The sequence below is a fragment of the Streptomyces sennicomposti genome, assembly GCF_019890635.1.
GTDB lineage: Bacteria > Actinomycetota > Actinomycetes > Streptomycetales > Streptomycetaceae > Streptomyces > Streptomyces sennicomposti.
Genome location: NZ_JAIOAB010000049.1, coordinates 1 through 55,161, shown reverse-complemented (window position 1 = coordinate 55,161; position 55,161 = coordinate 1). Strand labels below are relative to the sequence as shown.

At 72.1% G+C, this 55,161-nt stretch carries 63 protein-coding genes; 41 read left to right on the top strand and 22 right to left on the bottom strand.

Annotation, left to right across the window (positions count from 1 at the left end):
• Positions 1-42 precede the first annotated feature (42 nt).
• From K7787_RS23755 to K7787_RS23745, 3 genes are all read left to right on the top strand, one after another.
• A complete protein-coding gene (locus tag K7787_RS23755; protein WP_223002872.1) occupies positions 43-462 on the top strand; it encodes a hypothetical protein in 420 nt (139 codons plus the stop codon).
• Positions 463-592: 130 nt separating this feature from the next.
• Complete coding sequence (locus K7787_RS23750) at positions 593-1,249, top strand: ParA family protein (RefSeq protein WP_223002871.1); 657 nt, start codon at positions 593-595, stop codon at positions 1,247-1,249.
• Positions 1,250-1,260: 11 nt separating this feature from the next.
• Positions 1,261-2,316: a hypothetical protein gene (locus K7787_RS23745; RefSeq protein ID WP_223002870.1), complete on the top strand. Its 1,056-nt coding sequence runs from the start codon at positions 1,261-1,263 to the stop codon at positions 2,314-2,316.
• 76 nt (positions 2,317-2,392) lie between these two features.
• Here K7787_RS23745 and K7787_RS23740 read toward each other — a convergent pair whose 3' ends face one another.
• The 4 genes from K7787_RS23740 to K7787_RS23725 form a co-directional block, all read right to left on the bottom strand.
• The gene (locus tag K7787_RS23740) at positions 2,393-3,079 is read right to left on the bottom strand and encodes a hypothetical protein (RefSeq protein ID WP_247721215.1); all 687 of its coding nucleotides are present in this window, start codon (positions 3,077-3,079) and stop codon (positions 2,393-2,395) included.
• Between the two features lie 8 nt (positions 3,080-3,087).
• Positions 3,088-5,445: a type IV secretory system conjugative DNA transfer family protein gene (locus tag K7787_RS23735; RefSeq protein ID WP_308036454.1), complete on the bottom strand. Its 2,358-nt coding sequence runs from the start codon at positions 5,443-5,445 to the stop codon at positions 3,088-3,090.
• Positions 5,446-5,706: 261 nt separating this feature from the next.
• Positions 5,707-7,641 (bottom strand): hypothetical protein, encoded by a 1,935-nt coding sequence (locus K7787_RS23730; RefSeq protein WP_223002867.1) that lies wholly within the window; start codon positions 7,639-7,641, stop codon positions 5,707-5,709.
• Positions 7,638-7,961 carry a chromosome segregation ATPase gene (locus K7787_RS23725; protein WP_223002866.1) on the bottom strand — a complete coding sequence of 108 codons (324 nt, stop codon included), beginning with the start codon at positions 7,959-7,961 and terminating at the stop codon, positions 7,638-7,640. Before K7787_RS23725 ends, K7787_RS23730 begins: the two co-directional genes overlap by 4 nt.
• Positions 7,962-8,309: 348 nt before the next feature.
• Between K7787_RS23725 and K7787_RS23720 the strand changes: the two genes are divergently transcribed.
• From K7787_RS23720 to K7787_RS23645, 16 genes are all read left to right on the top strand, one after another.
• Positions 8,310-8,639 (top strand): hypothetical protein, encoded by a 330-nt coding sequence (locus K7787_RS23720; protein ID WP_308036452.1) that lies wholly within the window; start codon positions 8,310-8,312, stop codon positions 8,637-8,639.
• Between the two features lie 5 nt (positions 8,640-8,644).
• Positions 8,645-8,806 (top strand): hypothetical protein, encoded by a 162-nt coding sequence (locus K7787_RS23715; protein WP_223002865.1) that lies wholly within the window; start codon positions 8,645-8,647, stop codon positions 8,804-8,806.
• An 89-nt stretch (positions 8,807-8,895) separates the two neighbouring features.
• Positions 8,896-9,183 (top strand): hypothetical protein, encoded by a 288-nt coding sequence (locus K7787_RS23710; RefSeq protein ID WP_223002864.1) that lies wholly within the window; start codon positions 8,896-8,898, stop codon positions 9,181-9,183.
• Positions 9,180-9,464 carry a hypothetical protein gene (locus K7787_RS23705; protein WP_223002863.1) on the top strand — a complete coding sequence of 95 codons (285 nt, stop codon included), beginning with the start codon at positions 9,180-9,182 and terminating at the stop codon, positions 9,462-9,464. Before K7787_RS23710 ends, K7787_RS23705 begins: the two co-directional genes overlap by 4 nt.
• Entirely contained in the window at positions 9,461-9,904 is a 444-nt protein-coding gene (locus K7787_RS23700; RefSeq protein WP_223002862.1) for an ASCH domain-containing protein, read from the top strand. The genes K7787_RS23705 and K7787_RS23700 overlap by 4 nt, the downstream gene beginning before the upstream one ends.
• Entirely contained in the window at positions 9,901-11,097 is a 1,197-nt protein-coding gene (locus tag K7787_RS23695; protein ID WP_223002861.1) for a DNA cytosine methyltransferase, read from the top strand. Before K7787_RS23700 ends, K7787_RS23695 begins: the two co-directional genes overlap by 4 nt.
• Positions 11,094-11,513, top strand: a complete 420-nt coding sequence (locus K7787_RS23690; RefSeq protein WP_223002860.1) for a DUF4326 domain-containing protein — start codon at positions 11,094-11,096, stop codon at positions 11,511-11,513. The genes K7787_RS23695 and K7787_RS23690 overlap by 4 nt, the downstream gene beginning before the upstream one ends.
• Positions 11,510-12,064 (top strand): DUF1643 domain-containing protein, encoded by a 555-nt coding sequence (locus tag K7787_RS23685; protein ID WP_223002859.1) that lies wholly within the window; start codon positions 11,510-11,512, stop codon positions 12,062-12,064. The genes K7787_RS23690 and K7787_RS23685 overlap by 4 nt, the downstream gene beginning before the upstream one ends.
• Positions 12,061-13,149, top strand: coding sequence for a DnaB-like helicase N-terminal domain-containing protein (locus K7787_RS23680; RefSeq protein ID WP_308036451.1), 1,089 nt, complete (start codon positions 12,061-12,063; stop codon positions 13,147-13,149). The genes K7787_RS23685 and K7787_RS23680 overlap by 4 nt, the downstream gene beginning before the upstream one ends.
• A 4-nt stretch (positions 13,150-13,153) precedes the next feature.
• Positions 13,154-13,915 (top strand): hypothetical protein, encoded by a 762-nt coding sequence (locus K7787_RS23675; protein ID WP_223002858.1) that lies wholly within the window; start codon positions 13,154-13,156, stop codon positions 13,913-13,915.
• A complete protein-coding gene (locus K7787_RS23670; RefSeq protein WP_223002857.1) occupies positions 13,912-14,310 on the top strand; it encodes a hypothetical protein in 399 nt (132 codons plus the stop codon). The genes K7787_RS23675 and K7787_RS23670 overlap by 4 nt, the downstream gene beginning before the upstream one ends.
• A 31-nt stretch (positions 14,311-14,341) precedes the next feature.
• A complete protein-coding gene (locus tag K7787_RS23665; protein ID WP_223002856.1) occupies positions 14,342-14,722 on the top strand; it encodes a hypothetical protein in 381 nt (126 codons plus the stop codon).
• Complete coding sequence (locus tag K7787_RS23660; protein WP_223002855.1) at positions 14,719-15,225, top strand: hypothetical protein; 507 nt, start codon at positions 14,719-14,721, stop codon at positions 15,223-15,225. The genes K7787_RS23665 and K7787_RS23660 overlap by 4 nt, the downstream gene beginning before the upstream one ends.
• 85 nt (positions 15,226-15,310) lie before the next feature.
• Entirely contained in the window at positions 15,311-16,696 is a 1,386-nt protein-coding gene (locus tag K7787_RS23655) for a hypothetical protein (RefSeq protein WP_223002854.1), read from the top strand.
• 22 nt (positions 16,697-16,718) lie between these two features.
• Positions 16,719-17,009: a hypothetical protein gene (locus K7787_RS23650; RefSeq protein WP_223002853.1), complete on the top strand. Its 291-nt coding sequence runs from the start codon at positions 16,719-16,721 to the stop codon at positions 17,007-17,009.
• Positions 17,010-17,113: 104 nt separating this feature from the next.
• The gene (locus K7787_RS23645) at positions 17,114-17,317 is read left to right on the top strand and encodes a hypothetical protein (RefSeq protein ID WP_223002852.1); all 204 of its coding nucleotides are present in this window, start codon (positions 17,114-17,116) and stop codon (positions 17,315-17,317) included.
• Between the two features lie 39 nt (positions 17,318-17,356).
• Here K7787_RS23645 and K7787_RS23640 read toward each other — a convergent pair whose 3' ends face one another.
• The 11 genes from K7787_RS23640 to K7787_RS23590 form a co-directional block, all read right to left on the bottom strand.
• Entirely contained in the window at positions 17,357-17,629 is a 273-nt protein-coding gene (locus K7787_RS23640; RefSeq protein ID WP_223002851.1) for a hypothetical protein, read from the bottom strand.
• The gene (locus tag K7787_RS32310; protein WP_223002850.1) at positions 17,629-19,245 is read right to left on the bottom strand and encodes a 3'-5' exonuclease; all 1,617 of its coding nucleotides are present in this window, start codon (positions 19,243-19,245) and stop codon (positions 17,629-17,631) included. The genes K7787_RS23640 and K7787_RS32310 overlap by 1 nt, the downstream gene beginning before the upstream one ends.
• A gap of 153 nt (positions 19,246-19,398) precedes the next feature.
• Positions 19,399-19,956, bottom strand: coding sequence for a hypothetical protein (locus tag K7787_RS23630; RefSeq protein ID WP_223002849.1), 558 nt, complete (start codon positions 19,954-19,956; stop codon positions 19,399-19,401).
• 222 nt (positions 19,957-20,178) lie between these two features.
• Complete coding sequence (locus K7787_RS23625) at positions 20,179-21,078, bottom strand: hypothetical protein (RefSeq protein ID WP_308036450.1); 900 nt, start codon at positions 21,076-21,078, stop codon at positions 20,179-20,181.
• A 114-nt stretch (positions 21,079-21,192) separates the two neighbouring features.
• A complete protein-coding gene (locus K7787_RS23620; protein ID WP_247721214.1) occupies positions 21,193-21,435 on the bottom strand; it encodes a hypothetical protein in 243 nt (80 codons plus the stop codon).
• A gap of 119 nt (positions 21,436-21,554) precedes the next feature.
• Positions 21,555-22,265 (bottom strand): hypothetical protein, encoded by a 711-nt coding sequence (locus K7787_RS23615; protein ID WP_223002846.1) that lies wholly within the window; start codon positions 22,263-22,265, stop codon positions 21,555-21,557.
• 139 nt (positions 22,266-22,404) lie between these two features.
• Positions 22,405-22,629 carry a hypothetical protein gene (locus K7787_RS23610; protein WP_223002845.1) on the bottom strand — a complete coding sequence of 75 codons (225 nt, stop codon included), beginning with the start codon at positions 22,627-22,629 and terminating at the stop codon, positions 22,405-22,407.
• A gap of 36 nt (positions 22,630-22,665) precedes the next feature.
• Positions 22,666-23,004, bottom strand: coding sequence for a hypothetical protein (locus tag K7787_RS23605; RefSeq protein WP_223002844.1), 339 nt, complete (start codon positions 23,002-23,004; stop codon positions 22,666-22,668).
• A 95-nt stretch (positions 23,005-23,099) separates the two neighbouring features.
• On the bottom strand, positions 23,100-23,273 hold the full coding sequence (locus tag K7787_RS23600) for a hypothetical protein (protein WP_223002843.1): 174 nt from the start codon (positions 23,271-23,273) through the stop codon (positions 23,100-23,102).
• Between the two features lie 88 nt (positions 23,274-23,361).
• Positions 23,362-24,456 (bottom strand): tyrosine-type recombinase/integrase, encoded by a 1,095-nt coding sequence (locus K7787_RS23595; RefSeq protein ID WP_223002842.1) that lies wholly within the window; start codon positions 24,454-24,456, stop codon positions 23,362-23,364.
• Positions 24,453-25,316, bottom strand: a complete 864-nt coding sequence (locus K7787_RS23590; RefSeq protein ID WP_223002841.1) for a helix-turn-helix domain-containing protein — start codon at positions 25,314-25,316, stop codon at positions 24,453-24,455. Before K7787_RS23590 ends, K7787_RS23595 begins: the two co-directional genes overlap by 4 nt.
• 126 nt (positions 25,317-25,442) lie before the next feature.
• Here K7787_RS23590 and K7787_RS23585 point away from each other — a divergent pair, with 126 nt between their 5' ends.
• Positions 25,443-25,820, top strand: coding sequence for a hypothetical protein (locus tag K7787_RS23585; RefSeq protein WP_223002840.1), 378 nt, complete (start codon positions 25,443-25,445; stop codon positions 25,818-25,820).
• A 679-nt stretch (positions 25,821-26,499) separates the two neighbouring features.
• Here the strand turns inward: K7787_RS23585 and K7787_RS23580 are convergent.
• Positions 26,500-27,780 (bottom strand): hypothetical protein, encoded by a 1,281-nt coding sequence (locus tag K7787_RS23580; RefSeq protein WP_443742886.1) that lies wholly within the window; start codon positions 27,778-27,780, stop codon positions 26,500-26,502.
• Positions 27,781-27,974: 194 nt separating this feature from the next.
• Here K7787_RS23580 and K7787_RS23575 point away from each other — a divergent pair, with 194 nt between their 5' ends.
• Together K7787_RS23575 and K7787_RS23570 are read left to right on the top strand one after the other, a co-directional pair.
• A complete protein-coding gene (locus K7787_RS23575; RefSeq protein ID WP_223002838.1) occupies positions 27,975-28,649 on the top strand; it encodes a hypothetical protein in 675 nt (224 codons plus the stop codon).
• A 149-nt stretch (positions 28,650-28,798) separates the two neighbouring features.
• Positions 28,799-29,599: a hypothetical protein gene (locus K7787_RS23570; RefSeq protein WP_223002837.1), complete on the top strand. Its 801-nt coding sequence runs from the start codon at positions 28,799-28,801 to the stop codon at positions 29,597-29,599.
• 150 nt (positions 29,600-29,749) lie between these two features.
• Here K7787_RS23570 and K7787_RS23565 read toward each other — a convergent pair whose 3' ends face one another.
• From K7787_RS23565 to K7787_RS23555, 3 genes are read right to left on the bottom strand one after another with little or no spacing between them, the layout of a single operon-like run.
• A complete protein-coding gene (locus K7787_RS23565; RefSeq protein ID WP_223002836.1) occupies positions 29,750-30,040 on the bottom strand; it encodes a hypothetical protein in 291 nt (96 codons plus the stop codon).
• A 5-nt stretch (positions 30,041-30,045) separates the two neighbouring features.
• Positions 30,046-30,186, bottom strand: a complete 141-nt coding sequence (locus K7787_RS23560; RefSeq protein WP_223002835.1) for a hypothetical protein — start codon at positions 30,184-30,186, stop codon at positions 30,046-30,048.
• A gap of 46 nt (positions 30,187-30,232) precedes the next feature.
• Positions 30,233-30,526 (bottom strand): hypothetical protein, encoded by a 294-nt coding sequence (locus K7787_RS23555; RefSeq protein WP_308036449.1) that lies wholly within the window; start codon positions 30,524-30,526, stop codon positions 30,233-30,235.
• A 136-nt stretch (positions 30,527-30,662) separates the two neighbouring features.
• Between K7787_RS23555 and K7787_RS23550 the strand changes: the two genes are divergently transcribed.
• The 3 genes from K7787_RS23550 (at position 30,663) to K7787_RS23540 (ending at position 32,967) form a co-directional block, all read left to right on the top strand.
• Entirely contained in the window at positions 30,663-31,586 is a 924-nt protein-coding gene (locus K7787_RS23550; RefSeq protein WP_223002833.1) for a hypothetical protein, read from the top strand.
• Positions 31,587-31,861: 275 nt separating this feature from the next.
• Positions 31,862-32,473, top strand: coding sequence for a hypothetical protein (locus K7787_RS23545; RefSeq protein ID WP_223002832.1), 612 nt, complete (start codon positions 31,862-31,864; stop codon positions 32,471-32,473).
• Positions 32,470-32,967 carry a hypothetical protein gene (locus tag K7787_RS23540; protein ID WP_223002831.1) on the top strand — a complete coding sequence of 166 codons (498 nt, stop codon included), beginning with the start codon at positions 32,470-32,472 and terminating at the stop codon, positions 32,965-32,967. The genes K7787_RS23545 and K7787_RS23540 overlap by 4 nt, the downstream gene beginning before the upstream one ends.
• Before the next feature lie 235 nt (positions 32,968-33,202).
• On the opposite strand, the gene K7787_RS31915 is transcribed toward K7787_RS23540, so the two are convergent.
• Both K7787_RS31915 and K7787_RS31910 read right to left on the bottom strand, forming a co-directional pair.
• The gene (locus K7787_RS31915) at positions 33,203-33,586 is read right to left on the bottom strand and encodes a DUF6415 family natural product biosynthesis protein (protein ID WP_308036448.1); all 384 of its coding nucleotides are present in this window, start codon (positions 33,584-33,586) and stop codon (positions 33,203-33,205) included.
• Positions 33,583-34,038 (bottom strand): hypothetical protein, encoded by a 456-nt coding sequence (locus tag K7787_RS31910; protein WP_247721213.1) that lies wholly within the window; start codon positions 34,036-34,038, stop codon positions 33,583-33,585. The genes K7787_RS31915 and K7787_RS31910 overlap by 4 nt, the downstream gene beginning before the upstream one ends.
• A 170-nt stretch (positions 34,039-34,208) precedes the next feature.
• Here K7787_RS31910 and K7787_RS23530 point away from each other — a divergent pair, with 170 nt between their 5' ends.
• The 11 genes from K7787_RS23530 (at position 34,209) to K7787_RS23480 (ending at position 46,214) form a co-directional block, all read left to right on the top strand.
• Complete coding sequence (locus K7787_RS23530; RefSeq protein WP_247721212.1) at positions 34,209-35,450, top strand: NsdA family TPR-like regulatory protein; 1,242 nt, start codon at positions 34,209-34,211, stop codon at positions 35,448-35,450.
• Positions 35,447-35,998, top strand: a complete 552-nt coding sequence (locus K7787_RS23525; protein WP_223002829.1) for a GNAT family N-acetyltransferase — start codon at positions 35,447-35,449, stop codon at positions 35,996-35,998. The genes K7787_RS23530 and K7787_RS23525 overlap by 4 nt, the downstream gene beginning before the upstream one ends.
• A gap of 477 nt (positions 35,999-36,475) precedes the next feature.
• Positions 36,476-36,751 carry a hypothetical protein gene (locus tag K7787_RS23520; RefSeq protein WP_223002828.1) on the top strand — a complete coding sequence of 92 codons (276 nt, stop codon included), beginning with the start codon at positions 36,476-36,478 and terminating at the stop codon, positions 36,749-36,751.
• 453 nt (positions 36,752-37,204) lie between these two features.
• On the top strand, positions 37,205-39,370 hold the full coding sequence (locus K7787_RS23515) for a bifunctional DNA primase/polymerase (protein WP_247721211.1): 2,166 nt from the start codon (positions 37,205-37,207) through the stop codon (positions 39,368-39,370).
• A gap of 187 nt (positions 39,371-39,557) precedes the next feature.
• A complete protein-coding gene (locus K7787_RS23510) occupies positions 39,558-40,760 on the top strand; it encodes a hypothetical protein (protein ID WP_223002827.1) in 1,203 nt (400 codons plus the stop codon).
• An 83-nt stretch (positions 40,761-40,843) separates the two neighbouring features.
• Complete coding sequence (locus K7787_RS23505; RefSeq protein ID WP_223002826.1) at positions 40,844-41,206, top strand: hypothetical protein; 363 nt, start codon at positions 40,844-40,846, stop codon at positions 41,204-41,206.
• The gene (locus K7787_RS23500) at positions 41,199-41,939 is read left to right on the top strand and encodes a hypothetical protein (protein ID WP_223002825.1); all 741 of its coding nucleotides are present in this window, start codon (positions 41,199-41,201) and stop codon (positions 41,937-41,939) included. The genes K7787_RS23505 and K7787_RS23500 overlap by 8 nt, the downstream gene beginning before the upstream one ends.
• A 728-nt stretch (positions 41,940-42,667) precedes the next feature.
• A complete protein-coding gene (locus K7787_RS23495) occupies positions 42,668-43,852 on the top strand; it encodes a DUF6884 domain-containing protein (RefSeq protein WP_223002824.1) in 1,185 nt (394 codons plus the stop codon).
• Positions 43,853-43,947: 95 nt separating this feature from the next.
• On the top strand, positions 43,948-45,078 hold the full coding sequence (locus K7787_RS23490) for a coiled-coil domain-containing protein (RefSeq protein ID WP_223002823.1): 1,131 nt from the start codon (positions 43,948-43,950) through the stop codon (positions 45,076-45,078).
• 3 nt (positions 45,079-45,081) lie between these two features.
• The gene (locus K7787_RS23485; protein WP_223002822.1) at positions 45,082-45,474 is read left to right on the top strand and encodes a hypothetical protein; all 393 of its coding nucleotides are present in this window, start codon (positions 45,082-45,084) and stop codon (positions 45,472-45,474) included.
• A complete protein-coding gene (locus tag K7787_RS23480; RefSeq protein WP_223002821.1) occupies positions 45,471-46,214 on the top strand; it encodes a nuclease-related domain-containing protein in 744 nt (247 codons plus the stop codon). The genes K7787_RS23485 and K7787_RS23480 overlap by 4 nt, the downstream gene beginning before the upstream one ends.
• A gap of 51 nt (positions 46,215-46,265) precedes the next feature.
• On the opposite strand, the gene K7787_RS23475 is transcribed toward K7787_RS23480, so the two are convergent.
• Positions 46,266-47,012: a hypothetical protein gene (locus tag K7787_RS23475; protein ID WP_223002820.1), complete on the bottom strand. Its 747-nt coding sequence runs from the start codon at positions 47,010-47,012 to the stop codon at positions 46,266-46,268.
• A 240-nt stretch (positions 47,013-47,252) separates the two neighbouring features.
• Between K7787_RS23475 and K7787_RS23470 the strand changes: the two genes are divergently transcribed.
• From K7787_RS23470 to mobF, 5 genes are all read left to right on the top strand, one after another.
• Positions 47,253-47,882, top strand: coding sequence for a hypothetical protein (locus K7787_RS23470; protein WP_223002819.1), 630 nt, complete (start codon positions 47,253-47,255; stop codon positions 47,880-47,882).
• On the top strand, positions 47,879-48,001 hold the full coding sequence (locus K7787_RS32160) for a hypothetical protein (RefSeq protein ID WP_282107280.1): 123 nt from the start codon (positions 47,879-47,881) through the stop codon (positions 47,999-48,001). The genes K7787_RS23470 and K7787_RS32160 overlap by 4 nt, the downstream gene beginning before the upstream one ends.
• Complete coding sequence (locus K7787_RS31905) at positions 48,001-48,519, top strand: hypothetical protein (RefSeq protein WP_247721210.1); 519 nt, start codon at positions 48,001-48,003, stop codon at positions 48,517-48,519. Before K7787_RS32160 ends, K7787_RS31905 begins: the two co-directional genes overlap by 1 nt.
• Positions 48,520-48,665: 146 nt before the next feature.
• Positions 48,666-49,160 (top strand): HNH endonuclease family protein, encoded by a 495-nt coding sequence (locus tag K7787_RS23460; protein ID WP_223002818.1) that lies wholly within the window; start codon positions 48,666-48,668, stop codon positions 49,158-49,160.
• A 942-nt stretch (positions 49,161-50,102) separates the two neighbouring features.
• Complete coding sequence (gene mobF / locus K7787_RS23455) at positions 50,103-55,127, top strand: MobF family relaxase (protein WP_247721209.1); 5,025 nt, start codon at positions 50,103-50,105, stop codon at positions 55,125-55,127.
• The last annotated feature ends 34 nt before the right edge of the window (positions 55,128-55,161 follow it).

Sequence of the window (55,161 nt, the reverse complement as noted above, 5' to 3'; positions counted from 1 at the left end):
TACTGCCTGCCCGCTGTCCGTGCCGCCCGCTACCGTGCCTGTATGGCTGACTACCCGATGTGGAACGGGCCGGGCGCCACGCCGCCGGCCGGAGCAACCGCGGCGCAGCAGACCGCCCCGCCGCCAGACGCGCCCGCGGAGCCGCTGGTCGGCCGGCGCACGCTGGCCGAGGTCACCGCGCTGCTCGACAACATCGAGCACGCCGTGCGGACGGGTTACCAGCTGGAGGAGTTCCACGAGGGCGTACGGGCGACCTACCGGTGGGCCGTCGGCCAGGGCCGCAGCCCGATCTCAGACCGCGCCGCCGGCATCCCCGACGCCCGGCAGCTGCGCGCCGAGGACGACGAGGCCGAGACCGCGATGCGCGGGCCGCGCCGCCGGTACGCCAACGGTGTGCAGCACGCCGCGATGTGGCTGCGCGGCGCCACTCAGGACCAGCCCTGGGCGGTGTGGGAGACCTGACTGGCCCGCACGCGTCCGGACGAGCCCGCCCCCGGCCGGGGGCGGGTTCTTGCGTATCAAGCGGGTCTTATGGGGGCGGAAGAGGGCGTCCGTGATGTGTTGATCTCGGCTGTGCCAATAGGCTCCGGCCATGCTCATCGCGAACATGTCGCCCCGCACGACGGGCAAGACCACCGACACCGGGTGGCTGTCGCACGCCCTGCTGGAGGACGAGGAAGGCTACGAGGTCGTCGGGTACGACGCCGACCACAGCAAGCAATTCTGGAGCTGGAGCCAGCCGGAGAAGGGGAACTTCGCTTTCCCCGTGCACTTGCAGGCTGACGCCAAGTTCCACACGAAGGTCGTGCCGCCGACGGGGAAGACCATCGCGATGGTGGACTGCGGACACACCGAGAACCACATCTTCATCGCGGACTCCATTCTCCGTGTCGCCGACCTGGTGATCCTGCACATGTCGCCGACCGCTGCCGACTGGGAGCGCATCTGTGAGCCGGAGACCGCCAAGTCGTTCAAGGACATCCTGGCGAGCAGTGCCCCGCTGAGGGCCACCGGCAAGAGGCCCGAGACGTGGGTGCTGCTCAACCGCACCGTGGCGAACGCGTCGTCGACTGGCTACTACCGCGAGGAGATGGCCAAGGAGGGATACGAGGTGTTCACCACGGTCATCCCGCGCAGTGAGCGCTTCGGCGACTCCATGGGAGCCCCGGTGGAGGGGGCAGCCAAGACCGCGTTCGGTGCGCTGGTGACGGAGATGAAGAAGCGCGGGCTGCTGCCCGTTGGCGACTAGGAGGTCAGCCGGTGAGCCCCACCCGGCAGGAGATTCGAGCACAGCGCAGCGCCGCGGCCGAGGCCCGGCGGAAGGCCGAGGCGCAGGAGACAGATCGAGAAGGCGGGACGGAGAGGGCCGCGCCCGCCGTCCCTGCGCCGGCCGGAGAGGTCGACCCGTCGCCGACGAGCACCGCACCGGAGCCGTACCGGCCCCAGCCGTTCACGCCGGACCTGATCCCCGAGCCCGTCGAGGTCGAGGTCGACACCGAGGGTGACTTGACGCCCCAGGAGGTCGACGACCTGGGGCACTGCGAAGCCGCGTTCGCCAACGGCAACCGGGCCGAGTGGATGAAGTGGAAGGCCGCGCACGCCGTCCGCTCCCGGCGCCTGTACCGCCGGGACGGGCGGACGTGGCCGGACTACTGCGAGGACCGGTTCGGGGAGTCTGAATCGGAGGTCAACCGGCGCATTCAGCAGTGGCCCCTGCTCAAGGCCATCACCGAGCAGCAGGACCGGCCCCGAGCCATCCCCGACTCCCACGTCCACCGGCTGCTGCCGATGGTCGAGCAGCACGGCCAGGAGTTGACCGCCCGCGCATACGTGGCGCTGCGGGGGTGGGCCGCCGAACGCCGCCACCGGGTCACGGCCGACGTGGTCGACGGCCTGGTCGAGCTGGCGCGGGCCGCCGAGCCGCCGGCGCTGACGACCTCGAAAACCTTCCAGCAGGCCATCGAGGCGAAGCCGAAGCCCAAACCGGCGCGGTCCAGGAAGAAGGAAGCGGCCCCGGCGGACGTCGAGACCGCCGCCCAGGAGCAGAGCGGTCCCGTGACCGGAGGTCACCCAAATTTGGGTGACTCGACCGGCGAGGCCCCGGCCGGCGACGGCGACGAGTCGGTGGTCGATGCCGAGATCGTGGACGATCCGCCCCCGCACCAGGCGATCCAGACCCGTGACCTGCTGCAGGGGCTGCTGGCCGAGATCGAGGCGGGCGCCCTGCACGACGCGCCCACCGAGACGTTGAAGGACATCAGCACCGCGGCCCTGTCCATCGCGTACGCGGCCGACGAGGTCCTCAAGGACCGGTAGGGCGAGACCCGGGCAACGCGGAGGGGGAGTCACCCAAATTTGGGTGACTCCCCCTCCGCGTGGTGGCTGCTGCGGCTCAGTCAGCTTCCTTCTCCGGCGCCGGGCGCCGGGCGATGTCCTTCTCCACCGCCGCCAGGAAGCCCGGTTCGGCGAAGTCCTCTTCGGTGAACGGCGGCGCCGGCGGGTTCGGGTTGGCCTCCGTGGGCACGATCGGCACCGGCACCGGGTGCTTGGGGTTCTTGAGGTCGTCACGGGGCATCCCGCACTTCTTCAGTTCCTCCCGCAGCACCTTCTCGACGTGCGGCCACCACCTCGCGTGCCACTCCGAGACCCGGGTGGGCGGCGCCCCCTTCGCGTACGACCAGTACCAGTTCGCGCACAGGGAGGTCAGCTCGATACGCAGCCGCGGGTGCTTGTACCAGCAGGGCTTCCACACCTCTTGGGCGTAGAACGGCCACAGCTTGTTCTGGCACCACTCCGTGAGCCAGTCCCACAGGACCCGGGCCTGCTCCTGGTCGAGGTCGTCCATCCAGTTCGGCGTGGTGCCGGGCCAGTCGGGTGCTTCCTCTTCCTCCGGGTCCGCCTGGATCTGCCGGATGGCCTCGACGACGGCCGCCAGCGTCTCCTTGAGCTGTCCCACCTTCGTGTCGAGCCCGTCGAGTGCCTCGCTGAGTTTCTGGTCCTCCAGCTCAGTGACGCGGGTGCGTACGGCCGACAGGTCACCCGTCAGCCGCAGCAGCATCTCCATCGGGTCGAGCTTCATCTCCGCCATCACAGGCCGCCCAGGTCGTCGTCAACGTCCTCGAACCCGGCGTACGGGTCCTCACTGGCCGCCGAGTCGTCGGTGCCGGTCTTGCGCAGCGGCACCGACGCCGGCGCGGTCCCGGGCTGCTCCTGTGGCTCCGGCTGCGGCGGCACCTGCTCCAGGTGCCGGGTCGGGGCGAAGCTCGGCTGCTCCGGGATCACCGGCGGGTGCTCCGGCATCGGGGGCACCGGCGGGACGACCTCGCCGCGCACGACCTGCAAGTGGTCACGCGGGCCGGGCAGCGGGCCGGAAGCCCAGCCACTGGCCGCCGGGTCCGCCGTCCACGGGCTGGTGTCACCGGCCGCGGCCGACGGCGCCCACGGGCTGGCAGGCTCCGGCGGTGCCCACAGGTCCGCCGGGTCCTCGACCAGCGGAGCCGCGACGGGCGCCGTGTACGCGGGCACCGTGGCGTCCTTGCGCTTGCGCGCCTTGAGCTGCGCCTTTGCGTCCCGCTTCTCCTGCTTCTCCACGGCCTTGACGTCCTTGCGGTCCCACACCGCCACGTAGCGGACGACGACCGGGCCGCCGATGTTGCGGCGCAGCACCAGGATCTCGCCCGGCTCCAGGTTCATGATGTCCGCCGGGGTCATGGTGTCGACCTCAACCCAGGTGTACGAGGAGGACTGGCGCATGGTGCCGTCCGGGCCCGGGGAGTTCGAGTGCGACTCCCGCTTCTCCTTGTGCCGGCCGCACAGCTCTGACAGGCCCTTGAGGTCCTCTTCGTCGGCCAGGCCGCCGAGCACGAGCTTGACCATGTTGGTCCAGATCGTCTTCGCCGCCTCCCGGCCGTAGCGCTCCCGCATCTGCGAGCGCGACTGGAACACCGCGTGGATGGCGATACCCAGGCCGCGGCTGTCCGAGGTCCACTTCTCCAGCGGCACCGAGCAGATCAGCGCCGCTTCGTCGAGGATCAGCGACCAGGGCGCGTCCAGCCGCCCGCCGCGCTGCAGCGGCGCCAGCTCCCGGGCCGCTTCGTAGATCTCACCCGTGAGGCAGCTGAACAGCGGGCCGATGCCGCCCCGGCCGGTGTCCCGGCCCAGCAGGTACAGGGTGTCCTGCGACTGCAGGTAGCCGCGGATGTCGAAGAGGCCGTCGCCCTTGTGCGCGTTCTCGATCACCTTCTGGATCTGCGGGGTGTCGAGGAACATGAACGTCTTGGACAGCGTCCCGAAGACGTTCTCGCCCGTGGTCGGCTTGCCCTCGACCTTCTGCACTTGGAGCAGGTCGTCGCGCCAGCCGCGCGGGGCGACCGGCCGGGACGGGTTGTAGGGGTCGGGGTGCTCGTACTTCGCCAGGATGTCGATGGCTTCGTGGTTGCGGAAGCTCTTGGACCAGCGGGCCACGTCCAGCAGGGTCAGGTCCTCCGCGTCGGCCGCCCACAAGAACGCCTTGAGCACCGAGTAGCTGGCCGTCTCCCAGAAGTTGCGGTTCTCCACGCCACGGGTGGCGTCGGAGCCGTCGAGCAGGTAGTTGGCGCGGCGCATCGCCCGCTCGACGCCGTGCTCCGGGTCCGAGCAGCCGATCACCGGGTCCCAGGCCACGTTTGAGTCCCGGCCGCCGATGGCCTGCGGGTTCCAGATCAGGATGCGGCCGACCCGGGCACGGAGCTTCTCCGTCAGATCGACGATGTCCACCTTCACCGACGTCGCCAGGACCGCGCCGGGTGCGTCGATGATCCAGTTGGCCAGCTTCGCCGTCTTGCCCGCGCCGGGCGGGGCGACCATCACGGAGCTGTCCTCGATCGCCATGTACAGGTGCAGGCCCGTCTTGCGGTCCTTGCCCAGGTAGGTGCCGACCGCGTTGGTGTCCACCTTCCGCGCCGGCACCTTCGCCAGGCTGGGGCGCAGCACGTTGCGCTTCTTGACCAGCTGGCGGGCGCCGAGCGCCTTGTTCAGCTTGCTCTTGGGGGCGAAACCGTCGGTCTCGCGGGTGAAGTCGAAATCGCCCCTGAGCTTCATGTAACCGGCGCCGACCAGGCCGACCGCCATAGCCGTCACCAGCAGCGGCTGCGCATCGAACAGGGTGCCACCGGCGTCGACCAGGCCCCCGAAGATGGTGCCGAGCATCCCGCCGGGGTCGGTGTCCTGCGTCGTCGTCTCGGTAGCGAGCAGGGTGGCGGGGACGGTCAGGGCCGTCAGCCGCACCGTGGGGCGGTGAAAGACCGGACGCGGGGTGAACAGCACGTTCTTGAGCGTGTCGCCCTCAATGGGCTTCCAGCCCTCTTCCGTCTTCCCGGCCGCCAGGACGGCGGTGACCTCGGCCTCGGCGGGGGCGGACTGGTTGGTCGAGTCGATCAGGACGCTGGCCTTACTGTTGTCGTTCACGAAGGTCTCCTTCGTCGGTGCCCCGGTGGTGCAGTAGCCGCCAAGCTCTTCATGCACCACCGGGGCCACTCCTGTCTGTATACGTCGCTGCACTGACAAGTACGGCATGGATTTCACCGATCGTTGCGGTCCTGTCGCGCACTGGTGCGCGGCTTCCCGTCTGGCGGGAGGACCTGGGCAGATTGCCCGCCAGACCGGACAGCTGGGTCTGGCTCATCCTGGGAAATCGGGCCTGTGGACAGAGTCCGCCGACTCCCCCGCTCACTCGTCGTCGTCTTCGTCGTCGCGCTGCCCCGGCAGGCCGGGCTGGTTCTCCCGGGCAATCGCCCGCAGGTGCCGGCGGATCGAGTCCGCCTTCACCGGGACGTGCGGCTCGATCAGGACCGCCTGCTCCCGCTGGGACAGCTCCCGCTGCTCCGGGGTCAGCTTCTCCAGGGCCGTGCGGATCTGGTCGCGGGTCGCCTTCTGGTCTTCGTCGACCGTGGCCTGCACCCGGGCACCGCCCGGAACCCGCGCCGGCACTGCCTGCTGCACCTTCTCCAGCGCGGTCAGCTGGCCCTGCAGGCGCACCAGCTCCCGCCGGGCTTCCTCCGTCTCGTTGCGTGCTTCTTCGGCTTCCTTGAGCGCATTGGTGGCCTCCGTCTCGAACCGCGCCCGCTCCGCCTGCAGGGTCTCCAGCCGGATAGTCAGCGCCTGCTGCTCCCCTTCGAGGCGCAGCGCCTTCTCGCTGGCTTCCTGGGCCTGCTTCTGCACCTGCTCGTAGGCGGTGGCGAGCCTGCCGCGCTCTTCCTGCAGCCCGATCATCTGGCCCTTGAGCGCGTCCAGTTCCTCAGCCGTCTTCTGGTAGAGCTGGGCCGCCGTGGCGTCGCTGGACTCCAGCCGCGTCCGCTCCTCCCGCAGGGCCTTGAGGCGCTTCTCCTCCGCCTCCCGTTCGGCCGCCGCCTTCTGCTGGGACTCCTCCGCCTGCTTGCGGGTCTCCTCCAGCACCTTCTCCACGGCCGCCAACTTCTCCGCGGCTTCTGCGACCGCCTTTTCGGCGTCGAGCCGGACCTTCTCCGCCTCCGCCGCCTTCTGGTCGGCTTCCTGGGCCCGCTTGCGGGACTTCACGAAGTCGGCGTTCGCCGCGATGTTCAGCTCTTCCAGCAGCTCCATGGCGGTGCTGTCGGGTCCGTAGTCCAGCAATGCGACGTCGTCGGCGCGGGTCAGCCAGGCCATCCGCTGCATGAGCTGCAGGCCCTGCTCCGGGTCCTGAGTGTCCGCCAGCTCCAGCGCAGTCTGTGCCTTGGGCCGGATCTTCTTCTCCAGCGCCCGGTTCAGCGCGTCGAGGCGCTTCTGCTCCTCCGAGACCTTGCCCCGGCCGCGCACCACAACGGTGCCGCCGACGGCCGCCTCCAGGTGCTCCTTCTCCTTGAGCGCCTTGCGCAGTTCGTACGAGGCGTCCGCAGCGTCCCGGGCGCGGGCCCGGCGGACCATCTCGTCGGCCCGGTCGTTCACGTCCAGGCCGGCCACGCGAAAGCACCACGCCCACAGCCGCCGCCAGAGCAGTGCAGCAAGCCGGAACGGGCCGGGCTTGGTGCCCTGCTGCTGCGGCTTCTCTTCCGCTTCCTTGCCAGCCAGGGCCCGGCGCAGGTCCAGCTCGATGACCCAGGCCGCGCCGATCGGCATGAGCGCCATGAAGGGCGCCGCGATGGCGTTGGGGGCGTGCGCGATGTTGGCGATGGCGGAGGCCGCGACGAAGCCCCAGGCCGTGGCCTGCAGCAGCCGCAGCTGCGGAGTCCAGCCCTTGTTCGGGTCCGCCGACTTGTACATCAGCGCGAACAGCCGCAGTTCCAGCACATCGAACATCGACACGAAGCCGATGGCGAAGAACATGGGCAGGTCGAGCGTTCCGGTGGCGAAGCCCCACAGGCCGTACAGGCTGACCGCGATGCCGCCGAGGAGGGGCTTAGGGTCCATCCGCAGCGGTTCCGCCGGCGCGGGCTGGCCCTGCTCCTTCGCCAGCGCGAGGACCTCGCGGCGGTGCTGCTCCCGCTCCGTCTTGCGGCGGCTGAGCCGGGACAGGGTCAGGAAGCCGACAACCAGCACCGTGATGAGCACGGCACCGCCGATGACGGCCAGCGCCCAGGCAGGGGTGCCGTTGACGAGCCGTTCGGCCGCTCCCCGCCAGTCGATGGGTTTGGTGGCTGCTGAGGTCACTGGCCCTCCCCCGGGTCCCCTTCGGTGCCGCCGGCCAGCAGCTCACGCTCCCGCTCCAGCAGCTGCTCGAACCGTTCGAGCATGTTCGTGCGCAGGTCGTCCTCCGTGTCACCGACCAGCAGCTCCGGGTGCCGGATCACCAGGTCAACGGCCACGCGGATCACGGTGTTCTCAGTGAGCCGCTCTGTCTTCTGCGACCGGGCCAGCATCAGCTCCCGCGCGATGGTGGACAGCTCGCTGTGCTGGTCCTCGCGCAGCGGCACCCACTTGGGCCGCTCTTCGGACTGCACGGCCTTGCGCTTCGCCGAGTTGCCCGCCATTTGTGGTCCCCCTTGGGGTCGTGGAGTCATGGACTCCAAGAGGTTATGGGTCCGGGCGCCCGGCACCGTACGCCGTACCGGTGCTCGCTCGCGGACCGCGGGGGCGAATCCCATCCGCTACTCCCTTCAATCGGTGTCGAGATCAACCTAATCGCAAAACTCCAAGAGTTCAAGGGTCTTGAAGTTCAAAGGTCTGGGGGTTATGTTGGTCCTGCAAGCACGAGAGAGGGCCAGGGCTTGCAGGCCCTGACCCTCTCTCTGGCCGGCGGTTGCAGCCGCCGGCCGACCCCGGACAGGCGCGTCGAACGCCTCCCGGGTTTGGGACACCCCTGACTTGGAGGGATCTCCGTGATTCAGTCTCTCAGCCTCATCCCCGGTTTCACCGTCCAGGTGGACGACCTCCCCGCCCTGCGCCTGTCGCCCGAGGGCATCCGCGCCCTGCCGGTCGTCGCCGGGCCCCGCCTCGCCGTCGCAGGCCGCATCGGGCCGAAGTGCCGCGACTGCCGCGACTTCGAGCGCGTCGTCACCCGCAACGGCGTCGTCACCTGCGACAACCCCGTGCACGCCGAGACCAAGCCTCAGCTGCCCCTGCGCCCGACCCCGCACGAGCGGGACGGCCGGCAGGACTCCCCGCAGCCCGCGCGCCCGCACGGCCGCACCGCGCTGCTGGTCGGCTGACCGCAGTGGCCGCCGTCATCCAGGACCCCGCCGCCAGCGCGTACCTGCGCAGCGCCGAGGAGGCCCGCCAGGCCGCCGAGCGCGCTGCCGCCCAGGTCGCCGCCATGAAGGCCGCCGCCGAGAGCCCGGCCCCGGCCCCCGCGACGTCCACCCCGGCCAGCCGCTGACCCGCCCCGCTCGCTCCGCCCCGGGCCCGGCTCCGGTCAGGCCCGGGGCGGGCAGCGCCCCCTCTCTTCTCTCCTTCTTGGAGGCTGCTGTGCGTTCCACCTCGCGCGTCACCACGACGCTCGCCACGTTCCTGTTCGTCTCCCAGGCCCCCGTCGCCGCGTTCGCCACGAACCCGGCTCGGACCCGCGAGCTGATCCACGAGGCCGCCGACCGGCTGGGCCCCGAGGGCGCCGCGCTCGCGGTCGCCGAGGTCGCCTACGACTACGGCAAGCACCCCGAGGACGCCGCCGCCCGCATGACGGCCTGCCTGCGAGCGGTCGAGGCCGCCGACTTCCAGAGCTTCGTCCCCGGCCCGCGGCTGGCGGTGACCCGATGAAGGCCGCCGAGAACTTCACCGCCGAGCGGATCACCGCCCTGGTTGCCATCCTCGCGGGCACGCTGGGAGCCCTGCTCGCCGTCCATGTCGGCGCGGGCATCGGCAACACCATCGGCGCCGCGTTCCTGACGTACGTGGCCACGATCGTGGTCGTCGCCATCAAGGTGCCGCTGCAACTGGGCAAGGTCGTCACCGCGAGCGGCCGAGGAACGATGATCGCGGTCGTTGTCACGGCCATCGTGCTCTTCGGCATCGCCAGGGCGTTCCGGGGGCTGGCATGATCCGCGCGCTGACCGTCCGCCAGCCCTGGGCCAGCGCCATCGCCCACGCTGACAAGCGGGTGGAAAACCGCACCTGGACGACCCCGCACCGGGGTGCCGTCCTCATCCACAGCGCGGCGAAGCCTGACCCCACCGCCAACCGGCACGCGCCCATGAGCGCCATCGTGCGCGGGCTGCAGCTCGACCTGGGCGCCGTCATTGCGGTCGCCCGGATCGTCGACTGCCACCCGGACGACGGGGCGTGCACCGCGTGGTCCATGCCCGGCCACCACCACTGGCAGCTCGACCAGGTCACCGCCCTGCCGCTGCCGGTGCCCGCCACCGGCGCGCTGCAGCTGTGGACGCCGCCGGAGCAGGTGCTGGAGACCGTGCGCCTGCAGCTGGACGACGCCACGGCCGCCGCCCTCGCCACCGACGCCGAGTGGGAGGGCGCGCGATGAGCACGGCCAACCACCTGTTCACCGGGGGCGGGGGCGACCTCGCCGGGTTCCGCGCCGCCGGGTTCCGCGCGCGGTCCGCGTTCAACCACGCCCCGCCGGCCGTCGCCACCGTCCGGCTGAACTTCCCCGGCGTGCGCGCCGAGTGCGAGAACGTCCACACCCTCGACATGCGGCGCCTGCCCTACGCCCGGGTCCTGGTCGGCTCCCCGATCTGCAAGGAGGCCGCGCCGGCGGGCGGGAACAGTGCCCCGCAGGTGGCCACGCTGGACGACGCGGTCGAGGAGGCCGACGACGTCGTGGAGCAGGACGACCTCACGGCCCGGCCCGTCAGTTGGTCGCAGACGAGGGCCACCGCGTGGGACCTGGTCCGCGCCGACGAGTGCGGCCAGTACGACGTCATCGCCGGGGAGAACGTCCCCGGGTTCGCCACCCGCTGGAACCTGTTCGACGACTGGCTGCGGATCTTCGACAAACTGGGCAAGTTCCCGACGCTGGTGTCCTTCGACGCCGCACACCTGGACGGCGAGGACTTCACCGCGGCGCCGCAGCACCGCCACCGCATCGCGTTCGTCCTCACCCGCAAGGGCCTGCCCCGCCCGGACCTGCGGCCCCGGCCCCGGGCCGTGTGCGGGCACTGCGGCGACGTCCGGGCGATCCAGCAGTGGGCCCGCCCCCGGATGCGGAAGACCGCCACGTACGGCGAGGGCTACCGCTACATCTGCCCGAACCGGCGCTGCGGGCACCGCGAGGTCGTCCCCCTGACCCGGCCGATCGGCGACGTCCTCGACCTGTCCGCGCCCACCCGCCGCTTCGGCGACGGCAAGCCGGGCAAGAAGTTCCGCCCGTACGCCGCCACCACCCGCGCCAAGGTCGAGCTGGGGCTGCGCCGGTACGAGGGCAAGCCGTTCCTGGTCATCCTGCGCAACCACAGCACCGTGCAGAGCCTCGACGAGGCCGCGCCCGCGTTCACCGCCGAGGGCAACCACCACATGTACGTGGAACCCGCCGGCACGACGCTCGACGACTGCCGGGTGCGGATGTTCACCAACCGGGAGAAGGCCCGCGGCCAGGGCTTCCCCGACTCCCACCAGTTCGCCGGGACCAGCACCGAGGTCAACCGGCAGATCGGCAACGCCTTCCCGCCGCCGTCCGCCCGTTGGCTGGCCGAGCGGGTCCGGGAGGTGCTGGCATGAGCGCCGCCAAGCGGTTCGACCCCGAGATGAACGGCGGGCTGCAGCTGGGCTTCGACCTCTTCGAAGAAGAGCACCAGAAGCAGGCCGCCCCCGGGCCCACCACGGTGGTGTGCCTCAAGGGCCGCCGCGACGACCCCGAGATCCAGGGCGTCGTCTACGTCGGCCGCCCGATGTACCAGGGCGGGTGGCGCCTCGCCGGCCACCTGCTCGCCAATCCGTACGTGGTCGGCAAGCACGGCACCGCCGAGGACGTCGTCGCCAAGTACCGCCTGTGGCTCGACCAGCACCGCGACCTGGTCGAGCGCGAACTTCCCCGGCTCAAGGGCCAGCGGCTGGGCTGCTGGTGCCCCGAGGGCGAGCCGTGCCACGCACGCGTGCTCGCCGAGCTGGCCGACGCGGCGGAGGTGACGCCGTGACGCTGCCCGAGCAGATCCAGGCATGGGCCACCAGCCGGGGCCTGACCCATCAGCAGAGCACCGCCGGCACCGCCGTGTTCAGCCCCAACCTGGTCCACCGCTACGCCCTGACCCGCACCTGGGCACCCGGCCCGCACCGCGTGTACGTCCTGCTCAACCCGTCTATGGCCACCGCCGACCAGGACGACCCCACAGTCCGGCGACTGGTCGGCTTCGCCCAGCGCGACGGGCACGGCGGGCTGGTGCTGGCCAACCTGTTCGCCGTCCGGTCCACCGATCCCGGCGTCCTCGCCACCGGGCTGCTCGACACCATCGGCGCCCACAACGACGCGCTGCTGCAGCTGCTCGCCGAGGCCGCCCGCGACCTCACCGTCGGCTGGGGAGCGTGGGGCAGGCTCCCGCGCGCCGCCACCGTCGAAAGGGCCCTCACCGCCCACGGCGCGCGGCTGTGGGCCCTGGGCACCACCAAGGCCGGTCACCCGCGCCACCCGCTGTACCTCCCGGCGGTCGCACCCCTGCACCCGTACGAGCCGGGCGGAGTGGCCCGGTGAAGAAGCTGACGCTCAAGGCCGAGGAAGCACTGCTCGGGGCGATGCTGCACCGCCCCGAGGCGCTGCCCTCAATGCGCTGGATACCGCCGGGAACCTTCTCCCGCCCGGACTACGCCGCCCTGTGGCAGACGCTGCACTCGATCGACTTCTCCAAGGTCGCCCCGACCGAGATCCCGGCCGCCGTCACCGCGGCCGTGGCGAAGATCGAGGAGCCGGGCATCCGGCAGACCCTCACCCCGTCCCGCCTGTCCGTCCTCGCCAACGCCAGCGTCTGCCCGAACCCCAAGACCGCCCCGCTGTACGGCGGGATGGTGCTGGAGGCCGCGATCCACCGGGCCGTCGAGCATGCCGGCGAGACGTTGCGGGACACCGCCCGGCAGGCCGAGGTCGACCAGGCGCTCAAGGCGCTGGAGCAGGCCGACCGGACCGGGCAGCGCCTCGCCCAGCTGGACGCCGCCTGGAAGACCGCGCCGGAGACCGTGCGCAGCCTGCTCGACACCGCGCCCGAGCAGGAGGTCACCCCGGTGCCCCGCACCGGGCGGGCCCGGGTCGACATTCAGGCTGAGGGCGAGACCGTCGCCTCCCTGCTCTACGAGCCCCGCCAGCTGCGCGAGGTCACCGGCTGGCTGGAGGACCGGGACTTCTCCCACCCTCAGCTGGCCGCCGTGTACCAGGCGATGCGCACGCTCGACGAGCGGCACGCCCCCATCGACCCACTGACAGTCGCGTGGGAGGCCCAGCGCCACCCGGGGCCGCAGCCCAGCGACCAGGTCCTCGCCGAGCTGCAGGAGGCCGGGATGAGCGGCACCGCCGCCTACACCGCCGAGCAGGTCCTGCACACCGCCGCCCTCGACCGGCTCGACGCGGCCGGTCACGACCTGCGCAACTACGCCCGCCACCCGGCCCTGCCGGTCTCCGCCCTGGTCGACCACGCCGGGCAGGCCTTGGAGCCCGTCGCCGCCGACCGCCAGCGCATCCAGCACGCCGAGCGCGAGCCGGAGTTGGCCAGCGACAAGGAGCCCGCCCCATCGGCTCCCGCCCGCACCCCCGACGCCCCCGCCCACGAGCACGAGATGGAGATGTGACCCCATGAACGAGCCCACCCTCTTCGACCCGACCGCCTACCTGATCAGCCGCGAGCAGCAGATCACCGCCCCCTACCTGCCCAGCGTCGAGCCCCTACCGCCGGTGAAGTCGGCCGGCCGCGCCCTGTGGGAGCACTTCGGCCGCCTCGCGCCGGGACTGGTCACCACCGCGGCGACCGCGCTGGCGTGGGGCTGGCACGAGCAGCTGCCCGACGGCTCGACCCAGCCGCTGTGGATCAGCGGAGGGCTGGCCGCCCTCGCCGCCGCGGCGGGCACCGTCTCGGCCGCCAAGCCCAACGGCGAGGCCGAGACCACTCGGTTCGCGTTCGCCGCCGGCGGGACCCTCGCCCTGCTGGGCGTGGCCGCATGGACGCCGGACTCCGCACTGCGGGCCCTGCTGTGGCTGGTCGGTACCGCAGCCGTATACGCCGTGTGCGCCCCGCTGTGGCGCGGCGACCGCCGCCTGGAGCGCGAGCAGCGCCACGAGCGCGTCATGGCGGAGACCGAGGGCCGCACCCAGGTGGCCGTCGCCATGATCGAGGGCCAGACCCGCGTTGCCGAGAAGATGTGGGAGCACCGCACCGAGGTGGCCCGGGTCGAGGCCATCAGCAAGACCGTCGAGGCCCTGGTCGCTGCGAGCGACGCCCGCGAGACCCGCGCCGTCGCCCCGGGCGACGAGCTGAACGTCTCCGCGCTGCTCAAGGCCGCCGGGCACAAGGCCCCGGTTGAGCTGTCCGCCGCCGAGCGCGAAGAACGCCAGCGGTGAAGCCCACGGCCGCCGTCGGGCGACTGATCAGGCAATGGCGCGGTCACACCGTGGAGGTCTCCCCGAAGGGACTGTCCATCGACGGCCGCACGGTCGACCCCGCGCCGCTGACCGAGCGCGACGCCGTGAAGCCCGCCGACGACCCGCGCACCCACCCCGCCCTCCAGTTCCTCGACGGCGGCTCCCTGGTCTACCGGGGCCACGTCCAGGCCGAGGTCCACCCCGGCCAGGAGGTGACCGTGCACGGCCCCGAGGGCGCCGAGTGGCCGCCCGAGCCCACCCGTGAGCCCGAGACCGCACGCCAGCCCGAGCGGCACCTGCGACTCGTACGCGACGAGCCCGCCGCCGGCCCCGCGCCGCCGGAGGTCGACGACGACCTCGACATCGACTTCTGAGACCCCGGCACCGAGAAGAAGGGACCCGACCGTGAGCGACACCCAGACCGAGGACCAGGACGTCCGCGAGCACCAGGAGGAGATCGCCGGGTTACTCCCGGCCCTCGCCCAGCTCGACCGGACCGCCACCGAGTTGCAGGAGAAGACCGCGGCCGGCCAGGAGGTCACCGCCGCCGACATCAGCGCCTACCAGCAGCAGGCCGCCCACGCCCGGCACCTGGTCGACGCCGCCGGCGTGGACCACCACGAGGTCGCCGAGGCGGAGAAGGAACACCGCGGCGACGGCGACAAGGGGTTTGCCGAGCGGGCCATGGACCACGCCACCCACCCCCGCAGCTTCGAGCCGACCCCGCCTCCGGCCGACAACGGCCAGGACCGCGACCGCGACGACGACGAGGAGATCGACCTGTGAACGGCGAGAAGCACAACGGCGAGCAGCACAACGGCGCCGAGGACCCGTGGGCACCCGTCACGGTGACCGCCGACCAGCCCGCGCCGCATGACCAGCAGGCCGCCTACCAGCGCCAGCTGACGGCCGCCGGGTACGGCGAGGAGCAGCGCGTCCGGTACATCGAGGAGTCGGGCGAAGACCCGGAGTACGCCGCGTGCGTGTGGGACGAGCAGATCGTCGCGGGCGCGGAGGCCGCCGGGATCATCCCGGAGAACCCGAGGTCGCTCTCCCCGGCCGAGGAGGCGACGCACGCGGCCCGCGACGCTGCGATCAGTGAGTTCTGGACCCAGCACCCCGAGTACGACGTGTTCAGCAACTCCCCGGAGAACCAGGCGCTCTTCCGCCAGGCCATGGAGCACGGCGACCAGAAGGCGCGGGAGGCCCTGGGCGAGAGGGTGGCCGAGCACCTGCTGAGCAGGCCGCAGGAGCCCGAGCGCGCGGACGACGAGGAGATCGACCTGTAGCACCCAGAGGGCCCCCTCAGCCCGCACGGAAAACCCCGGTGGAAAGTGTCCGCCGGGGTTTTCCGCGTGTGAGTACGGTGCTGATATGCAGATCAACGGGGTGGAGCAGCAGCGGGGACACGTACTTCTCATCGCCGGGGACGCGGCCGTGCGCCGCCGCACCGTCCAGATCGAGCCCAGCGCCAACTTGGCCGCCCTGTCGATCGTCCCGGTGCCTGTCCTACTCGGCAGCGACGTCCCCAGCGACACTACCTATCTGGACGGGGTGCGCGACCAGAACGCCCTGCTGACCCGGCTGCGCACCGCAGCCGCCACCCCCGGGCCGTTGCTGGTCTATCTCTCCGGTCGCCTCACCGTCGACCGGCGCGGCCACCAGCTCTACCTCGCGCTGGCCGGCACGACCACGTCCACCGCCCGGTACACGGCCCTGCCGTGGGAGTGGCTGGGCACCGAACTGCGCCACCGCCCGCGCGGCCTGACCACCGTGCTGCTCGACGCTGCCGCCGACAAGCGCTCTTGGCCCCTGCTGCAGGAGTACGGCTCCCTGCCCGCCCCCAACTCCGTCGAGGTGTACGGCACGGTCGTCCCGCCCGAGTTCACCGGGCCCGGCAACAGCCACGTCAGCACCTACACCCGGGCCTGGATCGAGCAGCTGCGCCGCAACCCCCAGCGGCCCACCAACGCGCGGCTGCACGCGCTGACCGTGGGCGCCGCGGCGCTCCCGCCCGGGGCCCTCACCGTGCCCACCGCCCCCGAGATCGCCGCCCCGGGGATCGCCACTCGATACGCCGCGCAGCAGGCCGCCCAGGAGCGCGACGCCCGGCCGCCCCAGACCAGCGTGCAGCGCATCCTCGACGGGGACATGGACTTCATCCGCGAGCTGCGCGAGCGCGCCGCTCCGGCCCGACCCCCGGCCCCGCAGCAGCAGCCGACGGCACCGGCCGCGCTACCGGTGGAGTCGCTCCAGTTCCCGCCGCCGACTGCCCCGGCTCCGCAGGCACCCCCGCAGCCGGTCGTCCAGCAGGCGCCCGCGCCTGCCCAGCAGGACCCCCGCCCGTACATCTACGCCCTCGCCCAGCAACGGAAGTTCACCGAGGCCGCGCACCTCGCCCAGGCATGGGAGACCCACACGCTGCAGACGTACGGCATCGACTCCCCCCAGGCCACACAGTGGGTAGAGATCCGAGCCGACCTCGCCAAACAGCAGGGCAACTTCCTGCTGGCCACCCAGCTGTGGATCAGCGCCGGACGGACCCGCCTCGCGCACCAGTCGCCGGACGCCCCCGAGGTCCTCAACACCGCCAAGAGCGCCCACTACTGCTGGACGCAGATCAGCGAACCGCGGCAGGCCCGCGAGTGCGGACCCGAGCTGATCCGCCTGCTGCGCGCCCTGCCGTCCCTCGACCGCCGGCACCTGTCGGTGGCGCAGCAGCGCCTGGAGTTCCTGCACAACGTGCCCAGCGGAAGCTGACCGCAGTGGAAGGGGGAAGCACATGGACGAGGAGACGCCGGACGAGCCTCCGTGGGCCGGGGCGTGGGAGGAGATGACCGTCCCCGTGCCGGTGGCCGCGTCCCTGCTCTGCCTGAGCCCGCACACCGTGGGCCAGCTCATCGAGGGCGGGCACCTGGTCGCCGAACAACAGGGGAACTACCGCTTCGTCACCCTGACCAGCCTGTTCGCCTACCGGCGCCGCCACTGGACTCCGGAGCGCGCCGCCCGGTACAACGCCGCGCTGGACGACGCTACGGCGCTGGATCAGGCCGCCGAGCACCTCGCCGGGTGACCTGCCCTGGCCTGCACTGTCACAACGCTCTTATAGAAACGGGCCCTCGACTGAGGGCCCTTCCCATTCAACCCGCCCGCGGCTTGTCCGTACGATCAGCGCTCATGAGCACCGCACGTCGGCCGCTGGGCCACGGCCCGCAGCCCCAGACCCCCGCCGCTCCCCCCTCCGCAGGTGAGCCCACCCGCCGGGTCCATGCCACCGAGGCCGACTTCGACAGCACCCCGCTCTACCGGCCGGGCGGGCTGGAGCACCTCGCCCACCTGCGCGAGCGCGGCGTGCTCGGTCCTGTCCCACCCCCCGCCTGAGCTGGGCAGGTTCCACTTTTCCGACCGCCGACGAGGCGCTCAGCGCGAAAGCCGGCGCCCGCGACCGGCAGGCAGCGCCCGCCGCCGCACCGGCTGCTCCTGGTCGTCGCGCTCGACGGTGACCTCGACCTGGTCGGCGACGTCGGCCAGGACCTCGATGTAGATGCGGCACCCGCTGCCGCGCCGGTTCGGGACCGGGGCGGAGACATCGCCCACCCGGGTCTCCGGACAGGCCCGCAGCGCCCGCACCACCGCGTCGGCCGTGCGCCGTACGTCGTCCGAGTCCGAGCCCATCAGGCGAATCTGGGGCATCAGGCGCTCACCTTCGCCGTCTCCTTCGGCAGCACCCACGGCGGGGCGCTGGCCATCTGTCGCAGGACGTCCAGCGCGGCCAGGGCATCGCCGCGGGCCCGGTGGCCGCCGCCGAGGGCGGGCCAGTCGCGCAGGCCCTCCCAGGTGGTCAGGGACTCCATCACGCAGTCCCAGTTCGCGCGCCTGCCCAGGTGGGCCGGGGCCAGTTCCCGGCGCCTGCAGTCGCCCTTGATGACCTCACGGTCGTACTCCTCGTTGTAGGCGAGCAGGGTGCGGCCGGCCGTGACCTTCAGCAGATCCGGCAGCACCTGGTCGAAGGTGGGCGCGTCCGCGACCATCTCGTCACTGATGCCGTGCACCACGAACGCGCCGGGGGTGACCGGCACCTCCGGGTTCACCAGCGTGTCCAGGAGCGCCTCGCCGGTCGCGCAGTCCACCACGGCGACCTCCATGACGCTGCCCCACAGGTCGTGGGTCTCCGTGTCGATCAAGACAGCAGCGCCGGGCTGCAGCATCCGCCGGGCCCAGTGGACGACCCGCCCGACCTCGCCGAGCAGCTGCACGGTGTCGGCGTACGGCGCCAGGCCCGCGTCGGCCGCGAGCAGCGCCTGGACATCCTCGACCGTCGGCGTGCCGTCTTCGCGCGGCTCCCAGTCGACGATCCAGCGGTTGGCCAGGTTCGCGTACCGGCACCAGGCGACCAGGCCGTGCTCGGCGCGCAGCCGCTCGACGAACGCGCGCACCGCCTCCGCCCGCTTCGGGGCCTGGGAGGCGTACTTTCGCAGCGGGGAGACCTGCCGGGGCTTGAGCGTGCGGACCTTGGCCCAGTCGACGTCCTCGATCCGCAGTACCGCGTCTAGGTCGGCTGCCCGGTACAGCGGCACCGTCACCGTCTTGCTGTAGCGGCTGTACTGGCCGGTCCACACCGTGCGCGTGATCTGCGAGACGGGGGTCAGCCACCCGGCCTCGACGCAGTAGTCGAACTCCCGGCGCCGGATGCCCATGTGCTCCGCCGCCTCATCCGGGCCGAACAGCCGCGCGCCGGCGACGTCCGGCTCCTCGACCCCGGCCAGCCGCTCGACGCCGTCCAGCGCCCACCGGCCGAACTGCCCAGGCTCCATCCCCGCCTCGCGCGCCCGGTTCTCGAACTCTAGCTCCGTCCACCCGCACCGCCCGGCCGCCGCCTCCCGCGTAACGCTCGCCGCGTACCAGGCCACCCGCTGCTCGACAATCTCGCGCAGCGCCGCGGCGACCTCCGCCGACGGCTCCGCCGCCACCTTCGGGTCGTAGAGGGTGTACCCCTTCCACTCCCCCGTTTCGTCGATGAGACCGCGTGCCGCCAGCGTCTCGACATCCGCCGACCACAGCTCCACCCCCGTTGCATCCTGCAGGAGTTCCGCTGTGCGCTTGGCCCCGTACCCCTGCCGGTCACCGAGCACCTCGCGGATCTCGGCGGACCGCGCGGCGACGTCGTCCGCCTGCTCATCCGACCAGCGGCCCGACTCCAGCGCCGGCCGGGGCACCAGGCCCTTCACCATGCCCCGGTCCACCTGCCAGCGGTACAGCCCCGCATGGTCGGCCAGCTGCACCGGCCCGAACCCCTTCTGCTTCCCCACTGCCTGCCCTCCTAGGTCGAATCCCGCACCGCATGAATTACCGCAGCACCGGAAAGCCTAAACCACAATCAGGGGTTTCCGCATTCGAATGAAGAAACCCGAAAGGGCCGTTAATTCCGCACGCGAGGAGCCGGATTAAAGTAAACGACGTCGTTAAATTTCCCCGGCGGCGCCAGCGCCTGCGACCTGGTCGTCCTGGGGGTCCGGCCAGTGGTCCTCGACCGCTTCCCGGGCGATCCGGCTGGACGGGTACAGCTTCGCCGCGAGGCGGTCGCGCTCTTCCCGGGCCTCTTCGCTCAGGTCCGCCTGGGGGCCGATCAGGTTCTTCTCCTCCAGCTCTTTCAGCACCGGCTCCGAGACGCGCCAGGCCGCCGTTCGCAGCTGCAGCACCACCTTCTCGTCGAGCGTGAACGCACGCTCAGCAGTGCCGTGTTCGCAACCGGACAGGCAGGCCGGCCACCGCCCCGACAGCGACAGCCGGGTACGCTCCGATGCCGTCAGCGGAAGCCACGGCCCCGCCAGGTCCGGCAGCTGCAGCCGTTCCTTGAGGGCCCGTTCCATCAGCACGTCCAGGGCGGGCCAGCGCACCGGCCGCACCTCTGCCGCCTCCATGCGAGCCTGCCGGCGCAACCGCGCCACGGCCCGCTCCCACGGCGGAGTGTCCACCACTTCGGTCAGTTCCGCCGCCCGCTCGTCCACCAGATCGTTCACGAACTGCGTCTCTTCTTTCCGGTGACGCCTTATCTGCGCCCGGAGACGGGCCGCCTGCTGTACCGAGAGCTGCAATGTGATCCTTTTACGTGCCATGAACCCAGTAAACGACGTCGTTTAGAGGAACCGCAAGCGCCTCGCGGCCTCTGATAACAAGCCCTTTGGGGCGCCCCGGCCACCGCACGGCAAAAGACCAGGTCAGGCAGCAACAAGAAGAGAGGACTACGCGGCGGTGCGCTGGCGTTCGGCGTCAACCGCGCGCCGCAGGGCCTCCAGCTTGAGGGGCAGCAACTGGCGCAGCCCGTCGTACCGCAGCCGGCCGACCCGGTAGGAGGTCACGAGGCCGTTCTCCTCCAGTGGCATCCCGGCCGGGCGGATCGTCGTGTGCCCGTCGTCATCGAGGACGCCGTCGTGGTTCATCCAGAGCGACACCCACAGCCGCGAGGTGCCGTGGGCCCGCTGCACCATGTCCTTGCGCACGTCCAGCCAGCGCTCCAGCGCGGCCCGGGTCAGCGCCGAGGTCTCGACCCACTCCCCCTCGACCGTGCCGCCGCCCTGGGGGCGCCGCTCGACGTACACCGCGGCGTTGCCCTCGCCCAGGTCCGTGGTGCGCAGCTCGACCAGCTCCCCGCTGCGCGCCGCGGTGTCCAGCTCCAGCGCGAGTACGGCCGTCAGCCGGGTCTGCGCCGGCGACATGGGCCCGGCGAGGTACTGGTCGAGCTGGCGGGCCAGCGCGGAGAGGGTGGCCGCCTCCGGTGTGGGCTGCAGCGGGATCTCCCCGCCGCCCAGGCGCAGTGCGGGCAGGCCCAGCGCCTCGCGCAGCAGGTCGATGCACTTGCGGCGGATCTCGTTGGTCGCCGCCGACGTGGGCGGGAGACCGCCGGCGACCCGGCGGTGCCGCAGCGCCCCGGACTCCGCGAGCCGTACATACGGGCCGAGAGCCTCTTCCTCCAGGAGCCGCCGCAGGCTGCGCCGGGCGCCGACCGGCAGCGCGCCCCGCTCCAGCGCCCGCTCCAGCTCCCCGCGGACCATACCCAGCTGACGCCGACGGGCCGCGCCGGCGCCCAGGCCGTCGAGGAGCTGGTCGAGCGCGCACACCGAGGGGAACATCGACGTCTGCACGCCGCGATTGTCGCGCACCGGGCCCGGCCGGACCCGGGGGACGGCCGAGTTTCTGGACTTTCTGGACCCCTCTTTTTTATCGCGCACGCGTACGCGCGCGCAGGGCCCCCGAGGTCACCGCTCGCGGCCGGTGAGCAAAACCAGCCCGCGCACCAGGCCGGTGCGCACGGCCACCAGGGCGAGCAGGCCCAGGCCCATGTCCCAGGGAGAGCCGGAGTCGAAGCCGTCCCCGCCGCAGTCGACGAGGAGGGCCAGGAGCAGCCCGGCCAGCAGCCAGGCGTACAGCTCCAGCCAGGGCCGGGCGGTGAGGTACGAGCCGATCGAGCGGCGGTACAGATGGTCCTTGCGCCAGTTCATGGGGCGGACCGTCACACCCGAAGCGGACACCCCCGCCGGGCCGGGAAGCCCGTGGGGGAGACTGGGGGCACCCGGCGGTGCGCCCGTTTCTGGCCGACGCTGCCACCGCCGGGCACTGGTCAGCGGCTGATCTGCTGCCGCAGGAAGCGCCGTTCCTTGTACCGGCGCACCAGCTGCCACCGCTTCGTGGCGTACGCGAGGTCCTCCCGGCAGGCGTCGAGGAACACACCCTGAGCCGTGACGACCGCCTCAGCCTGCTGCTGGAAGCGCTCGCCGTTCTTCTCGTTCAGCTCCAGGTCGCTGGTCGCGGCGACCAGGTCCTCCGCCGCGGCGATGACCGGCACGGTGCCGCACAGCCGTACGCCGTGCAGCGCGCCCATGAGGTCGCTGGTTATCTCCCACAGCTGGGGCAGCTGGCCCAGCAGCACCTTGTCCGCCGCCCGGCCCGACGCCTCGCGCCGCAGGTGGGCGAACTGGTAGGCGTAGCCGAACGAGCGCGTGGAGGCGTCCAGCAGCCGCCGGTACGCCTGCGCCCGGTCTTCCTTGCTGCCCAACCGGGGCACGCCCGTGGGGCGGTAGTGCCCGATCAGTGCGGAGGTGGCGCTGCCCGTGGCCTTGATGCCGGCAGCGGCGACACCCGACGTCGTGAAGGTCATGCCCGGTTCTATCACCCGGCGGACGCGGCGCCCTCCGGACCGGCGCAGCAGCTGCACCAGGCGCACGCCGTCGATGGCGGCACGCAACAGGTGGTCCAGCACGGTCAGCGGGTCGCCGGCGGGCACGGCGCGGGCCGCCGGGTCGAGCAGGGCGTGGAGCAGGGCGAGGAGCACGGGAGCCTCCGGGATCGGCAGGGATCTTTCGCCCCTTGCCGAGTCCGGGAGGCCGCGCAGACAGCAGCGGCGCCCGATGTAGTCCGAGTGATTCGGGGGCGACTTCCCTTCCAGGATGCGCCACGGCTCGTGCAAAGCGTTAATGCGATCCGCAGGTCACCTCGGTGGCAGTCCGCACGGTTCGCGGCAGTCCTTGGCCCTCCGCCTCCAGGTCCTGGTCGAGGTATGACCCGTACAGCCGGCGGTCGGCCTTCACCCGGTCGCCGTCCCGCAGGGTCAGCGAGCCCACCCGGAGCCGCCGCACGATCTCCAGCCGGGCCTCCAGCGAGAGCGTGTCGAGGATCTCATCGAGCTGCGGTGTCATGCCGCCCACAGGGGCCGCCTGTCCGAGCACGACCGTTCAGCGAACGGCGGGGCGCGGCTGGCCGCCTTGCCGCGACTCATCGGTGGCCGTGGCCGGTGCTGAACAGCTCCGGTGAGCTGTCCGGAGGCCGGGCTGCGGCCACTGGTACGTCCTGGATCTGACCGAGGTGTCCCCGAACAGGTCCACCTCGACCTGGTAGCGGACCGTCCCGTCCGGCCAGTCCTGCCGCGCCATGACCGGCGCGTACCGCCAGCGCCCGGCTGACCACACTGCCAGCGCTGGCCGGTCGCCCTTCGGCCACGTCCACACCACCGGCTCCGGCCCGTCCTCGGGGCGCCACGGGCGGGCCGGCTCCGGCTCCTGAATCATGCTCATGCCCCGACTGTAGGCAGGGCATCGCGTCGCCGTCGATCAGTGAGGGGCCTGCTGCTTCAGCGCTTTCAACGTCACCGCGGTGACCTTGGCCCTGTCTACGGCTGGGTGGCGGAGGTGCGCTTCAGCGTCTCCTCCATCCTGAAGGCGACAGTCATCAGGCGCTCCGCCCGTTCCGGGTCGACGGCTGCCTGCCAGCCCGCCTCGAACGCCAGCTCAGCTACGGCAAGCTTGAGTGCGGCCCGCAGGTCCACGATGGGCTCAACAGCCATGGTCGCCTCCCTCGTCGTTACGAGGGTACCGAGCCGACACCGGTCGGAGGTTCAGAAAACAGGCATTCGGAAAGGGCGGCCCGGCGTTTCATTCCCCCTCGTGCGCCAGGGCGCCGGCGAGGTCGGCGCCCAGGGCGTAGCCGGGGCTGTCGTCCAGGAGTTCCTTGCGCCGGTTGTATCGCTGGGTGGTGCGGGAGTCCTTGTGGTCGGCCCAGCGCTGGACCTTGTCCGGGCGGGCATCCTTCTTGGCCAGGGCGTGGGTGACGGCGTCGCCCTTGACGCCGTGCGGGCCGCGCAGGGGCAGCCCGGCGCGCCGGGCGAGCGACTGGAGCAGCCGCCACACGGCCGGTTCGTCCAGCTGGCCGCCGCTGGCGGTGCAGAACAGCCACCCGGTCTTCCGGCCGCCGAGGTAGTCCTGAAGCGCGTCCCAGGTGACCGGGGGGATGGGCTTCTTCTTCCGGCCGCCGCCCTTCATTTTCTCGAGCAGCAGCACCCGGTGGCCCTTGTCGTAGCCGAGGTCCTCGACCCGGGCGTTGAGCAGGGAGTCGACCCGCAGGCAGCAGGTGTAGAGCATGAGCAGCAGGGCGTAGGCGCGCTTGCGGTACGCCGCGATCCGGTGGTGGTCGCGGGCGGTGACCAGGAGCTTCGCCCACTCCTGCTCGGTGTAGCCGGGGGTGGGCGAGTAGTCCGGGTCCAGGTACGGCCGCTGCACGGCGTCGAAGGGGTTCTTCACCCCCGTGTCGCTGACCGTGTCCAAGTAGGCGAAGAACGAGCTGGCCGCGGACAGGGCGTTCGCCCGCGACGCCTCCGCGTACGGCCTCCCGGCCCGGATCATCTCGCCGCGCCGGCCGCCCTTGACCCGGACCCAGGTCGGTGTGGTCTCCAGGTAGAGGCGGAAGGTGTCGGCGAGGGGGAACCGCACCGCCATGGGGTGCGCGCCGTGCTCCCGGGCGAACTCCTCGAAGATCTTGAAGCCGCGGGCGTACGCGCGCTGGGTGTTGGCGCTGCGCTGGTGGGCGATCCAGGCCGCGGCCAGCGCGGGCAGCGGGTCGGCCTCGCCGTACAGGCCAGCGAGGTGGTCGTGGAGTTTGCGCGCGTGCTCGGGCCACAGGTCGCGCGGATCGCGGCGCAGGATGGCGGGGGACGTCCGTGACCCGCGCTCCAGCTCAACCGAGCTGGTCACCGGTTCCGCCCGCTGTCCTCAGCAACGACGGGCGCGGGCTGCTCACCGGTTTCCGGCTCAGCGGCGGTGGCCGCGGGTGCGCCGGAGACGGGGCCGCCGCCGAGGATCCGACGGACTTCCTCGACGCTCTCGCGCATCGCGTCGAAACGCCGTACGAACTCCTCATCGGCGGAGAGGTCGCCGGTCGCGAGGCGGCTCTCCAGCTCCTCCGCCTGCTGGGCGAGGCGCTGGAGAGCCGTCCGGGCGACCCGCTCGGCGTCATCGCGATTCCTCGTCCGCCCGATCTGGAGAGACGGGTCAACTTGGCGGACGAGTCGTGTCAGATCGCCGAATCTACGTACCCGGTCGCTGGGGCGTGTGAGGCTCAGAAGGGCACCGACGACTGCGGCAACATGCCGTGCGGCTACCGGCCTTCTGGTCCGATGAGCCGTGAGAACCCGGTGGACGGTGGTGGGGGCCAGGCCGCACTTATCCGCAAGCTCGTGAACTGAAGGTGCGCCGGCGGCCGCAACCAGCTCGTTGAGACCGTCGAGGAAGACCGTATAAACGAGCATGTCCTCTGGCCGCCAGGGCACGTTCCCCACGTTCTCGGCGAGCTGAGCTTCGCGCCACAGTTTTCGCCACCTGTCCCTCTTGTTCTCTGGCACCCCGCAGGCCTCCAGGTAGCCCGCCAGCACTTCCTTCGTCGGCACCTGCCGCCCAGAGGCCGCCCGCGAGAAAGTCACGCTGCTGAACGGGGCCCGGTTGCTCATGGCTGTGTAGCTGAGGCCGGAGGCGGCTCGCAGGTCGCGCAGCGCTCGGGCGAGTTCCTGGACCGGCTGCGGGGCGTCCTTGGGCAGGGGTGCCTCGGGGCGTGCCATCAGGGCTGTCCTCCTTCGCCGAGCATTGTTGCGTTGTGTCGTTGTTTCATTATTACGTACACTCGGGGGCAGCGTGAAGACTCGGGGGCTCGACGCTCCCGCCGGCATGCCCGCGAAGGGGAGCAGATGTCACTTCTCCAGGTCCAGGTGATGGCGTTCATCCTGGTTGCCTCGACCATCTCCGCGTTCACCGGGCACCGGCTCGCCGTCGCTGACGGCACCACCCCGGAGGCGGCCTGGGGGTGGGCCGGGCTGAGCGCGGCGGCGGCCGTCGTCGACCTGGGGGTCGTGTACGGCGCCTTGCAGCTCTCCGAGGGCTCGCCCAGCGCGGCGCGGATCGGCGCGACGGTCCTGGGGGTGATGTGCGCCCTCACCTTCGCCGTCATGGCGTATGGCCTGACCGGGCGGCCGACGATCAGCCGGGGGCGGCGCTGGTGCATCACGGCCACGACCTTCACCGTCGCCATGAGCGTCTTCAACGTGGTGCTCAGCCTGGTCAACTGAGCGGACGGCCGCCTCAGGCCCAGGTGCCGGTAAGAACGCTGTCACCAGCCGCAACTTGGCGAGGGTCCGCTCCAGCGGGCCGTTGACCAGGTCGCGCACCCACTGCGCGTCACGCTCGAAGGCGACGCGGGTCGGCGCGGCGCAGTGGGCGGTGGTCCGGTAGAAGTGGAAACCGCCGCCGTCGACGGTGTATTCGACGGCAATCGCCTCGTTGGGAACTCCGGCCAGACCGCAGGGGGCGAAGTCGCGCAGTTCGCCGCGGACGTCCGCGGCCATCCCCGGGTAGCCGCTGCGGGCGGCGAGCAGGTCGGCCGTGACGCCTTCCGTGTACCCGTGCACGGTCGACGCGGCGCCTGTCGTTTTTACTTCTGGCATGTCGGTCGATTCACCCGATTGCGGGGCACCCTGATCCGGCGTCAGCATACACACAGGATAACCGTAATTATCCTGTCGGTTCTTGAGGGCGGCCATCTGAGCACGGCGTACGCGAAGAACGCCCGCAGCCATTGGACCTGGCTGCGGGCGCCTTCGTATGAAGGTACTTCCCCGGGCAGTACCGTGAGCGGAACGTCCGTTGCGAAGGGGGGAGCTTCGTGAGCCTGAAGGCCAAGCTCTATCTACTGGTGGCCATCATCGTGATCGGTGTGCTGATCGGGATGAACAACCCTCAGCCCGGCCCCTAGCGGCCACCCGACGTACCCCCGCGGGTGTCCTGGTTCGGCACGTCCCGCGCCGGCGGACGAGGCGGCGCGGGAGGCGGCGACGTCGGCCGGGTCGAGTGAGCGGCGATCCCGCCGCTGGCGTTGGACACGGACGACGACGACGCCTGTGTGGGCGCTGGCGCCCGCGATGCCGCGTCACGGCTCGCGTGGGTGTTGATGCCCTGGCTGATGCCTGTCACGGGCCGGGTCACGATCGCCGCCGCCTGGCGGCTCGCCGGGTCGTAGGAGTCCCGTCGAGCAGCCACAATTTCATCACCCATGCCGGGCACCATCCGGAAGATCATGGCGCTGGCGACGATGGCCAACAGGATGATTGCCAGACCGGAGATGATCGCGCTCACGGAGTCGTTCGGCCCGCCGCCCGTCATCGTGGACGCCAGCCGTAGCACGATGGCAACGATCGGTTTGACCAGGATGATCGCCGCCATGATGCCCACCCAGCGGCGCACCCGGCTCCACAGTTCCTTGTCAACCAGGCCCGAGTAGACGACCGTGCCCAGGACGGCCCCCACGTACAGGAGGGCCGTGCGGACCACCATCTCCAGCCAGAGCACGCCGGCCGCCGCGATGGAGACCAGGGACAGGACGATCTGGGTGATGGGCCCGCCGTTGTTGGTGCCCTGATCCTTCAAGGCCTTGCTGAAGGCGTCGAAAAATTTCGCGTGATCGGACCCGCCGGCCAGGGCCTGCGTGATGCCGTCCACCGCCGACACGACGGTGTAGAGGATCAGCGGGGTGAAGGCGGAGGCGAGGACGGTGAGCCACAGCAGGCCGACCGCCTCCCCGAGCGCCGTGGTCAGCGGCACGCCGCGCACGGCCCGCTTGATGACGGCCCAGAGCCAGATCAGGAGCACGAGGAAGGTGGACGCAGCGAAGACCAGCGAATACGTCTTCAGGAAGTCGCCATTGGTGAAGTCGACTGTCGACGTCACCGCCACGGCGTTACTCAGCTGGTCGACGACCCAGGCCGCTGACTCCGAAAACGCTTTCGCCAGCGACGTCATCGGGTCCAGCGTGGACGTCGGATCATCGAACGACCCGTCGCTGCCGCTGCCGCCGCCTTTGCTCCCCTGGCCCCGCTCGCAGTATTTGTGCGCGTCACCGTGGATCAGCTCACACGGATCGGCGGACTTCGACGGGCTCGGCGTCGATGACGGACCGGTCGACGACCCCGCTGTCGGCGTCGGCGAAGGGGAAGGAGCGGCGTGCGCCACGGGCCCCAACACGAACAGCGCCACGACGCCGACGACAGCAGATATCCACAGACGGGCCGCAGTACGAACGCGCGCGGACACACCAACCCCCAAACGACTCAGGAGACACGAGCTTCCCATGCCGTCGCCCTGTAGTGGCACCGCCGCTCCTGGCTCAGCTCGATCCGGATACCGTCATCCGCATCAAACGATCACAGAGCGAACGGGGAGCGGAGCCGATGACGGCCAGCAGCCAACTGCGGGTCATATGGACCAGCCTGGACTCCGGACGAGGACCAGACCGCCAAGGGCATCGCCGGCTCGTCATCACGGTGGGGGTCCTGGTCGTGCTGCTGATCGCCGCGCTCGGCGCGGCTATCAGCGGATGGTCGAGCAACAGGCCAGCCGCCGGCTCGACCTCCGGGACATCCCACAGCCGGGACGGCGCGCAGAGCGCAGCCGCTCGCATCGCCCGCGCGTTCGGCAGCGAGCAGATGTTCAGCCCCGAGGCCCGGCACCGGCTGCTGAAGGCCACCGTCGACCCGGCCCGGCAGCCGGAGCTGATCAAGGGTACCGACGAGCAGTATGCCCCGCTCGCCGAGCGGCTCGGCCTCGACGAGCAGGGCCGCCCACCGGCCGGGGCGCAGTTCGTCTCCAGGGCCACGCCCTCGGGTACCGCCGTCCGCTCCTACACCGGCGCCACCGCCACGGTGGACGTCTGGTGCAGCACCCTGTGGGGGCTTACGGGCAAGAGCCTCAGCACCCAGATCCCGGTCAAGGCCGGGTGGCTCACCATGACCGTATCGCTGCGCTGGGCAGAGGACGGATGGCGGCTGACCGACCTGCAGCAGAAGGACGGTCCCGAGCCGGCCGACGACGCGGCCGACCAGTTCGGCGCGGTCCCGCAGACGTAGCGGACGCGGCGTGCCCGGGAGCATTTTCTCCCCGACAGGACCGGTGCCACGGGCTGTAGAAGAGCCTGCCCGGAGCAGTGCACGCTGCGCGGGTGCCCCCGTGGCACCGGATTGGCGCGCACTCCACCGGAGATGGAGAATCGCCAGCCATGACAGACACTTGGGGGATAGCCGCAGCCGTGGCAACCTCGGCCTCCGCCCTGTTCGTCGCCTGGCAGGCAGGCGAGACACGGCGCTCCACGAACATCAGCCAGCACGCGCTGACGTCCTCGCAGGCCGTCGCACTCGACGCGGCTCGTGGCCGCCTGGACGACCAGGCTCCACAGGTCGAAGTCCACCTGACGCCAGAGACCGCCTGGCCGCCGCTCGGGCCGAGTGCGGGATGGCCCCAGCCGTGGCCTCCGGCACAGGAATGGCACTTCCCCCGCGATGAGGACACGCTCTTGGCACTGCGCGTCACGGTGCACGTCACCAATCACAGTGACCGGCCGGTCCATGCCACCTTCGAGGGTGACCTGTACCACCCCTACGTGGAGGGCGCGGACCGGCCCACCAGGATGGACCGCAGACTGCTGCTCGACCCGGGGCAGTCCGTTGCTGCGGACCTGCGCAAGCACTTCCCGCTCAAGGACTGGGCCGAGAACCACCGGGCCTACACGGAGGAGACCGGAGACCGGCCGGCCCAGGCCCTGGCACTGGTCCGTGTTCACGATGACCGCGACAACGGGGTCATCGACTCCTGGGAGTTGGCGCTCTCTGGCGCCCCGATCCAGCCCGACCCAGAGCGGGCCGGTGTGTGGCGCCTGACGCCCCCGATGCCGGACGAATCCGCTTTGCGCTGCGTGGACTTCGAACTCCAGCCGCCCCGAGTGCGCACCTACTGGCTGTCGCGCTCGAAGAACATGCCGCTGCCCGAGCCGGCGTATCCCCCCGCGCTGCGGGCGCTGTAGGGCGGAGGACCGAAGCGTAGAGCGCCTGACGCCCGAGTCGCGGCACGGGGCAGGCGCAGCTGCGGGGGCTTCCGGGGCGGGGGAACAGTCCCACTCGGCGTCAGGGCCCCGGGCGGAGAACCGTCCGGGGCCCTGACGTCTGCCGCATCGTCAGCCGTCGGAGGCCGCGGTGAGCGGTGCGCACCACAGGTACCGCGAGCGCATCGTCACCAGGTTCTTGCCGAACAGCTGGTAGTGCTCCCGGGTCTGCGCGACCTCTTCGGCGGTGCGCCCGGCGGCAGCCTGCTCGGGGATCTCGCCGGGGCCCCACCAGAACAGGAAGGCGGGCAGTTCGTCCGGTGCGCCGGGGCGCGCGGCGAGGGTCTGCGTCGTTCCGTCGTACGGGCCGCCGATGAACTCGACGTCGTCGGAGACGGTGGCGGAGATAGCGCGGTCGTCCATGGCGGTCACCCTACGGGCGGCTGCGCCGGCGCCGTGCCGCGTTCGCAGTCGACGAGGACCCGCGCCACGTCCTTCTCCAGTTCCTCGATCCACCCGTCGTTCAGCCGGGCCGAGGCGAACCGGTCCGCCACGAAGTCGGCGGACACCCCCCGAGTCTCCTCGGGGCCCTTCGCTGTGCTGGCCGGTCCGTGGCTACCGGCTGCGGTCCCACGGGATCGGGTACGACACCGTCGGTGTCGGCCGCGGCTCCGGCTGCTTGTCCCAGCCGGGGAAGTGCACCGGGTACACCCCGGTCTGCTGCGGCCGGGGTAACCGCTCGTCCGCACCGGCGCCGCCCGCAGTCCCGCCGCCGCTGTGCCCGAAGCCGACGATGGCCAGGGAGATCACCGCGAAGATGGTCAGCTCCCGCCGCGCCCCCGGATACCAGCGCGAGTGCGTCCGTACCTTCGTGCCGTCCGCCCGCTCGTACTCCCGTACCTGCACCACGACGTGCTTCCCCTCCCCTGGGCACCGCGCCGCACCGGCGCAACGGACCATGAAAGCAGCCGCCTCTGACAACAGGTGACCCCATGATCACCTTGGGGGATCACGCGGGCGGTCCGTCCGGTGCCACGATGGGCGCATGAGCACGGCGAGCCGTAACACCGTCTCGGGACGCACCTACCGCCGCACCCGCCCGCGCGGGTTCGCCGACTGGTCCCCGAAGCCCGACACCCTGCGCCTGGTCGAACAGGTCCGCGAGGTCCTCCACGAGTACCGCGAGCACCTGCCGATGACCGCCCGCCAGGTGTTCTACCGGCTGGTCGGCGCCTTCCAGTACCCCAAGGAAGAGAGGGCGTACGACCGGCTGCAGGAGACCCTCAACCGGGCCCGCCGGGCGCGGCTGATTCCGATGGACGCCATCCGCGACGACCGGGCCGCCTCCGCCGGTCACTCCTTCGGGTACAGCAGCCCGGCGGAGTTCTGGGACTCCGTCCGTACCTCCGCCGCCTACTACTCCCGGCCGCTGGACGAGGGGCAGCCCCGCGCGGTCGAGGTGTGGATCGAGGCCCAGGGCATGATGCCGATGGTCGCGGACGTCACCCAGCAATACGGCGTGGTCGTCTACTGCTCCGGCGGGTTCGAGTCGGTCTGTGCCAAGCACGACGCCGCCGCCCGCATTGCCTACCGCGAGGTCCCCACCGCGGTGCTCAGCATCGGCGACTACGACCCCAGCGGGCTGAGCATCCTGGACGCCGCCGCCGAGGACGTCGTCGCGTTCGTCGCGGAGATGGGCGGCACCCCGCCGGCGGTGAAGCGGCTGGCCGTCACCGAGGAGCAGATCACCAGGTACGGGCTGGAGACCGCGCCGCAGAAGAGCACCGACCGCCGCGGCGACCACATGCACGCCACCGTCCAGGCCGAGGCCCTCAGCCCCACGCTGCTGACCGAGCTGGTGCGCGCCGGCGTCGAGGAGGCCGTGGACCTGCGGGCACTGGAGCGGGTGCGGGCCCGCGCCGAGCGCGAGCGGCAGCGGGTGGTGGCCCGCGCCGAGCGGCTGCGCTGACCGTACAGGGCCGGGGCACCAACCTGTGGCCGGGGCACGTGGTACCCGGGGGCTTCGCCGCCCCCGGGACCCCGCTGGCCCCGTCACTCCCCGGCGCGAAACGGCATCGTCGTGGTGCAGTCCGGTCGCGCCAGGGAGCAACGGGGTTGTGGTCAAAGGCTGCTGTCCGGTACGCGTCCGACGAAGCGGTCTAGACCTGTTTCCTGTTTCCAATCCGGATTGGAAACAGGAAACACCTGGTCAGGCCCGGTTTCGGTGGTTCATCATGGGGCGCCATGAAGACCCTCCAGATCGCCCCGGGCCTCGTCGTGGACGAGGCGATGCACGCAGTAGCAGCCGCCGGATTAGCCCTCCACGCCCCTGAGTTGGGGCCGCTCAGCTGGCAGCGGTTCGCCGCGCCGTCCGGCTGGTGGCTCGTCCCGGACGGGAGCGGCCAGCTCAGCAAGGCCGAACTCACCCTGACCGAGGACCGGGACCGAACCGTCAAGATCAACGTCTGGTACGCGCCCGACATCCGGGGGGCGGACGGTGCGCCCTGCCCGCACTCGCACCCGTGGCCGTTCGAGTCGAAAATCTTGCTCGGCGGCTACACCGAGGACCGGTACATCCTCGACGGCAGCCAGGTCCGCGCGGAGACGGGCAGGGAGCACGTGCAGGGCACCGCCAACCTCGTCGGCCGGGACCTCTACCACGAGGTCGCCGAGCTGCACACGGCCCCGGGCGCGACCATGACCCTGATGCTGTGCGGGCGGGGCGAGCGCGGGGCGTGGGGGCACCTCGACCCGGCGACCGGAACCGTCGCACCGCCGCAGCGCGACCCACTCTTCCCGGCGCGTTTACGGGCGCTCAACCCCCACCGTGGTCCCGCCGTCGTTGAGCAGCCATGACCCCGCCCCGCCCCAACCGCCCCCGGCTGACCACGGTCCCGGCCACCTGCCATCTGTGCCACCGTCCGGCCGCGCCAGGAGTCAGTGTGCTGCTGCGCCCGGCGTCCGGCGTACCGCGCTCCGTCGGTCTGTGCGAGTCCTGCCAGACCGGGAGGCCCCGCAGCGGGGTCCCCACCGAGCTGGGGCCCGCCGATCTCGCCTGGTGCGTCCTCAGCCGGGACGCCGAGACCCTGCTGCAGGACTACGAGAGCGGCCAGTGGCTTCCGTACCAGGCGGAGCTGCGGTTCGCCGAGGATCTCGCCCGTCTCCCGTGGACAGAGACCACTGTGCGGACGGCACAGCGCACCGCTCCCGCCGGCCGCCTGGCCCTGCTGCTCGACAACGCGTGCTTCGTCCTCCGCTACACCGACGGCCGTGACCCGGCCCTGCTGCCGCTGCGCCGCCTGGTCGACGTCCTCGCGGACGACGCCGAGCAGCAGCCGACGACACAGTAGCCCCCGCCGAGCTGGTCCGCGCCCCGCCAGGATCTCGCCCAGGCCCTTGCCGAGATCGACGAATCGGGGCGTATCGACGGGTTCTTGCGCAGCTTGCGCAGGACCACGCGCACGCGCGCGTACGAGAAGGGGCCCCGGTGGTGCAGAGCCGCCCTAGCTCTTCTGCACCACCGGGGCCCTGGGGGAAGGCCCGCGCTCACGGGGGGAAGCGACGGGCCGAGGACCGTGGACCGGCTCAGTCGGGGACGGGCCGGGGCGTGTTCAGCCGGTCGAGCCGGGCGTACAGGTCGCGGACGAGGCGCGCCCGGCCTTGGGCACACCGCAGGGTCGGCTCCAGCGGCAGACCCAGCCGCTTGCGTGCCTGTTCCAGGACGTCCTCCGAGAACACCCGCCGGCCGTCGTGCTCCGGGAGCTGCCCGGCCAGCCGCTCGACGTCGCGCGCAACGACCCGGGCGTGCCCGGTCAGCTGCAGCGCGATCTGCGCGCAGTCCGCCGGCGCAAGCCCGGCCGGGTCGGTCACCGCGAGCACGGCCCGCACCAGGAGCTGGTGCCGCTCCCGGTCCAGGGGCACGTCGTCGAGCAGCCCGTCAGGATCGTGGAGCACCTGATGACTGCTCACGAGGCCACCGCCTGCCCGACGTCGAGCAGCTGCAGCAGCGCGCCCGCCAGCTTGCCGGAGTCGACGAGACGCGACGCCCGGGGAGGACTCACCCAGTGCGCCGCGATGGTGCCGGCGCCGGAGACCGGGACCAGGACCTGCGAGCCCGTCGACAGCACCCGGACGCCCGGGACGTCCCGGCACACGCGCCCGGTGCCCGGCTCGACCATCACGTACAACCGGTTGCTCAGGTAGTCCGCCAGCACCGGGTAGCCACGGCGCAGTCCCAGACGCAGCGCGTCGAGCGCCTCCAGGCCCCGCTGCAGCTCGACCGCGACCGCGTCCCACTGTCGGCCGCAGTGCGCCCAGTCCGTCCGGCAGGCCGCACTGCGCCACCGTTCTCGCAGCAGGTCGTCCACATCGGCTTTCGAGGACCAGATGGCGCGGCGGCGACCGCCGGAGGAGTTCGGCACGGGAGGCTCCCGGATCAGTGCGTCTCGGTACTCCCAGACAACCGCCACCCGTCCGGGTGGGATCAGGTCGCATTGCGGGCACTTCCCGACGAGAGACCGGACAGTTTTGCCTACGCGCGAGGTGCCGCCGCACTACCGTCTCGCGCACGCACAGCACCCCGGGGGCCCCGATGGACAGACAGCGCAACGTCGTACTCGAAGCGCTGCTCGCCGAGTACGACTTCACCCACCAGGGCCTCGCCGACGAGGTGAACCGGGTGGCCGAGGACCTCTTCGGCAGGCCCGGCGACTGCGGCGACCGGCACGTCCGGCGGTGGATCTCAGGTGACGTCCGCTGGCCGTGGACTCGATACCTTCTGCCACTGGAACGGATCTTCGATCGTCCGGCCCAGGCGCTGGGGTTCGTGCCGCGTGGCAAGGCCAGCGCCAACCTTCCCCGCCCGCCGCGGCCGGCACAGCAGGAGGAGGGGCCCGTGCACCGCCGCAGGTTCATCACCGCGTCCGCCACCACCACCGTCGCCGTCGCCCTGGGAATCGACCAAACCCCCACCAGCGGGCGCCTGTCCATGAGCGACGTCGACCGCATCCACGAGCGCATCGACCGCATGGACGCCCACTTCCCTTCCATCGGCGGAGGCCCCCTCGTCTCCGTGTCCACCGGCTACATCGCCCGGCTGCGCGAGGCCCTCGACGGCTGCACCTACGGGGAGCGCGTCGAGCGCGCCCTGCACGGCGCGATCAGCAGCCTGTACGCGTCCGCCGGCTGGGCCTGCCACGACAGCGGCGACCCCGAGCAGGCCGCCCTGCTCCACACCGCCTCGCTGCAGAGCGCCCTGCTCGCCGCCGACCCCTCCGCCACCGCCCGCGCCTGGTCCAACCTCGCCCTGCAGGCCCGACTGGAGGGACGCCACCGCGAGGCCGTCCAGATCACCCGGGCCGCCCTCGACAACCGCCGCGCCCGCCAGGACCCGCACATCGCCGCCCTGCTACACGCCCGCCTCGCGATCGGCCAGGCCCGCACCAGCGACCGCACCGGCGCCGCCCGCTCCCTGCTCGCCGCCGAGAAGGCGTACGACCGCGCCGACACGGGCCGACCGGCCCCGACGTGGCTGTCCTTCCTCACCCCGGCCGAACTCTCGGGGCTTGCCGCCATCACCCATCAGGGGCTGGGCCACTACGACCACGCCGAGGCCGCCACCGTCCAGGCCCTCGACCTGCTCCCGCCCTCGATGCGCCGCAACCGCGCGTACTACAGCGTGCAGCTGGCCGAGCTGCAGCTGGCCCGCGGCGAGCGCGAGCAGGCCGCGGCCACCGTCTCCGCCATCGACGCATCCTCCCTCGACAGCCGCCGCATCACCGACCGGCTGGCCACCGTCCGCCACACCCTCACCGCCCAGGAGCCCCGCCCGTGACCGCACTCGCCATACGGCACTACGACCACCACCAGGCCCCCGAGATCCGCCAGCTGCTGCTCGACGTCTACGCCGAGGTATACGCCGACGCCGCGAAGACCGACCCGTTCGCCGACGTCGACCGCTTCGCCCAGGGCCTCGACGGCTGGAGCCTCCGCCCCGGCTGGACCTGCGTGGTCGGCTACGACCAGGACCAGCCTGTCGGCTACGCCTACGGCGCCCCGCTCCCGGCCGGCGCACCGTGGTGGGGCGGCCTGCTCACCGAGGTGCCCGCCGACGTCGTCGAGGAGACCGGCAGGCGCACCTACGCGCTCAGCGAGCTGATGGTGCGCCTCCCGTGGCGCAAGACCGGCGCCGCCCGGCAGCTGCACGACGCTCTGCTCGCCGACCGGCCCGAGGAGCGCGCCACGCTCCTGGTCGACCAAGAGCACCCCAAAGTCCACGCCCTGTACGAGTCGTGGGGCTGGCGCACGCTGGGAGACCTGCGCCCCCGCATCCCCGACGCGCCCCTCTTCCACGCCATGCTGCTCGACCTCCCGCAGCGCTGACCCGGGGCCGGCCGCGGACCGGCGGGTGTAACAGAATCCGGCGGACGACGTTCCCCCAGTGTGAGGACGCCACCGACATGCCCGTCGGGCCGCCGGCCCGGACAGCCGTCTCCCGGGAGACGGAACACCCAGCGGGAGACACCCCGCCGCCCTTCCCACCCCAGGGGACACTGGTGTCCCCTTTCCTGTAACGATTCCAAGGGCCGAAACGTCTACGGATTCGAGAGGGCCTCACGAAGCAGCAGAGAAGGGGACGTCAGGTGACCGGATCGGGTGAACTCACGGCGCGGCCAAAGGCCAGCCCGACAGCTCCCATTGTTCGTGTGCTTCACGCTGCAAGGGGCCCGTTTTGCCTGACCGCCCGTCACCTCCCGTGTGGCGGGAGCCCGGAACTTAAACGCCCGTCTCACGGGAATTTCGGCGACACACCGACATCAAGGTTGCGTACATGAACGTCGGTGAGGAAAGATCACCAGCATGGCCAGGCCCTACGGAAGTCGAGACGCAGAAGAGCGGGAGTACGTCCCGCCGGTGCAGGACAAGAAGCGCCACGGACTGGTGCGCCTCTCCCCGATGGTCCCGGCCGACGTCCATGCAGCCGCGTACTCCAACGCCAAGGCTGCGGGGGTGTCGATGGGCAAGTACATCGCCGAACTCATCCGGCGCGACCAGCTCGACCAGAGCGGCCGTCCCGTGTGGGCCAGCGAAGTCTTCGGTGAGCCAGGCCAGGGAGAACTTCCCATGACCGGCTGATCGGAAAAACGCGGAGGGCGCCAAAAAGCCCCGGCCTATCCAACCGGGGCGGCGCCCATCCGACGTACGAACGGGACTCAGCATCACTCCCCAGCGAGCTGAATCCCGGTTCTACCTGCACTGCAAAACGCATCACCCACGGTCGGCCTCCCAGCCGACCAGCACCCAACAGGGCGCCCATCCAGCGCCACGGCCCCAGAGCGACCCGGCTTCCAACCGAGTCCCTCGCACCGAAACAGAGGAGGTGAGTCAAGCCCCACAGACGCTTTCCACGGCGACTGTCGGGCGGGTTGTACCCCTCACACCACATACGGAGCCGGAGCTAGGAGCCCAGTTACGCGCCTGGTTGGTCGCGTTGGAGCCCTCCGCCGCGAGGCGGAAGGGGGGCTTCGGCGTGCATATGGAGTTAGGAGCCCTCCCATCGTAGCGGACAGCTACGGTGCCGGACAGCTCATGCCCGCCCCCGGAGTGTCCGGGGAGCCGGGCGTGCACAGCCCGTCATCTGCCCCGATTCACAATCCTCATACCGGTGTCATCCCCGCCCCCCGGGCCGCGTGCGCGGACCTGCAGGAGCTGTTCCTGCGGCTGTCCCCGCGGCTTTCGCTGCGCGTCGACACCAAGAACGTTCTGGGCCAGTGGCAGCACAAGTACATCGAGCGCTCCCTTCCTGACCGGGCCCCGCGCGGGCCGTACGCCATCTACCTGTCGAGCGTCTTCCGCGGCTACCGCTGGCTCTGCTTCGACCTCGACACCAAGCGTGGCGACGTCGGCCCGGACCTCGCAACTCTGCTGCGCTGGCTGGAGGAGGCCGGACTGACCTACGTGGTCGCCGCCTCCGGGTCCGCCGGCGGACGGCACGTATGGGTGGCCGCCGAGACGCTGCTGGACGCACGGCTGGTCGAGTCCATCGCCGTGGCCGCCGCGAAGCGCCTGCCCACGCTCGACTACGGCCTGCTCAAGTCCCGTACGGGCGCGGTCCGCCCGATCGGTGCCCCGCACCGCAACGGAGGCCGCAGCGAGCTGCTGAGCCCGTGGAGCCCCCGCCGGGCCGCCGAGCTGCTCACCCCGGACACCTGTGGCAACCCGTCGGACGCGTTCGTGCGGCTGCTGCTCGTCATCGACGCCGTCCCGGCCGCCGTGGACGTCCGCCCCAAGGTGGTCGGCCAGGACGAGTTCGGCCAGATCATCGACGACGACGGCCCCCGGCTGGCCGGCACTCCGAAGACCGCCCTCGACCGCGAGACAATGGCGCTTCTGACCCGCCGTCCGCCCGCCGACCGGGTCAGCGAGGTGTGCGCCTCCGTGCTCACCAAGCTGGCCCTGCGCCGCTGGTCGCAGCCGATGGTGGCCCGCCTGCTGGAAGACCGGCAGTACCGCGAGGGCGGGCTGCTGCACCTGTGCACCTCGCCCGGCGTGGGCCCGCTGCGCACCATCCTCAACCATGCCGACGCAGAGGAGAAGTTCGAGCGGCAGTGGGAGCGGTGCGTGGCGTACGCGGCCAAGCTCCCGATCCCGCAGGAGTCGCTGGAGTGGACCGACAACCTCGCCGACGTCGTCGCCCTGGTCGAGCAGCTGCAGCAGGCCGCCGACGCCTGCCCGGAGCGCTGGACGAGCGAGTCCGGGCCCGCAGACCGCGCCGCGCTGGACGTGTTCTGCCTGCTCGCCCTGCAGTCCGGCAGCACCGTGCTGAGCCTGGACGCCCGCCGGGCCGCCCTCGCCGCCGGCTACGGCCGCTCGACCATGAGCCGCGCCTTCCGGCGCCTGGGCCTCGACAACTGGCTGGGCCAGGCCGAGAACAACGGCCCCGCCAACACCTACGAGCTGCTCCCCGTCACCGCTTCGCACCCTGCTTTCGACCTCGTTGCACGGGGTGGGACACAAAGGAACCTGCCCCCCCTAGGGGTAGGCCGCCCCACCCTCATCTCCCACCTGGAAAAGCGCCTCGCCGCAAGCCAGGCCGACCTGTTCGCCCACGGCCGGGCCACCGAGAACCACGCCGGCGGGCTGGGCCACCACGCCGGGCGGGTCTACCAGCAGCTCACCCTGCACGCCGAGAGGGCACTGTCCCTCGCCGAGCTGTGCGGGCGCACCGGATACAGCGCCCGCACCGTCTCCAAGCACCTGGGGAGGATGCAGAACTTGCTGGTGGCCACGCGCGCGGTGATGACCGTCCACCACGAGTGCCCCACCTGCCAGGCCGTGCCCGGGGAGCGCTGCCGTACGGCCACAGGAGCCGTTCTGCGCCGCCGTGGAGCCGACCAGCACGCAGCCCGCCAGAGCCTTGCCGCCGAGCGCTCCAGCACCCCGTACTACCGGGCACGGCCCGGCTCTCTGGTCGCCGCGGCGAAGGCGGTGGGCTGCCACGGTGTCACGGCAAGCCGTGCACGCCGCTACGCCGCCGAGACCGAGCTGTACCGCTGGTGGCGCCAGGAGGAGGAGTGGATGCGCGCCCCCAAGGCCGGGGTGCGCACGGGCGTCCAGACGCACCCAGAGCAGACCGCCCTGGTGCTCACCACGCTGGCCCGCCAGCCCCGCCGCCGCTACCCGCGCACCGCCGACGGCCGCGGAGACCACGCAGCCGCCAGGGCCCGCATCGAGCGCCGCATCGCCACCGTCTGACGTCACGGCAGGGTCGTGACCCCCCGGCGCAGTCGCTTGCCCCTGCCTGATCTTCCGATGAGCCCACCACAGGGCTTGTTATCGCATCGGGTCACCTTCCGGCCAACTTCTGTCAACCGGTTGACGATTACTTGAGACACCGTCAACCTGTTTACGTCGGAACGTATTCTGCGACGAGGAGAACTGAATGAGCAGCGAGGCCGTATCCGTCCCGCAGGTCGAGGTGGCCACCTACCAGGCACCCCGCGTGACCATCACGCCGGTGACGGAGGTGATCCCGTCCGAGCCGGTCGCTGGCTCCCACGCACCGGGCGCCTACCAGCACGTCCTGCTGCACACGCGCACGGGCGAGCTGTCCTTCCACGAGAGCACCGAGCACCGGGAGCCCTGGAACCCGCGCTGGAAGGCCACCAACGACATCCCGCGCGAGACCTGGAAGCGCTGGTACCCGGGCACCCTGTTCGTGCCGGGAGCGGGTCCGCACCTGTGGTTCGAGCCGGTCCCTGAGCTGCTGCGCTGGACCATCGACTCCGGCAACTACGTCCTCGGGCACCCGTACCTGGACGTCGAGGCCGCCAACGCGCTGCTGGAGCTGGTTGCCCCGTACGCCCAGGAGCTGCTCGACGGCTACTTCGAGGCCGGGGGCGAGCTGGACTGGTCGGCCGCCTCCGCCCGCGCCGGCCGCCAGCTGTGCCGCCTGACCTCCCGTCACCGCGAGGCCGCCCCGCCCGAGGTCGACGGCGACCTGGTCGACTTCGCTGACGTCGTCGCATGCTTCCCCCAGGTCTACCGGCCCGAGCTGCTGACGCTGTCCCTCGACAAGCTGGCCGAGGGACGCGAGTGGCAGACCCGCTACATCGGCGCGACCGAGCACTGGCACCAGGAGGTGAAGAAGGTGTTCGGCCAGCCCTACCGTGACGGCTCCGGCGTGGGCCTGCAGGTACTGGGCGTGCGGTCCTGGTACCGCACCGTCCTGATGGACGGCGACCCCCGGCCGGCGCGCGACTTCGCCGACTGGGACGTCGAGCACAGGGCGCTGGCCGCCAGCGGGATCACCTCCGAGACCAGCGACGCGGCTCTGGACGCCTGGATCGAGCAGGAGGAGACGCGCGCCGCCCAGCAGGGGCTGCGTCTGTTCGGCGCCAAGGACGCTGCTTACAGCCACCGCGCCCGGCTGCGCGAGCAGGACTGGGACCGCCTCGCCGTGGTCGGTGCCGAGTGCGCCCGGCTGGAGAAGTACCTCGCCGAGCGCCGCCAGCTGGTCACTCGGGCAATCTCGTGGGGCTATGGCGACTCCGACATCGCCGGGCGGGCCCGCGTGTCACGGCAGGCCGTGCACAAGCTCAGCAAGAAGGCCGACGGGCAGGCCGGCGCCCCCGAACTGGCGTGACCCGGACTCCGACCACCACCGCGGCGGCCGGAGCCATTCGAGCTGGCTCCGGCCGCCGGCGACTCCCCTGACGAGAGGACCTGATGAGCACCCCCACCGCCCCCTACGCCCTGCTGCGCGCGACGGCCGCCGTCCAGCGCCTGGACGACGAGCTGACCGTCCGCCCCGGCGACCGCCGCCGCGAACGCGAGTACCTGGTGCACCGCGCCGCCCTCGCCGACCGTGCCGCGCCCGCCCTCGCCGAGGTCGAGGACCCGGCGACCAGCGAGCAGGACGCCGAGAACACCGCCAGCCGCCTGCTGGAGCACGACCGCGCTCACGGCACCGGCCGCGGGCCCGTGCCGGCCGCCGACGCCCGCTGGGACACTGACGCCCGCGGCTACGCCCGCCAGGAGCACGCCGCCGCCGTCCTCGACGAGCACGACCAGGAGCACGCCCGTGGTTGACCTGCAGATCAGCCCGCAGGTCCGCGCGCTGCTCGGTCCCGAGGGCCTCGCCCGCGCCGCCGAGGTCTCCCTGACCGCCAGCCGGTGCGCCACCTGCAGCCGACCGCTGGACGGTACGGTCAACATGGTGGTGCGCACGAACGGGTCCTTCACCCATGTCTCCTACGTCCACGCCGGGTGCGGCCCCTCCGAGGTCATCGAGATGGGCGACGACTTCGCCCCGGCCGCGCCCGCCGACGGCTACGACATGACGATGACCGCCGCCGTCCTCGACCACGGCGGCGCCGACCTCCCGGTCCTGGTCGCCGAGACCGTCGGCAAGGCGTACGTGGTCAACGACGGCCCCACCGGGGAGCTGACCAATGTAGTCGCCAGCCACCTGCTGGGCTGCGGCTTCCACCTGGTCTCCCGGCTGCGTCAGGCCCCGCCGCAGGTCGCCGAGTGGGTGGGCGTGCTGCTGCTCGGGCACGGCCCGGCCGGCGAGGACGGCCTGCTCGTCCTCGACCCCGAGGGCGGGCAGTTCTACACCGGAGCCGTCGACCTGCCCGACGGCTGGCTCACTCAGGCGGCCCGCTACGGCTGGGCCGTGCTCTATGTCGGGAACGTCGGCGGGCTCGACCCCCGCGCCCACGACGCCAAGGCCACCTCCAGGGCACTGCGCACCGCCGCGCAGGCCGGGCAGCTGGTCGGCGCCCGCATCGCCGTCGGCACCCCCGGGGCCGCCCAGGCGTAGCCGCCTCCCGCCCCGCCACCAGTGCGCCGAGACCACACCGGTCCCGGCGCACTGTGCTGTCCGCCGGGGTTTCGGGACTTCTGGGACCGCCCTACGCACCCGGGCGCGTGGCGTCCGGCCGCCTCATTCGCGGTCGGATTTGTGAAACCTGCCCAGGCCAGCGCCCCGCCCCGGTGGCTCCTCCGGTCTGTGGCACGGCGCGGGCCCGGGATGAGGGGCGCCCAAGGTCCGTAAGCCTCCGTAGCCCGCAGCGTGCGCGGCTGCAGGTGCTCCGGGCTGGGAAAAGACGGGCAGCGGCGGAGGGAGAGGGGGTCGGTGGCGCACCGGTCGCCGTGTGCCCGCCCGGAACGGGGCCGCCCGCCGTACTCCCGCCGTCGCGCATGACGGGCGCGTGAGGAGACCGCGCCGTCGGCCGGGGCCGAGGGGGAGCAGCTGCTGCCGCGCCGTGGTGACCGGCCGGTGAGGTCGCTCCGCGTCGGCCCGGGTCTCGCGGGGGCCGAGGAGCGTGTCGTCGGTGGACGGCCCGGCCCGGCGATGCCCCACCGTCCCAAGGCCGTGGTGCGCACGGCAGGGCCGTGACACGCCTTCGGCTGGTCGCCGACCGGCGGAAGCGCAGACACCTCTAAAACATTGCGTTTCATTTCGGCATCGTGATGCAATGCATTGACGAAATGTAATGCAATGCATTAGACTGGAATCCTGCACAAGTCACCACGAAGGGGGCACCGATGGGACTGCGGGACGAGAGCCAGGACCTCCGGCGCGGCGACGGCATCACCGCCCGCCGGCCGCTCTGGGACACCGGCTGGGAGGCGGAGCGTGCCGCCCGCTACGCGGCCCGGTGCGCGCGCTACGCCACCACCGGCCGCCTGCAACTGCGAGCACACGACCGCGCCGCGGTCCGCCTGGACTTCCCCTACGCCGCCGGCCGCGGACCGCAGCGTGCCGAGGCCGCCCGCGCCGTCGCCGCCCGCTTCGGCGTCCAGGCCCGCCCGCTCGACCGGTCCGGCCGCGCCCTGCGCGTCACCGGCCCCGCCGAGGACGTGGCCCGCTACGCCGCCGCCCTCCCCCGCGTCCTCGACCACGCCGAGGGACTGACCAGCTGGGCCGCCCGCATGTACGGCGAGTGCACCCGCCGGTACGCCGACCGCTTCGAGGCCCTGGGCACCGCCGGGCGCCGGGCCGCCGCCTACTTCCGGGCCTGCGTCTTCCGCCGGATCGTCCAGGTGCTGACCGGACCCCAGCCCGCCGCCGTGCCCGAGGTCGACCCCGCCCTCCCCCTGTGGGAGCAGGCCGAGACCCTCGCCGGCGTTCTCGGCGAGTACGGGTGGGTCGAGATCCGCGACGCGTACGACCCGGCCGCCGCCGTGCAGTTGCTCGACGACGCCGAACAGATCGAGGCCCCGGTCGCGCGCTGGCCGGTCGCCGCCGCGCACGGCGAGCAGCTGGCCCTGTTCGACCCCGCCACTCCCCCCGCCGCGGCCGGGCCGGTCGTCGTCATCCCCTGCTCCGGACCGAAGTTGGACCACGCGGCCGAGGCCGGGAAGCTCTACACCGGCCCGCTGCACACCCACGCCCGGCGCACCGCCGACGCCCTCACCGCCCACGGCGGCACCGTCCTGGTGCTCAGCGCCCTGCACGGCTTCCTGCCGTTGGACCAGGTCATCGAGCCGTACGACCACACATGGAAGGACCCCGGCAGCATCACCGTGGAGGAACTGCGCGCCCAGGCCGACAAGATGGGGCTGGCCGACGCCGACGTCGTCCTGCTCACCCCGGGCCAGTACACCCAGCGCGCCGCCGCCGTCTGGCCCCAGGCCCGCACCCCGCTGGCCCATCTCGGCATCGGCCAGCAGCGCGGACGGCTGACCGCCATGCGCGAGCACGCCAACCACTACACGACCGCCGCCTGACCCCGCGACCAGCTCCCCCACCCGCCCCCGGATACGGCACGCTGTCGACCGCAGCGCACCCGCCCGACCGCACCGCCCCGTAGGAGTTCCCCCAGATGAGCGAGCAGCAGACCGAGCAGACCGCCGAGGCACCCGTCGAGGACGCGCCGCAGTGCGCGTTCCCCGGGTGCACCGCCCCGCCGGTCCCCAAGGACCCCACCGTCCCGGGCCGAGCGCCGAAATACTGCTCCGACCCCGACCACAACGCCATGAGCGCCTACCGGGCCAAGCGCGGGAAGACCGGCAGCACCAAGACCCAGGCCGCCGAGGAGCCCTCCGACCGCGTCGTCACCGACGCCGCGAAGACCGCCGGCATCGTGCAGGGCACCGTGCTGCAGAAGGTCGACGAGCTGCGCGCCGAGCTGGCCCGGTACGTCGACCTGCTCCAGACCGTCACCGACCCGGAAGCCGCCGAGGCCGAGGTCACCGCCGTCTCTGCGCTCGCCGACCAGCGGGTCGCCGAGTGGCGCAAGAAGGCGAGCACCGCGAACGCCGAGCGGGACGCCGCCGTGCGCCAGCGCGACCTCGCCCGCGCGGAGACCGAGGAGGCACAGGAGGCCGCCGACCGCGCCATCGCCGAGCTGGAGGAGGAGAAGGCGCGGTTCCAGCAGGAGACCCAGCAGATCCGCGAGAAGGCCGCCGCCGACGTCGCCGCCGCCCAGAAGGAGATCCGGCAGGCCCAGGCCGACGCCGAGAAGGCCATCAAGGACGCCCACGAGGAGGCCGACAAGAAGGCCGCCGCCGCCAAGGCCGAGGCGGACAGTCGCGTCGAGGAAGCCCAGAGGGCCGCCGGTAGGGCGCAGCTGGAGGCGAAGGCCGAAGTCGAGGAGATGCAGAAGACCCTCGCCAAGGCTCAGGCCGACGCCGAGAAGGCGAAGGAAGAGGCCGCCAAGGCGACGGCCGCCGCCGAGAAGCGGGCCGGGGAAGCCGAGGAGGCAGCCGACAAGGCGAAGGTCGAGGCGAAGGCCCGGGTCGACGCCGCCGACAAGGTCGTCGCCGAACTGGGGGACGCCCTGACTCGGGTGCGCGAGGACGCCACCGGCTACCGGAAGCGCGCCGGCGAACTGGAGGACCAACTGGACAGGCTGCGCACCGAGCTGGACACCGCCCTCACCCAGAAGCGGACCGCCCAGGACGAGGTCCGCGAGGTGCGCCAGCAGCTCCAGGACCAGAACCGGAGGAAGTAGCCCGTGTCCACCGCCTTACTCGCCGTCGCCGTGGTCTGCGCGGCCCTGCTCGCCGCCGTCCTGCCGCACGCCCGCCACCGCATCCAGCAGGCCCGGGACGAGAACGCCCGGCGCACCGCCGCCGAGCACCGGCGCCGCCAGTTGGTCCACGCGACCGACTGGGCCATCACCGCGGCGATACGGGAGTGCTGGGAACGCACCGTCGAGGACTGGCGGGCACCCCGGATCATGCTGGTCAGCGTGGCCGACGTCGTCCGCCGGGCCGAGGACGACTTCAACCTGCACGTCAGCCGCGAGGAGGCGCACGCCCTGCTCATGGACCGACTGGCATCCCGCGGCCACCTGCAGACCACTCTCGTCACCGACGGCCGCAACCAGCAGGAGGGGACCACATGACGACCACACCGGGGCGCCGCAGCAACGCCGGAGCCAGCGCCCGCCGCCAGGGCGAGTTACAGCGCGCGGCCGAGCGTGCCGCCCAACACCGCCGCGCGAAATGGGCCCTGCCCCTGACCGCCGCAGCCGCCGCCGTCATCGGCTGGGCCGCCGGCACCGTGACCGTGTGGCAGGTCGGCGCCCTGCTCGCCGCCGCCGTCCTCGCCTACGGCATCCGCCAGACCTACCGCCGCCAGCACAACAGCTGGACGTCCGGTGCCGACGGGGAAGAGGCCACCGCCCGGCTGCTCGCGCCCCTCGCCCGCCGCGGCTACGCCGTGCTGCACGACCGGGCCATCCCCGGCTCGAAGGCCAACATCGACCACCTGGTCGCCGGACTGTTCGGCGTGGCCCTGGTCGACAGCAAGAACTGGCAGTCGAAGAAGTCCCGCATCACCCTCACCGGCGGGCTGCTGCGCTACGGACGCTACGACCAGACCCGCGCCCTGCAGACCGTGGTGTGGGAGGCGCAGCAGGCCGCGAAGGCGCTGGGGGTGCCAGTCCGCCCGATCCTCGCCGTGCACGGGGCCAAAGTGCCCGCACCGCGCGGACGCACCGAGCTGCACGGCGTCACCGTGATCGAGGCCAAGAAGCTGCGCGGGATGCTGTCCGGGCTCCCCGCCCAGCCCGGATGGGACGCCGCCCGGGTCACGGCCGTGGAACAGATGGCCGAGCAACGCCTGCCCCGGCACAGCGGCTGACACCCAGCCGCCGACACGGCAAGGGCCCGGGAGACGGTCTCCCGGGCCCTTCTACGACGCGTCCGGCCGGGCCTGGTCCATGCCGAGGTCGAGGAGCACCTCCAGGTCCTCGCCGGCCGCCCACCGCTGCAGTAGGGCACGGTCGACGAGCCGCACCCCATGTCGGGCCGCCCACACCACCCGCTCCCGTGTGAACGTCCCGGAGCTGACGACGAGGAACAGCGGCCGGGCCGCCCCCGGCGCGGTAGCAGTCGGCAGTTGCGGAGCGCCGCCCACCGGGCGCAGTGCCGCCCGTCCTCCACCGCCCTGCGCGCCGCCGGTCCCCCGCTCGAAGGCCACGCCGAGCTGGCGCCCGTCGGGCCCGTTGCCGACCAGGTGCACCACTTCCCGGCTGATGCGCACCCCGCGGACCTGCGTCCAACCGTCGCGCAGCAGCAGACGCCCGATGATCGCCCGGAATCCCCGGGCGTCCGAGGCGTCGATCTCAGCGAGGGAGAAGCACCTCGCCCTCCGCCGGCGCCGCGCGAGCACGGCCCTACGCCAGCGCACCGCCGTCCCTGCCGCGTATACGAGGGCCCCCGCCGCGAGCAGCGCCGCCCACCACCCGACCCGGGACCACAGCCACCCGAGGCCAGCCAGGGGCAATCCGAGCACGGCCAGGACCGCCGCGACCGCGGGCGCGACTTCCCACCACCCCGGCCCCTGCTGACCGTTCAGCCACCGCTGCAGTTCCTCGCGCTTGCGCCAGGACCGCCGCGTGCCCACAGGAGACCGGCTCAGCGGCCACACCGCGTTCACCCCCACCACCTCGCCCCGTGCTCGTCGTCCCTTGTCATATCTGCCCGCCCCGCTCCGCGTACAGCGGCACTGCCGCAGGTGGAAACGGGAAACGGGCCGCCCGACCCCTCGTGCCGATAACAAGCCCTTTCGCCGCCAGTCACCCAAATTTGGGTGACCACGGCAGGCCGTGCCCGGCGGATGTCGGATCAGTCGGGTAACTCAGTTGTCATAAGGCGGGCGGGTAACTAAGTTGTCGGTATGGGAAGTGACTTCTACACCGACGCGTTCGCCGCCGACATCGCGCGGCTGCGTGACCCAGCCTGGGCCGAGCCCGGCCCCGAGCACACGGCCAAGGTCTGCACCCGGCTGGACGCCCTCGCCGATGAACTGGCCGACCAGCTCTCCACCCGCGTCCGGGACCTCCCGGCCGCTGCCCCCGAGGACGCGCACCTGGTCGTGCGCGACGCCGGCGACTGGCACCTCGCCCGTCTTCGCGCACTGCGCGAGATCCGCACCGTCGCCGAGCAGCTGGCTGACCGCACCGTGGCCGCCGCCGGCACACGCGGCGCGGGCTACCCGCAGTTGGGCGACGCCTGGGCCATCACCCGCCAGGGCGCCCGCAAGAAGTGGCCGCACGCCGTCAGCGCCATGTCCGAGCCCCCGTCCGGCCAGGAGCCCCGGACCACGATCAACGCGTTCGGCGGCACGGCCGACGTGTCGTGGCACGGCGCCGAGGGGGGCTGGTGGTGGATCGGCCAAGGAGCCGACGGCACCCCGGGCGACGCCGGAGAGGACACCACGTACGACACCAAGGAGGAGGCCGCCGCGATGGCGGGTGCCTTCCTGCAGCAGCACGCCACCCAGACGACGAACGGAGACCCCCAGTGACCCAGCAGTTCTTCACCCCGCAGGCCAGCCTCCCCGACGAGATCGACAAGCTGGACAAGGCACTCGCCGAGCTGGCCGGCGTCCCCGAGACCGCCGCCACCCCCTCGGCAGGTGTGTGATGCGCCTCACAGCCCCGCCGTGCCCGGACTGCGCGACCGCTACGGAGCGGATCGAGGTCGAGGGTGAGGAGGTCTGGCGCTGCACGGCGCCCGACTGCACCCGGCGCACCTACGGCACCGGCGACCCGGACGACGACGACGCCCTGCCGCCCTACACCGAGACCGACACGGACGGCGCGGTGACCGTCTACCACGGCACCGGCGAGATCGACCTTGAGGCGACCGCCGAACTGGCCGCCCAGGATGACCCCGACGACGACCCGGACGACGAGGAGCAGCCCCTGCCGGCCGCCGGTGCCCCGTTCCCCGCGAACACCGGGGCACCGGAGCGGGGAACCAGCCCCATGGAGCGGGGACGGACTGCCGGAGCCGAGCGTGCCCCGGGCACCGTCGGCACCCCCAGGTCGCTTACGGACAGCAACGACGGGGCAGAGGGACGGTCCCAGCTTCCCCAGCCCGGAGTGGGGCACGCACTACTGCCTCAGTGTCCCGCCCCGTCCCCACGGGGGCACCGATGACGCCGCCGGGCGGGGAACCGCGCCCCGGTTCCAGCGCAGCCGTTCCCCGCCCGGCGGGTGGGGAAGAGGACACCGCTCCCGGCCGCTCCACCCCCGACCGTGGGGAACTGGGGGCGGGCACCGACCCCACCGCGAGTGGGGAAGGAGTGCCCTGGGCAACCCTGCTCGCCGATGGGGAAACCGTCGCCCGGTACCGCGCCCATGTCCTGCGGCGCGGCCCGGACGAGTGCTGGTGGTGGACCGGCGGACTGACCGACACCGCGCACGGCACGTTCCGCGCAGTGTCCCTCCCGGGCCGTACCCGGCGCGGCACCGTCCCCGCCCACCTGTTCGGCTACCGCCTCGCCCACGGGCCCGATTCCCTGCCCGCCGGGCTGGTGGTCAGGCACACCTGCGACGAGCCGCCGTGCCAGAACCCGGCGCACTGGCTGGCCGGTACGAGAGGCGACAACAACCGCGACGCCGCGAGTCGTCGCAGGTTGGCGGGCCATGCACTGGCCGACGTGCGCGGCGCAGTGGGGCGGGCACGGGCAGTGCAGGCCGCCATCGCCGCCGCCCGGCCCGGGGAATTGGACGCAGCCATCGCCGCCGCGTTGGCCGCCGGCAACCCCTCCGGCGCGCACCAGGACGCGCTCTTCTAGGACAGGCCCCACCGGCCCCGGCCCCGGACCGACAGGTCCGGGGCCGGTCAGCGTTCCGGGCGGGGAAGCTGCCCCACGCCCGGCGTCCCCGGGGCACTTCGTGTGCGGCGCGTGGGAAGACGCGAGCGCCGGGGAATCCCCACCGGAACGCCCCCCGCCGCGGCGCCCGGGGGCGGGGAACGGTCCCCCGCGCCGAACCCTCGCGTGGGGACCGCCGAGCCGAATTCCGTCCCCACCTGCCCCTGGGGGCACCGGCCGCGCCCGCCCGCTCCGTCCCCACTCCGCTTCCCCAGCGCGTGGGGCACGGCCACCCCGCCGTGCCCCAGCGGACCGGTCGGCCCGCGCTCCGTGCGCGCGGCAGAGGTGGCCGGGGGTGGGGCACTGCCCCACCCGTTCGGTTACGCACTGTCGACCAGCGCGGGGCACGGCCGGTCCGGCGATCGCGCCGACCGGGGTGGGGCGCAGCCGCCGCTGAGTCCCCCGGCACCCGGTAACAGTCGACCCCCGCCAGAGAGCCCGGCGGGGGTCGAAGTCGTCGCCGCCGACCGTAGCGCACGGGCGCGGCGGGTGGCCAGTGCCGCCTCTTGGTTTGGCGCGACGAGATGCCGGTGGACGCTTCCGCGGAGCGAGCGCCGGCGCCGATGCGGGCCGTGCCCGCCGAGCGGAACATTTCGGTACAGACTGCGCGCGTCACCGCGAGGGCCGGGGCCCGCCGATGCAGGCCGAATGCGACCCGAAGGCCGCAGGACCGCCTCTTTCCCGCCGCTGCAGCGACCCATTTTGATCTTCCTCGGCCCCTGGACACAGGACCTCTTCTCTCCCCTTGATCACCCGGACCATCTACACACCGTAATTCCCCTGCTCACTACAACAACCCCCACACCTATGCATCACGATCCGATGGCTGTTGTTGATCTTGAACTTCGCTTACTCTGTGTCTCGATGTTGTCGATCAGTGCAGGCTCAGATCCCGGCTACCTGACCAAGACGGTCGGGGCCGGTGCCGAGCATTACTACCTGCGCTCGATCGAGCTGCAGGGGGAGCCGCCCGGCTACTGGACCGGTGCCGGCATCGCGGACCTGGGCCTGTCGGGCGAGGTCACCAACGAGGTCTTCGAGGACCTGTTCAGCGACTTCATCGATCCGCGGAAGCGGGACGAGATGTACGCCCGGCTGGCCTCGATCCCGCACCCCGAGGGCAGCGAGGAGTACGCCCAGGCGGAGAAGAAGATCCGCAAGGAGTGCCGTCTGGGCGACGCCCCGCGCAACTACGAGAAGGCGTACGAGAAGCGGCTGGAGAAGAACCTCGCCGCCGCCGAGGCCCGCGCCCCGGGCGGGGTGCTGAGCCCCGAGCAGGTTAAGGCCATCGAGATCAGCACCCGCAAGGAAGCCCCCAGCGCGAAGCTGTACTACGACCTGACGTTCTCCGCCCCGAAGTCGTGGTCGGTGGCGCACGCCGCGCTGCAGGTCAAGGCCGCCGAGGCACGCGACGCCGGGGACCTGGAGAGCGCCGAGAAGTTCAGCCGCCAGGCCGACCAGCTGTGGGACTGCTGGAAGGCGGGCGTGCAGGCCGGCCTGGAGCACATGCAGGACGAGGCCGGGTACACCCGCAAGGGCCACCACGGGGCGAGCAAGGACGGCCGCACCAGCGGCGAGTACGTCAAGGCCGACAAGTTCATCGTGGCCGCGTTCGCCCAGCACACGAGCAGGCAGGACGACCCGCAGCTGCACGTCCACGCCGCTGTGCTGAACAAGGTCCGGTGCGTGGACGTCGACCCGGTCACCGGCCGCGAGCGCGAGGTGTGGCGGGCGCTGGACGGCACGGGCCTGTTCCGGCACAAGCAGGCCGCCGGGCACCTCGCCGAGCGCGTTGCCGAGCAGGAGCTGGAGCGGGTGCTGGGCTGGCGGGTGCAGATGCGCCCGGACGGCAAGGCCCGCGAGATCGTCGGCGTGGACCAGGACCTGCGGGATTCGTTCAGCAGCCGGCGCACCGCCATCACCGCCGAGGTCGCCGAGGTCGCCAAGGCGTTCGAGGAGAAGTACGGCGTCGCCCCCTCCCCCTACGTGCTGGCCCGGATGAGCGAGAAGGTCAGCCTCAAGCAGCGCGCGGCCAAGAAGCACGACGCCGTGACGCGCGAGCAGTTGCTGGCCCGCTGGGAGGAGTCGAACAAGGCCCGCTTCCGCGAGTCGCTGGCCGACGTGCCCGAGCGGATCGCCGACGAGTCGGCCCTGCACGACCTGCACCGCCCGGCCAAGGAGTTCGACCCCGAGGTCATTCAGCGCCGAGCCATCGCTGCGGTGCAGGAGGCGAAGCCGACCTGGACGCGCCCTGACCTGCTGGTCGAGCTGAACCGGCAGCTCCCCGACACGCTGGGCGGGCTGGAGCGCCAGCAGGTCCGCGACCTGCTCAACCAACTGGCCGACGACGCGCTGTCCCCGACCGCCGACAACGGCGTGGTGCGCACGAAGGCGCCCGCCCTGGTCGAGATCCCCGCCGAGCTGCAGCGCACCGACGGGACCTTCAAGTACGAGCCGAACCCCGACACCTTCGACCGGTACGCCACCGAGCAGGCCCTGCGCACCGAGGGCCGCCTTGCCGAGTTCGCGGGCAAGCGCGGTGCACCGACCGTGCCCGCCGAGCTGGTCGAGGAAGTCATCCAGCGCCGCGGGCTCAAGGGCCGCCAGGCCGACTTCGTCCGGGCCGCCGCCACCTCCGGCCGCAAGGTCGACCTGCTGGTCGGCCCGGCCGGCACGGGCAAGAGCTACACGCTCGCCGCGCTGACCGAGGTGTGGGAGTCCTACGAGGGCCGCAAGGTCATCGGTCTGGCCAGTGGCCAGCGCGCCGCCGAGGTGCTGCGCGACGAGGGCGTGGAGAACGTCGCCAACATCGAGATGATGTTGATCGCCAACCGGTCGATTGCCGAGGGCCGCCCGATCGCAGGCGCCGAGAAGTACCGCATCCCGGCGGGCGCCCTGGTCATCGTCGACGAGGCCGGTATGACCGACAACAGCGACATGGACCAGGTCCGGGCGCTCATCGAGGCCGCCGGCGCGAAGTGCGTCCCGGCCGGTGACCACCACCAGCTCACGGCTGTGGGCGCGGGCGGAATCTTTGCCCAGTGGGTCGAGGACGCCCCCGGCGTGCACGTCCTGGACGAGGTCCGCCGCTTCCGCGACACCGACCCGGTCACCGGCAAGAAGGTCGTGCGGCAGTGGGAGGCCGACGCCTCGCTCCAGCTGCGCGAGGGCGACAGCGAGGCGCTGGCCGCGTACGAGCTGCACGGCCGGTGGCGCGGCGGGTCCGCCGAGGAGATGACCGAGCGCGCCTACCAGGCATGGCTGAGCGACCACCTCGACGGCAAGAACCCGCTGCTCATCGCCCAGGACAACGCCCAGGTCGCCGAGCTGTCCGCCCGGGTCCGCGCCGACCTGGTGCGCGCGGGCAAGGTCTCCGAGCACGGCGTGGTACTGCGTACCGGCCGCGAGGAGCACGGCATCGAGACGAAGGCCGGTGTCGGCGACCTGATCCAGCTGCGCCGTAACAACCGCAGCATCACAGCCGAGAACGGCAGCTTCGCGGTCAACCGCACGGTGGCCAAGGTCACCGGGATCAGCGACAACGGGGCGCTGATGGTGAAGCTGGAGGACGGCTCCCAGATGCACCTCCCGGCCGCTTACGTGAAGGAGCACGTCGAGCTGGCCTACGCCGCGACCGTCCACGGCGCACAGGGCCGCACGGTCGGCGTCTGCCACTCCCTGGTCGATCCCAACTCGACCAACCGCGAGGCGCTGTACGTCATGCTGACCCGCGGCGAGGTGGAGAACTTCGGGTACGTCATCACCCACCGGGACGGCGACGGGCTCAAGCCGGAGGAGATCCCCCACCACCTCGCGGTGCTGGACGCCACGCTGCAGCGCAGCGGACTGGAGCTGACCGCGACCAAGACGATCGAAGCCGAGCTGGAGCGCCGCGAGAACCTCGCCGTGCTGGAGCCGGTGTGGTCGGGTGTCAAGGAGCAGGACGCCGAGAGGCGCTTCGGTTCCGCGCTGCTGCAGGCCATCGGCACCGAGGACTACGAGCGTTGCGCGAGCAGCGAGGCGTTCGGCTCCCTGCTGCGGCTGGCCCGGCACGTCGAGGAGCAGGGATTCGACGCCGAGGACCTGCTGGTGCGCACCGCCCGCTCCCGCGAGCTGGAGACCGCCGACGACGTCGCCAAGGTGCTGCACGACCGGCTGAAGAAGGCGTACAACCTGGTCGAGCGCGACCAGGTCCGTGCCGAGGAGGCCGAGCAGCGGGCCGCCCTTGCCGAGCAGGAGCGTAAGGTCGAGGACGCGGTCGAGGCCGGGCAGGCGCCGGTCGACCCGGAGGAGCTGCAACGGGCGGCCGAGGCCGCGCAGCAGGGCGACCCGCACGCCGAGCTGCTGCGGCAGACCCTCGCCACCCAGGCCGGGGTCGAGACGCTGCAGGCCAGCCCCGACCCGGAGGCCGTCGAGCGCCAGGAGGCGGAGCTGGCCGCAGCGCTGCGGGCCGCCGAGGAGATGACGGACGCCGACGTCGAGCAGTTGGTCGACGCCCCCGAGCCGGTCGAGCCCGAGGTGCACCCGCACTTCGAGGACCTGATGCGGCAGAACGACGCGTACGCGCAGAACGTCGAGGTGCTGCACGCCGGTCAGGACCAGGAGGTCGCCCGGCGCCAGGCCGAAGAGCGCGAAGCCCGCTGGGAGGCCATGGACTCCTACACGGCCCGTACCCCGGACCTGGGCGGCGACCTGGGCCGCTTCCTGCAGGAGTGGGCCGTCGAGATGGACGAGCGCACCGAGCGGCTGGGCCAGCGTGTGGCCGAGCAGCAGCCCGCATGGGCCCTCGAGCGGCTGGGCCCGGTGCCCGAGGACCCGACGGAGCGCGCCGACTGGGAGCGCCGCGCCGGTCGGGTCGAGCGGTACCGCGAGGCCCACGGTTACGACCACGAGACCAACGCCATCGGGCAGGCCCCGCCGCAGGGTTCGGTCGAGGCCCGCGCCGACTGGGAGCGGGCACGCCGGGCCCTGGGGGTCGACGAGAAGGAAGCCGATATCGCCCGCGCGTCCGACGAGACGCTGCGGCAGATGATCGAGCGTGCCGAGCGCGAGGAGGAGTGGGCGCCGCCGTACGTCGCCGACGAGATGCAGAAGGCGTTCACCGCGGCGCGCGACTTCAAGGACCAGGCCGTGCAGATGGAGCTGCGCGCCCAGGAGCAGGCGGAGAAGGAGGCCGCCGAGCACGAGGCGCGGATCAACGAGGCCATGCACGCGGTGAACACGGCGTCTGGTGTGCCGCAGTGGGAAGCCATCCAGCAGTCGATGGCCCTGCAGCAGGTGCCCACACTGCAGGCCGAGGTCGACCCGAGCGACTTGGTGAAGGAGACCCTCGACCGCGCCCAGACCAGCCGGGATATCGCCGAGATGATGAGTGACCGGGCGAGCCGGTACCAGGAGGTCCAGCAGGTCCGCGAGGCGTGGGTCGAGGAGACCCAGACCGTGCGGGACGAAGCCGATCTCGCCCGGACGGAGCTGGAGCGCCGCGCCCCCGAGCAGCCCGAGGTCGAGGAGCCGGAGACTCCGACGACTCCCGCCGCCCCGGCCGCCCCGACGCAGTCCGTCGAGCAGCAGCTGCTGGAGGCGATGGAGCAGGCCCGCATCGCCCAGGAGATCCTGCAGCAGCGCGCCCAGGAGCGGGAGCAGGAGGCCGAGCGGCAGAGGGAAGCCGAGCGGCAGCAGCCGCAGGCCGAGGAAGTGGAGCGCGAGCGCCGCGACACCGGTCTCGGCGGGTACGGCACGGACTACGAGCGGCTGGGCCAGGAGCTGGCACGGGCCGAGCGCGACGCCGCCCCGGAGCCCGCGGCCCCCGAGCCGGAGCCGGTCGCAGTCCCGGCCCCGGAACCCCCGGCGCCGCCCGCGCCGGAGATCGACCTCGACGTCGACATGTAGCCGAAGGGCCAGCGGAGCAGCCGCTGGCCCTTCT

Coding starts and splice junctions, on each gene's coding strand:
- K7787_RS23490 (WP_223002823.1), top strand. CDS start 43,948: ATGAGCGAGCAGCAGACCGAGCAGACCGCCGAGGCACCCGTCGAGGAC.
- K7787_RS23565 (WP_223002836.1), bottom strand. CDS start 30,040: ATGGACGACCGCGCTATCTCCGCCACCGTCTCCGACGACGTCGAGTTC.
- K7787_RS23750 (WP_223002871.1), top strand. CDS start 593: ATGCTCATCGCGAACATGTCGCCCCGCACGACGGGCAAGACCACCGAC.
- K7787_RS23695 (WP_223002861.1), top strand. CDS start 9,901: ATGAGCACGGCCAACCACCTGTTCACCGGGGGCGGGGGCGACCTCGCC.
- K7787_RS23585 (WP_223002840.1), top strand. CDS start 25,443: ATGTCACTTCTCCAGGTCCAGGTGATGGCGTTCATCCTGGTTGCCTCG.
- K7787_RS23570 (WP_223002837.1), top strand. CDS start 28,799: ATGACAGACACTTGGGGGATAGCCGCAGCCGTGGCAACCTCGGCCTCC.
- K7787_RS31905 (WP_247721210.1), top strand. CDS start 48,001: ATGCGCCTCACAGCCCCGCCGTGCCCGGACTGCGCGACCGCTACGGAG.
- K7787_RS23530 (WP_247721212.1), top strand. CDS start 34,209: ATGGACAGACAGCGCAACGTCGTACTCGAAGCGCTGCTCGCCGAGTAC.
- K7787_RS23675 (WP_223002858.1), top strand. CDS start 13,154: ATGAACGAGCCCACCCTCTTCGACCCGACCGCCTACCTGATCAGCCGC.
- K7787_RS23495 (WP_223002824.1), top strand. CDS start 42,668: ATGGGACTGCGGGACGAGAGCCAGGACCTCCGGCGCGGCGACGGCATC.
- K7787_RS23705 (WP_223002863.1), top strand. CDS start 9,180: ATGAAGGCCGCCGAGAACTTCACCGCCGAGCGGATCACCGCCCTGGTT.
- K7787_RS23515 (WP_247721211.1), top strand. CDS start 37,205: ATGCCCGCCCCCGGAGTGTCCGGGGAGCCGGGCGTGCACAGCCCGTCA.
- K7787_RS23590 (WP_223002841.1), bottom strand. CDS start 25,316: ATGGCACGCCCCGAGGCACCCCTGCCCAAGGACGCCCCGCAGCCGGTC.
- K7787_RS23700 (WP_223002862.1), top strand. CDS start 9,461: ATGATCCGCGCGCTGACCGTCCGCCAGCCCTGGGCCAGCGCCATCGCC.
- K7787_RS23510 (WP_223002827.1), top strand. CDS start 39,558: ATGAGCAGCGAGGCCGTATCCGTCCCGCAGGTCGAGGTGGCCACCTAC.
- K7787_RS23520 (WP_223002828.1), top strand. CDS start 36,476: ATGGCCAGGCCCTACGGAAGTCGAGACGCAGAAGAGCGGGAGTACGTC.
- K7787_RS23505 (WP_223002826.1), top strand. CDS start 40,844: ATGAGCACCCCCACCGCCCCCTACGCCCTGCTGCGCGCGACGGCCGCC.
- mobF (WP_247721209.1), top strand. CDS start 50,103: ATGTTGTCGATCAGTGCAGGCTCAGATCCCGGCTACCTGACCAAGACG.
- K7787_RS23575 (WP_223002838.1), top strand. CDS start 27,975: ATGACGGCCAGCAGCCAACTGCGGGTCATATGGACCAGCCTGGACTCC.
- K7787_RS23600 (WP_223002843.1), bottom strand. CDS start 23,273: ATGGCTGTTGAGCCCATCGTGGACCTGCGGGCCGCACTCAAGCTTGCC.
- K7787_RS23740 (WP_247721215.1), bottom strand. CDS start 3,079: ATGAAGCTCGACCCGATGGAGATGCTGCTGCGGCTGACGGGTGACCTG.
- K7787_RS23725 (WP_223002866.1), bottom strand. CDS start 7,961: ATGGCGGGCAACTCGGCGAAGCGCAAGGCCGTGCAGTCCGAAGAGCGG.
- K7787_RS23610 (WP_223002845.1), bottom strand. CDS start 22,629: ATGACACCGCAGCTCGATGAGATCCTCGACACGCTCTCGCTGGAGGCC.
- K7787_RS23605 (WP_223002844.1), bottom strand. CDS start 23,004: ATGAGCATGATTCAGGAGCCGGAGCCGGCCCGCCCGTGGCGCCCCGAG.
- K7787_RS23620 (WP_247721214.1), bottom strand. CDS start 21,435: ATGAACTGGCGCAAGGACCATCTGTACCGCCGCTCGATCGGCTCGTAC.
- K7787_RS23755 (WP_223002872.1), top strand. CDS start 43: ATGGCTGACTACCCGATGTGGAACGGGCCGGGCGCCACGCCGCCGGCC.
- K7787_RS23690 (WP_223002860.1), top strand. CDS start 11,094: ATGAGCGCCGCCAAGCGGTTCGACCCCGAGATGAACGGCGGGCTGCAG.
- K7787_RS23640 (WP_223002851.1), bottom strand. CDS start 17,629: ATGCCCCAGATTCGCCTGATGGGCTCGGACTCGGACGACGTACGGCGC.
- K7787_RS23545 (WP_223002832.1), top strand. CDS start 31,862: ATGAAGACCCTCCAGATCGCCCCGGGCCTCGTCGTGGACGAGGCGATG.
- K7787_RS23480 (WP_223002821.1), top strand. CDS start 45,471: ATGACGACCACACCGGGGCGCCGCAGCAACGCCGGAGCCAGCGCCCGC.
- K7787_RS23655 (WP_223002854.1), top strand. CDS start 15,311: ATGCAGATCAACGGGGTGGAGCAGCAGCGGGGACACGTACTTCTCATC.
- K7787_RS23540 (WP_223002831.1), top strand. CDS start 32,470: ATGACCCCGCCCCGCCCCAACCGCCCCCGGCTGACCACGGTCCCGGCC.
- K7787_RS23645 (WP_223002852.1), top strand. CDS start 17,114: ATGAGCACCGCACGTCGGCCGCTGGGCCACGGCCCGCAGCCCCAGACC.
- K7787_RS23650 (WP_223002853.1), top strand. CDS start 16,719: ATGGACGAGGAGACGCCGGACGAGCCTCCGTGGGCCGGGGCGTGGGAG.
- K7787_RS23550 (WP_223002833.1), top strand. CDS start 30,663: ATGAGCACGGCGAGCCGTAACACCGTCTCGGGACGCACCTACCGCCGC.
- K7787_RS23470 (WP_223002819.1), top strand. CDS start 47,253: ATGGGAAGTGACTTCTACACCGACGCGTTCGCCGCCGACATCGCGCGG.